Here is a 57671-nt window from a genome sequence, read left to right on the forward strand (position 1 = left end):
TGGTTGAATTAGCCACCCGATCCACATGTTCAAGTGTATACTGGTACACCACCATTTCCAAATCATTTAACATTTTGACCTTTTCTAAATCAAACATCTACAAGTTCTCCTCCTGTAATAAACCTAAAGCAATTCCAATCAATAAACATGGCACCCTCTATCTACAAGAAACGGCTTTAAAAAGCTAGACTACTGTGGTCATTTTAGCACAGATAAGTAGCTAAAAAAAGAAATCAGCTAACCATTTTCAAGGCAGCTGACTTCTTTTTAAATAATTATTTCCAAATTGGAACACTCGCTCCTTTTGAACTTTCTTTAATCACTTTTGCTGTCCCATCGGTTTGAAAGTATTTAACGACGGTTTGGTAAGTTTTATTCTCCACATCAGCTTTACGGACAGAAATTACGTTATAATAAGGCGTAGAATCTTCGTTTACTGGTTCTAGAAATAAAGCATCCTCTGTTGGAATGAGTCCCGCATCTACGGCCATTCCACTATTAATCACTGATATATCGACATCCTCAAGGGCACGTGCTGTTTGATTGGAATCTAACGTCGTAATGGCTAAGTCCAAATCATTTTTAGTAATATCTTTGACCGTGGGCAATAAGCCAGCTTCAGGATTTAATTCAATCAAGCCCGCCGTCTGTAACAACAGCAATGCTCGTCCCTCATTTGAAACATCATTGGGAATCGCTACCTTATCTCCAGTTTGAAGTTCTTTAAGACCATTATAAGATTTTGAATAGATGCCTAAGGGATTCATTGATGTATAACCGATTGACGTATTTTCATAACCAGATTCTTTGTTAACATTATCCATAAAAATCTCGGTTTGAAAGGCGTTAATGTCAATATCACCGTTGTCTAATGCGGTATTCGGCGCATTATAATCCGAAAACTTCACTAGTTCAATGCGTATATTCTCCTGTTTGGCGATTTTTTTTTGAACATATTCCCAAGGTTCGTTTACTTCACCTACCACCCCAACTTTAACAACTACTTCCTTCTCTTTTTTTGCCGCCTCTTGTTTACCACATCCAGCAATTACCGTCCCGATTAATAATAGACTCGCTAACAACCCAAGATTTTTCGTCAATTTAGTCATTATTTAACACTCCTCATTAATTAGTTTGATCGTCAACATTTTGTTGATGCTCTCTCTTTATCTCATTTAATAACTCATGGTTTAACAGCAATTCCAATGCCGTATTCGCTAATAATTGTGCCCCAATGCCAATTGAAGCCAAACCTTTAGGACTTTTTGCCGCCTCTCTAAATGCGACACTATGAGGAATGAGCTCTTCATCAGAAATGGAGATGGTGGGTTGAATCGTCGGAACCACTTGGCTAACATTCCCGACATCACTTGAGCCTAAACTCGTTGGAACTGCTGTCGCTATTTCACTTGGCGAAATCTCTAAATTGGCCAATTCGGCTAAATAAATAGCATCAAACGTAGAGGTTAACACCGTATTGTCGACAGCATTTTGAAATAAGCCGAATTTGCCAGTAGCCCCCGTAGCTAATGCTGCCCCATCAACAATTCTTCCGACCTTAGCATGAAGCTCATCTAAAGTAGGTCTGGAGGCCGCTCGTAAGTAAAATCTAGCTGAGGCATATTCTGGCACAACATTAGGGATCTCTCCACCATTCGTAATGATGCCATGAATGCGGACATCATCTGTTAAATGCTGGCGTAACGCATTAATTGAATTATAGACTTGGATAACAGCATCTAAGGCGTTAATCCCTTTTTCAGGAGCGGCTGACGCATGAGATGGTTGTCCAAAAAATTCGATATCGACCGGATTATTAGCTAAAGAAGGACTAGTCTTGCCATATTTTGACCCTGGATGCACGCAAAGTGCCACATCAACGTCATCGAAAAAACCATGGCGAACAAAACTGCCCTTAGCTGAGCCATTCTCTCCACCTTCTTCACCAGGTGTTCCATAAACTCGAATCTCTCCCCCCCACCTCGTCAATCACCTTTTTCAACGCAGTGCCTGCTAAACTGGAAGTCGTGCCAAATAAATTATGGCCACAAGCATGGCCAATTCCCGGTAAAGCATCGTACTCTGCTAAAAACACGATAACGGGTCCTTTTTTATTTCCTTTGTAACGTGCATCAAAGCCTGTTCGATGACCTGCAACATCTAACTTAACATCAAATCCTTCTTCCCTTAATTGATTCGCTAAAACCTCAGCTGAATGAAATTCATAGTTACTTACTTCTGGATTTTGATGGATATCCAAAGCCAAAGCCTGATATGTCTTCAACTGGTTAGTCACATGCTCGTTAATCATTTGTTTTAATTCTGTCATGTTAATTCTCCTCTTTCTATTATAAAATAAAAAAGCCCTCATCCTCTCCTAAAAATAGAAAAGGACGAGAGCTTACGCTTCGTGGTACCACCTTAATTTTCGAGTTATCACTCGACTTTAACAGAACCGCCTTATTGGACTGATTCCTTTCGCTTTAACGGGCGTACCCGTCATCGACTTACTTTTTTTGCTCATCGATAAAAACTCAGAGACCATTTTTCTGTAAACAGCTTATCGCCTAATCTCACCAACATAGGCTCTCTTCGGATAACCATCAATTACGTACTTTTCTCTTCAACGTTTCATTATTATTAAAACTTACTAATGTAATTTTAACCTAATTGTTATTTAGTGTCAACCAATTTTTGTGAAATAAAACGATACGCTCATCAAGCTGGGACATTACGTCGGTTTGTGCCCTCTTTGGACATCGAAGGGAGCGGACTTTTGGAGCGTGTCTATCTCACCATGTTCTTTAAACCATTCAACGTTAGGACAATTATCCTAGCTTCATCTTAACTTTAAGCCTAATGACTGAACTCAACCATTTCAAAAATTCTCGAACACTCATGTTGAGAATAGGGCAATCTCTGTTTTGTTTCAATTTTTTCGCAAATACTCAAAAATACCATTGAAAACTGGGTCATTACACTAGCTAATTGATTTAAATCCTGATTGACAAAAAATTGAGTCAACTGCTCTTGTTGACTATTAGTCAGTTTACTTCGGACTCCTTGATACTTTGACCAGTCACCAAAACTATTTTGTAGGTGTCCATCTTGATAACACCAGCCCATCACTACTAGCTGCCGCATTTTATCGACACAATCCAATGTGTAGTAAATCTCATTTCTCTGTGCTCTGCGGTACACTTCGTGATAATAAGCTAAGAACTTAGTTTGCCAATTCACTAATTGATCCATCGACAGTTGATGCTTTTTCTTAGCAGACTTAACGACGAGTTTGTTTAATACTTGGTCGGGCGTGTCCTTAATGATCAGTAACTCTCTTGTCCACATAGAGGGAATCAAATGCTCAATCGTATAACAAAAGACATCTACCTTAATAAAACAATCGTAATGAGCTATGATTAATTGATTGGATAACTGATTCTCAAAAAAAACAACCGTCCCCCATTGCTTAACTAGAGCAAGTTTAAATTGATTAAATTGTTCAAATATCTCCTAGCTAACTAGTAAGCGTAAATCAATATCCGAATAAGCATCTTGCTGATTTTCTGCAATTGAACCACCATAAAAAGCACCCATAATTCGCTCATCAATTAACAGCGATTCTTCGATTACTTGAGGGAACTTTTTTCTAGCCACTACCAATTTAGTTTCAAATATATCCGTCATTGATACTCCCCTCCACTCTAATATAAAAACTAGCCTCGCGGTCTCATATGGACAACGAGGCTGGCTCTAATTACTCTTGATTCTTAATTTCGAAAGCTTTCCGTGCCAAAGTTTCAATAATATGAATAACCGGCACTTGAGTCGTAATATTATGAATAGGACCCTTTTTTTCGATTGGCATGTAGTAACCCACCGCTCCATCAGAAATCTTAGACAAGGTTGAAGAATCACTATTGGTAATACTGATGATTTTAAAATTATTTTGTTTGTATTCACTCACCCGGTGTAAGACCATGGAGGTCTCTCCGGAAACGGATAGCACAATTAAAATTGTATTATCTCTAACTTCTTGGGGAATTGGGTAAAAAGGATCATTGATGTGAGTCGCATATATCCCCATATTCGATAAATAACGGGCACCATATTGTCCCAAAATCCCACTGCTGCCAATGCCGTAAAAGAAGACACTTGAGGCGTTGGCAATAATTTTTGCACTGTGATTAATTTGGTCTTTAAAGTCATCTGTATTGATTTTCTTAAAGAAGTCCATCATTGCCACGGTATCATCTGTCAATTCTGCTAGCTCTTCTTTTTCATGCATCAGTTGAAGCTTAATTTTAAATTCCGAATAACCCTTGCATCCCATTTTATTGCAGAAATTGAGGACAGTTGTAGTGGAGACATGGGCATTGTCTGCTAACTCACGAATTTTCATCGTACGCACGTCAACAATGTGTTGTATCACATAATTATAAACACCGAATTCTAAATCATTTAAACTTTGTATCTGTTCATATGTAAACATGATTTCCCTCCCAGGGAATAAAATAAAAACACTTATGATGCACTACTGCTACTAGCAGCAGCGGCGGCACTGGATGCAGCCACTGCTGCCATCACTTGTTCTTGAATGATAATTTGATTTAAGGTAATTGCAACGGTATTAGTTACTTCGTCACTTAATTCTTTTGATTGATTTTCAATAAATAGATTAAGTGCTATCGTCCGTCGGTAATTTTTATCCAAGAAAACTTTAACATGATCGTCTGCTTCGATTAAAAACTCATTAAGTTGATCTAAGTTAATATTACTTACTTCTTTTTTTAAATAAGTCAAAATAACAATCGATGTATATAACAATGGCTTAGGTCTGATGCCATATTCCTCTAATTCCAACACTGTTTTTTCCATATCTAGGACAAAGTTACTATTTTGTTCAGCTAAAAGTAAGACGCAAGTAGCAGCCGCTGATTGCGCATTATCACGACTCTTCAAACCAGCTTTACGCAATCCATCATAATAAAAATCCACCATGTCAGCAATTTCCTGTGGTCGGTAAGCCGTCAAACTTTCATTTTGAGCTAACGAAATAGCAATTGCATAATCTTCTTTACCAGTTATAAATGGGTGTGACTCCTTCATAGCATCGTAGATATCCAGAGCATTTTTGATTGTTTCAACCTTATCCTTCTGCTTGGAAAACTGAAGTAAGTAAGCGCCAAAGTAAGTGTAAGAAGACCCTTTGAAACCAGCTTCCTTCATCTCGTTATAACTGTCCATTAGAAGTGCCACATCTTTGTCAGAACTTTTTTCATTGGCTACCATAAGGGCAATAATAATATCTCTTACTGTAGTATTAAGGTTGGTAAAAAATCCAGTTTCTGATTTAAGACGCTTGCGAACGCCTTCAATCTCTACTGTGTCCAACAATTCTTCCTTACCAATAAAAGCTTTGGCCATCAAATAAAGAATTCGCCGATCCGTCCATTTCATTGTTGCCTTCAACGTGCTGTAATTTATTGTTAATGATCTCATCATTGCTCTTGCTTCCATCAAAAACACCTACCTTCAACATTAGTCCCTTAATTCTAGCACAAAATCACCACTCATGACCATAGAACTTAACAGATTGTCTGGAAATGACTTTGCATTCAGCCCTGACTCTCCCTACTTTATTCTGTAATTAGTAAATCCCTGGGTACCTCAAAAAAACAACTTTCAAGCTTAGGAAACAAGTCCTGAACTTGAAAGTTGCTAATAGTGCCCTTAGTTATTTTCAATTAATTTAAAATTGGACCAAGGTCGCAAGAAATCTAATAAAAATAATTCATCCGCTGAAATTCGACCGACCACATTCACACGTCCATCATTTTTCATTGATTTCAACGCAATTTGCGTTTCTCCTTTATACTGACCATACCCGAGGTTGTCAATTAATACATCTCCCTTTGTCATATCAATCGTGTTATGAGCCGGGAAAGGTAAATCTTTGTATTTAATACGTGTCATGGTTGAACGTAAAATATACTCAGAACGATCGCCGCGATAGCTGTGTAAATTATTAAATAGGACCTCTCTTTCGTCATCCGTAATATCATCTGCTACGTCTACTTTAACGGATGGGTATTCAGCAAAGAATGCCTCCGACATCGCTTTTAACTCTGCTTCAGATGCATAGGCATTACCAACCAACACATCGTCGATTGTCCCCATTAAAACTAAATGCTTCACTTGGGTGGCGATTTCTAAATCGCGATGGTCTTCTAATGAACAAAGTCCATCTTGCGTTGGCCAAGGACCAAAATCAGCCGCGTGAGAATTAACAAAGGCCATAGTGTTGATGCCATATTTAGTGAATTTTTCTGTGCACATCACAAAATGGTCATAACCTAAACCTGAATAACGATGAGGATAAAAATTATGAGACCCTAATAAGTTATTGACATTTGGCGAATAACTCATAATATTGTCAACATAACTCGTACCTGTACTCATATTAATTTCAATTTTAATCCCAAAAGGATTACGTGTCATGCGTGCTTCTTCCTGACCTGTAAAACCGATGTCAAGACGAACCCCATCGGCTCCCATTTCGTGAAAGAAAGTCAAATCGTCATAGGAAATCCCCAATTGCTCAAAGAGTCCCGGATTAATATCAACCATGACTTCCATATCTAAACTATTGGCATAGTCCACGACCTGTTTAAAGTCAGCTAAGACTTTGTCCTTGTCTTCTGTAATTTGCAACAAACTAGTAAACACACGTTTAAAACCATATTGATGTGCTAAATCTAAATACGCTTTGTCTTTTTCAAATGTTGATCGTTCAGGATAAATAGAAATACCTAATTTTCCCATGGTAATGCCCCCTATAAAATAGTTTATCGTTCTTAAACATTATAACAATTAACAAAAAAATAGTCTAGACCATTTCCAGAATAAAATGAAAAACAGACAGTTTTTAGATTTCACTAGGTAAATTCACAAAAATTTGTTATGATTAAAAGTGGAATAAATAAAATAAATGAGGTATTCGAATGAAAACAAAAAAATTACTTATTAGCCTAAGCGCCCTAACGCTTACACTGCTATTAGTTGCCGGTTGTGGCAACGGATCTAAAAACACAGGTGCAAGCAGTTCAAGCGAAAGTAAAACAGCTGAATCAAGCACAGCTGAATCGAAAGAAGCTGTCGATCTAAACAGTTTGGAATTACCACAATTAAATAAAAAAGTTGCTGATAATGAAGCCTTGGTTGAATTAGTGACATCTGAAGGCAATATCAAAATCAAGTTATTCCCAGAACAAGCCCCTAAAGCAGTTGAGAACTTTATCCAACATGCTAAAGATGGTTATTACAAAGATGTTAAATTTCATCGTATTATTGAAGGCTTTATGATTCAAAGCGGTGACCCTGAGGGAACTGGTGCTGGTGGTAAAAGTATTTGGGGTGACGAATTTGTCCCTGAAATTTCTAATCAATTGTATCACATCAATGGTGCTCTAGCTATGGCTAGAACTGGTTTGCCCGTTGACCAACCTTCTCAAGGTAGCCAATTCTACATCGTACAAAACCATGACAATATGGCTGACGGACTCTTAAAAGACGAGTACCCAGACCAAATTATTGAAGCTTATAAAAATGGTGGCGCCCCTAATCTTGATTTTCAATATTCTGTTTTTGGACAAGTAATTGAGGGATTAGATGTTGTTGATAAAATCGCTGCAACAGAAGTCAAGGCTGGCGAATCTGGTGAGAAATCAACGCCGACAAAAGATGTGACGATTAAAGAAGTGAAAGTCTTACAAGAAGCTAAATAAACGAAAAAAAGTGATCCCGAATTATTTCGGGATCACTTTTTTTAAACTTTGACAATCCAGCCTTCTGGTGACTCAACATCGCCAAACTGAATGCCGACTAATTCATTATACAATCGTGTTGTCACTGGTCCCACTTCTGTCTCACTGTAAAAAACATGAAATCCCTCACCGGTTTCCAGACCACCAATTGGTGAGATAACCGCTGCCGTGCCACATGCCCCAGCTTCTGTAAACTGATCTAGTTGATTTAAGTATACGTCCCCTTCAATTGCTTCCATGCCTAAACGTTTTTCGGCTAAATAAAGTAACGAATACTTCGTGATACTTGGTAAGATAGATGGCGATACCGGAGTGATAAATTGATTATCCCTTGTAATCCCAAAGAAATTCGCCGAACCGACTTCTTCAATCTTTGTATGAGTAGCTGGGTCAAGGTAGACACAATCCGAATAATTTTTCTCTTGAGCTTCCTTTCCAGGCTGCAAACTAGCGGCATAGTTCCCACCTACCTTAACAGCTCCAGTTCCCAACGGTGCCGCTCGATCATAATCCGAAACGATAAAGTTAGTAGCCGTTAAGCCTCCTTTAAAATAAGGGCCTACGGGCATGCAAAAGACAGTGAAAACATATTCCGGTGCCGGTGAGACACCAATATTCGGTCCCACACCAATTAATAAGGGGCGAATATAAAGAGTAGCGCCTGAATCGTGAGGTGGCACAAAACCTTCATTAGCCTTTACTACTTCTTTAACAGCATTGATGAACATCTCTTCAGGAACCAGGGGCATTCGCAAGCGTTCTGCACTTCTATTTAAACGTTTAGCATTTTCGTCAGGTCTAAACAAATTAATGCTGTCATCTTTACAACGATAAGCTTTTAATCCTTCAAAGCACTGTTGTCCATAATGTAAGGCCGTTGAGCCTTCATGAATGTGTAAGACGTTGTCTGTCGTAAGTGACCCAGTACTCCATTCGCCGTCTTTGTATTCAGCTAAAAAACGATATGGTGTTTTGATATAATTAAAACCTAAATTTTTCCAATCAATATTTTCCATTTAAACAACCCCTTCACATATTTCAATCTAGTTTATCACACTTTTCATTAAAATTTAATCATTTTTTAATTATTTTCGATTATCTTGGTTTAAGGTGATCTAAAAAAACTTACCTGAGAATAAATAGTTTGGGTTATTTAAGTAAGAAGCAGCGGTTAACCGCACCTTTACAGCTAAAAAGTCATAAGAATTCATTAAAGAATTCCCATCTTTGTTACTTTTTTTTGGCTCTAAGTTACAATCATAGTGGATAATAAAGACATAATGAACTAATTTGCCCTATATAAATAAAATTGAAAGGTTATCTGAATAAAATAGGAGGACAAAATGAAAAAGGACGAATTGATTAATGTTTGGAATGATTTAGTTGGCATCAAAGACTTAGCCATTGCCATCATTCTTTCTGTTACAGGAACCATGGTTGGCTTTTTTCTTGCGCCGGCTAACCACTCCACTAAACAGTTGTTTTTCGGTCTCAGTGGCGCCGTTGTTGCTTTTTTAATCAACACTTGGATTATTAAGCCCAAACGGAACATAAACGATCAAAACAACTAATATCAGGCAATCATGTAAAGGAGTTTTGTTGGTATGGAACTATCATTAGTGATTCAGATGATTATTGCCGCTTGCGGTGCTATTATGCTTTACATTTTTATCGGTTTTATTCCTGGAACAGATGAAACATCTGTTTTAATGCCCGTATCACTGGCTTTAATTTTAGGCGGTGTTCACCCAGTCGTCGCTTTAACCTTTTTTGTCGCTTCTTTTGTGACCTTAGGTTTGATGAATCTAATGCCCGCCTTAATCGTTGGTTTACCAGGTGGTGTTATGTCAACCCCTTTGATTGAACACGCCCTTCTATTAAAGGACCAAGGTAAAACAACGACAGCGATCAAAAAAGCTGCTGTCGGTAGCTTAATAGGTGTTTTAATCGCATTGCCGACTAGTTTATTAATCGCTAATGCCATCGCGCCATATGCAGACGGTTTAAAGCAATATGCCCCATGGTTATTTATTGGTGGCGCCGTTTTTCTTTCTTTAATAAGTAAAGCAAAAATTATTTCTTTAATCAGCATTATTCCTATGGCTTTACTTTTTCAGAGCCTGCGAACCATTTACTGGGACATGGGAGTCGTGCCTGAAACAAAAAACATCACCACCTCATTTTTTCTGGGAATCACAATTGCGCCCTTACTTCTTTCTCTAATCTCTTTGTTTAATCAACAAGAACGAAAAAAACTGATTCAAACTGAAGAAAAGATAACTTTACTGCCAAACATTCGTAAAGAAAACTTCAGCCCCTTTAATGTTTTATCAAAAAACGAGGCCATTGGCAGCATTCTGTCTACTTTCGCCTCATGTTTTTTATTCGTTCTTAGTCCAGTTGGTCTTACGATCTTGTTCGGTGAGATGGTTGCAAAACGAGAAACAACATCTGCTAAAAAAGCAGAAGCCGCAATAGTTACCATGAGCGCCTTAGTCCAAGGAACATACATGTCTGGTCTGGTTGTTAGTCTCATTGCCCTAGGCATCCCTTTAGCGCCTTCAGCAATTGGTCCAGGTGCGGCTTTTTTTGAGGCCCCTCCTATTTTTGAAATAGGTAACACTATAACCTCACAGTTTCCTAAAGGACAATTAATTTTAGCTTTTGTCATTGGAGCTCTATCGGCAATTGGGGCTGTCTATTTTGTAGCCATGCGTTTCGCTTCAAGAATAACGGCTTTCGTCTTAAAAAAAATTCCCCACGAAGCAATTTTAGGGTTATTTATCGCCTTAGTGGTATTATTAGGTTATATGGATGCAGGATTAATCAATGTCTTTGGAATCTTACTAATTGGATTTGCCTGTGGCACCTTAAACCGATTAGGGGTAAACTACGGCATTCAGTTTATGACCCTTTATGCAGCACCCGCTATTATTGAATTTTTTAGTCAGTTAGTATAAACTGTAATTTCCGACTTTTATTTGATACAGAATGATGTCCCACAACTAAACAATTATCATGTTTCTCACATATAGAAAGGTTGAATGCTTATGTCAACACAAGGAATCGGTTATGCCAATGGTAAAATTATTTTAATGGGAGAACATTCCGTCGTCTACGGAGAACCTTCAATTGCCATCCCCTTCCCAGCAACACAAATAAAAACAACAGTTCAAGCGTCTGAAGGAGAAACAGCGATTGATTGCGTTTTTTATAAAGGCCTCCTAAATGATATGCCTGAACTATTGGAAAGTTTAAAAGCCGTGATTAAGGTATCTCTAGAGCGCCTTGGCCAAACAGATACCCTTTCCTTAACGATCGACAGTACCATTCCTGCAGAGCGTGGCATGGGCTCAAGTGCTGCTGTGGCCGTGGCCACCACACGAGGGATTTACGACTACTTCCAACAGCCACTTGCCCATAGTGAACTTTTAGAAATTGTCGATATATCAGAAAAAATTGCTCACGGTAACCCCAGTGGTTTGGATGCCTTAATGACCAGCAGTTCCACCCCTTACTACTATATAAAGGGGCAACCTGTGACTCCAATCGATTTGCATTTAACTGCAGTTCTGGTTGTGGCTGACACAGGAAAAACTGGTCAAACGAAAGAAGCTGTAGCCAATGTTGGCGAAAAAGTTCGCAGTAAAAGCGGCGCGATTTATCAGCGTAAAATCAAAGACCTTGGTCAATTAGCCAAAGCAAGCAAGGATTATTTAAGTCAAAATCAGCCCGAAAAACTAGGCTTAGCCATGAATCAGGCCCAAAATTTATTATCGGAGTTAGGCGTTTCCAGTTTGGAATTGGATGCCCTAGTAGTTTCCGCCCTCAGTCACAATGCCTTAGGGGCAAAATTAACAGGTGGCGGTCGTGGCGGATGTATGATAGCATTAGCAAGGGATTTAAATGACGCCCAAGTGATTGCGTCTGCTTTAAAAGCGGCTGGCGCGAAAGCAACTTGGTTATATGAAATGAGTGGGAACTAAATGGAACGACATAGTAAAGCTAGAGCACATACAAACATCGCCTTGATTAAGTACTGGGGCAAACGAGACGAAACCTTATTTTTACCAATGAATAGCAGCCTATCCTTGACATTAGACCAATTTTATACGGAAACGACTGTTGAATTATCAGATTCCTTTGAAAAGGACAGCTTCATTTTAAATGATCGACTTCAAGATGACAGTGAAACAACTAAAATCAGTCGTTTTCTCGATTTGTTTCGACAAGAAGCAGGCATTCAAACGCCAGCAAAAATTACCAGTCAAAATTTTGTGCCAACTGCAGCTGGACTTGCCTCCTCAGCATCTGCTTTCGCAGCTTTGGGAGCGGCAATGAATGACGCCAGTGGCTTGAAGATGGACTTAGCAACCCTTTCCACCTATGTTCGCCGCGGCAGTGGCAGCGCAACTCGCAGTGTTTATGGAGGTTTTGTCGAATGGCAGATGGGCACCAACTCCGCAGACAGCATGGCCGTTGAAATTGACGATGCTAGTTGGGATATCGGCATGATCACGGTTGCCGTTAATACCAATAAAAAAACAGTTTCTAGCCGTGATGGCATGAAACTGACCGTTGAAACCTCTGCTTTTTACCCTGCCTGGTTAGAAAGCACAGCAAAAGATCTTCGTTTGATTAAAGAAGCCATCTATAAACACGATTTTCAACAATTGGGTGAAATCACTGAGTCAAATGGTATGAAAATGCATGGTACCATGCTCGGTGCTACTCCCCCCTTCTCATACTGGGAAGCATTAACTGTTGAAGTTTTAACTAAAATTCGTGAAATACGTAGACAAGGATGGCAGTGTTACTTTACAATGGATGCTGGACCTAATGTTAAAATCCTCTGTCGTTATTCAGATGCAGAGGCCATTCAAAAATTGTTAACCACCGCTTTTCCAGACAATCCGGTTATTATTTCGAAAGTCGGAGGCGGCGTTAAACTGATCTAAACAGTTTGACATTAAGAGAGGAAGAAATACATGATAGAAGCTAGTGCACCTGGAAAACTTTATATAGCAGGTGAATATGCTGTACTAGAACCAGGACATCCTGCGATTTTAGTCGCCTTAGATCAATACATAACAGTCAGATTAAGAGAAGCAAAATTCCAAGGGAGCATTCGCTCCAGCTATTCCAACGGATTTATGATTCCTTGGACTCGCAAAAATGGTCAGTTGTTTATTGACGAACGGGAAAATCCTTTTACATATGTCGTTCAAGCTGTGACGATGACAGAAAAATATTTAGATGAAATCGGTAAAAAACTAACCTTCTTTGACTTAGAAATCGAAAGTGATTTAGACAATAAAGATGGCCGTAAATACGGTCTAGGATCCAGTGGAGCGGTGACGGTCGCGACGATTAAAGCTTTACTGACCTTTCACAAAGTTAACTACGATGCCGCTTTAGTCTATAAACTCGCAGCCTTAACTCATTTGTCAATCAACAGCAATGGTTCCTTTGGTGACTTGGCTGCCAGTTCCTTTGGTGGCTGGATTGCTTATTCTTGCTTTGACCGTAAATGGGTCCAAGCTCGACAAGAAGAACACTCACTGTTGGCTTTGCTTAATATGAATTGGCCTAAATTAATGATAGAACCCTTAACACCCCCAGAAAACTTAAACTTATTAATTGGTTGGACAGGTAATCCAGCTTCAACCACTCATTTAGTTGACTTGTTAAATGAAGAAATCAGCGAGATTGATCACTATTACTCTGTTTTCCTGAAAAATAGTCTAGAATGTGTCTCCAACATTATTGAGGCTTTCAAAGGCAAGGACGTTTTCTCAATTCAAACTGGTATTCGTCAAAACCGTCAGTTATTGCAACACCTCGGTGCCAACAGTGGCGTTCACATTGAAACGGCCACCCTTTTTGACCTCTGCGAAATTGCCGAGGACTTTGGTGGTGCTGCTAAATCTTCAGGAGCCGGCGGTGGTGATTGCGGAATTGTTTTAATTGATAATACAATTGACCCCACTCCTTTAATTAGCGAATGGGAAAAAGCTGACATTAGCCAATTACCTGTTAATGTCCATTATGAAGATACTTATTTATTAGCCTAGATTGGAGGTTTTCTTATGTCAATTCACCAAAATCGCAAAGACGAACACGTTGAACTTGCAGAAAAGCTCTATGGAAGTCATCCTCTAACGGATTTCGAAGCCATGACCTTTGTTCATCACTCCTTTCCAAATATGGATGTTGCTGACGTTGATTTAAGCACCCAATTTGCAGGATTTAACTTAGAACTGCCCTTTTATATTAACGGAATGACCGGTGGTAGCGACAAAACAGCCACTATTAACCGTTATTTAGCCTTAGTAGCAAAGGAAACCGGCTTGGCTATGGCCTCTGGTTCGGTCAGTGCGGCGATTAAACATCCCGAAGTAGCCGAAAGCTTTTCAGTCATTCGACGAACAAACCCCAATGGGATCATCTTTGCTAACCTAGGAGCGGAACATTCAGCGGAAAATGGCAAACGAGCTGTGGACATTCTACAAGCTGATGCCCTTCAGCTCCATGTTAATGCTCCCCAAGAACTGGTAATGCCTAACGGTGAAGGCGAACGTTCTTTCACAAACTGGCTGAACCAGATTGAAAAGATGGTTACTGAAGTTGGAGTGCCAGTTATCGTCAAGGAAGTTGGCTTTGGCATGAGCCGTAAAACTATTCAACAGCTAATAGCAATTGGCGTTAAAACCATAGATGTTAGTGGTCGCGGCGGCACGAATTTTGTTGCGATTGAAAATTCTCGCCGATCCAAACAAGAATTCTCATTCGCTGAGAACTGGGGACAATCAACAGCTGTTTCACTGATTGAATCTGCAGAATACCAGAATAAAGTCGAAATCCTAGCCTCCGGCGGGATTAAAACACCCCTTGATATGGTTAAAGCTCTATCAATTGGAGCCAGAGCTTGTGGACTTTCAGGGCATTTCCTACATTTAATACAAACTGAAGGTGTTGAAAAAACCATTGCCGAAGTTGAACAATGGCGTCAGACTCTCAAAACCCTGATGACCCTGTTAGGGACAAAGAAAGTCGCAGATTTACAACAAACAGATATTATCTTACGGGAACCCATTAAAGGTTGGTGTGAAGCTCGCCGTATAGACTGGCAATCTTACGCTAATCGCTCCTAAAAAAGTTGACAAGGGACATTTCCCTCGTCAACTTTTTTTGTGTTAATCTTCCAATAAATACTCTACTCTGTTAAGGAAAGTCCGGGTTTCATCCTGACTATCACGCAATTTAATCGCTAAATCAGGATGATTAGTAATAATGCCATCTACGTCTAGGCGTAAGTATTTACGCAGTAACTCCTCCTTGTTAACTGTCCAAACAAATATTTCTTTATTCATTTCAGCTGCCTGATCTAACAAACTTTCCGTCACAGAAAATTCTTCCAGAACATAAAAATTATGGATAGTCTCTGGTAAACTGCCTAGATTCAACGGAATCACATAAGCGGTTTGGATTATCGGTTCGATTCTCTTGATTTCATTCAAAATCTTAATGTCCAATGATTGAACGTAAAATTCAGTTGTCACATGTTTCTCTTGTAATAAATTAACCAGATTTTGAGCCATCTCTTTCGATTCGTAGCCATGAGGTTTTACCTCTATCAATAATTTGATTCGTTCCTTTTTGGCTACATCAATGTAATCACTTAAGCTAGGAATCCGATCCTGATAACCGCCTTGTTTGACTGTTAATTGTTCCAACTCTGCTAAGGTCAAGTTGCGAACCTCTTCATTCACACCAGCTAGACGCTTGAGATTGTAATCGTGCATCACCACAAATTTGCCGTCTCTAGTTTCTTGGATATCCATTTCAACCACATCCGCATGGACTTTAGCAGCGGCTTTAAGGGAACCAATTGTATTTTCAACGCCTTTTTCCGTAAACCCACGGTGAGCAACAATCTCCGTTTGTGGGGCGTAAACCACACCAACTGCCGACCAAATATTAAAACCAACGAAACCGATTAAACCAATAATTAAGATATTTCGCCATTTAGGATAGGTTTTAGCCCATAATCTGGGGTTGAATTTAAAGCTGGGAACTTCCTTTAAAAAGGGTTGCCCTTCCCTCGTTGTGCCAACAATGCCATTAGCCACTAAGGGTTGGATTAAGCCACCGAAGAGAAACAGAAAAATTTCCACAATGGTGATGGTTAAACCAGCAATAACAGGTGCGATAACGGGTAAATAAGCATCCGCAATTACCAGCGGAAGAAAAAAAACAAACATAATCCCCCCGAAAAGCAGCCCGTAACCACCAACTAATAAGCCGAGAAGAATCAGATTACTAAGAGAACGTCCTTTTGAAAAGTTCCAACTCTTACGAATCGCCTGCCAAATAGTCGTATTTTTATCTGTTACAAAAAAATAGATCATATACAGCAAACGCAAAGCGACATAAGACAAGACGACGATTACGCTCAAATATAAGGCAAACCCCGAAGGAGTCATGGACAGTTCATCTACAATAAAATCGGGTATTTTAATCATGGAAGTTAATTCAGCATTGATCCCCAACGAAACAATCGGCATAATCAAAAGAAAATACCCCACAAGTAATAAAGAATTCAAACTTAAGAAAAAACGGACTTTACGATTCAAGCCTTTCACAATATCCCAAAACGCAATCGACTGACCTGTTGCTTGATTGTGGGCCAGTAAGAAATAAAAACCCAACTCGTAAAAAATAAAGAAAACAAATAAAAGTAAGAGCCCCAGGCCGATTAGTAAGGCCATGGGATGACTAAAGAGAGCTGAAAAATTTTCATTTGTGACACCAACAATTTTAGCTCGACTCAGCATCTTATAAAATAAATAAGATAACAAGGGAAGTACTATGACAACACGCATAAATTGCAGAATTAACATACTCCTAAAATAATCAGGCCAGGTCTCGATTACCCGCTTAAAGCTATACTGCACATTTTTTAATATTGTCACTATTCCTCACCATTTCCGTTTAAATTCATACTGCTATCTCTTTATTATACCCTATACTTACCTAAGAGCGAAATGAATCCCATCTTACGCCAAGATTAAACTTTGGTCTCTAAAAACCCAAATTTGAGTGGCAACCGATTCTACAAAATAACGATCATGAGAGGTTAATAAAATCGTACCAGGATAGTTCTTAATAAACGATTCCAAGGCTAATCTAGAGCTTAAATCAATAAAATTAGTGGGCTCGTCCAAAACTAACACGTTACTTTCCTGTAAAAACAAGCGGCCTAGTATTAAACGCGTTTTTTCACCGCCACTTAACTGATAAACCTTTTTTAACAAATCGCCTTGGGTAAACCCTAATTGATGAAGCACAGACCTAACAATCGACTCAGAGTCATCAGTTACCTTCAAAAGATAATTCACTAGGTTCTGTGAATCCTTAATTTGATAAGCCTGTTGTTCGAAAGTACCAAAGTTAACTTTTGGAGAGATTGTCATACCTGGCCCTCTAGCTAATATATGTGCCAGTAAACTAGATTTTCCACAACCATTAGGACCCTGAAGTGCGATGACTTCACCTAAAGAAAATTGAAAATTCGTTTCGTTAAGTAACAGACGCTCTCCTTTAATTAAGGTGACAGATTCTCCGATAATCGGATACTTATTATGGATTTCTGTTTGCTTGGTTTGTTGAAAAGTAATAACTTTCTCACTTGGGATGACTGGCCCGATTGACAACTGGCTCAAACGCTTTTCAATTCCCTTAGCTGCTTTTTGAACCCCCTTAAGTGCAGTGTCTTTTTGCTTCGATCCACCTAAACGACTTGGCTTAATCTGGCGTTTTTTTTGTTTTTGGCTGACTTTTGACATTTTCTCTGCCCTGGCTTTTTTGCCGGCTATTGCAAGTTCCAGTCGCCTTTTTTCTTTTTGAGAGTTGTTTAAGACGTTTAAAGCCGTCTGTTGCGCTCCGTCCTTCTGTTGTTGATAATCTGTATAATTCCCTTGATATTCAGTTACATGTCCCTCTGACACTTCCCAGATCTTCGTAACAGCACGATCGAGAAAATAACGATCGTGGCTGACTATGACTAGTGTTCCGTAGTAGTAAGAAAGTTCATTCACTAAAAAGTTAACCCCTTCCTGATCCAGATGAGTGGTTGGTTCATCTAGTAAGAGACCTTCATGGCAGGTTGACAGCACCTGGGCTAACTTCATGCGTGTCAGTTCGCCCCCGCTAAGCCCATCATTAGAACGCTTAGGTACCTTTAACTTACTTAATAGTTCATAATCACTTGGGTCCCCTTCTGGCTCCGCAACTTGCTGGAAAAAGCCGAAATTAGTTTTAATCTCAACCTTCCCCTTGTCAGGCTCCAAGTTTCCGCCTAACAGATTTAACAAAGTTGATTTCCCTTGTCCGTTGCCACCGACAATCCCAATTCTATCCCATTGATAGATCGACAGTTGCGGAATAGCCAAAACTTGTTTATTTCCTAAAGATAAATCAATATGAGTTAGTTCTACCGATAATTTTTGCATGTTTTTTCCTCTTTCTTTTGAGGTCATGCTAACTGACAAAAGAGAACGCCCCTTTTTCATTTACTAGCCCGTTACTTTCAAAAAAAACGACAAAAAGAGAGATAGCAAGGCTATCCCTTAAAAGACAATAATAAGTTGCGACTAGCAACTTAAGCGTAATGTAAATAAACCTTAGACATTACTGTAAAAAGTTTCAGCAACATAGTCAAATAGACTATGTCCACGTATTTCTTGAGCAGAAATACAGACTTGGATTAGAAAAATGGCTGGACTCCTCGTTTTGTCAAATAAAACAAGACCTTTGAATATATGCAGTTACTTATTCAAAGGGTTAAGTCTCAATCTCATCGATGCCATCATTTACTAATCCTCCTTCTTTAATAGCCGTTAACACAACTGGCTACATTTAATAAGATAAGTTTACCAAGAGGATGAACTAAAAGCAAGTAGTTAATCAATGGGCAAATGAATCTCAAACAGCGTCTGATTATCCTTACTCCTCAATTGTATGTCTCCTTTATGAGCCAAGACGATTTCCTTTGAAATCGATAGACCTAACCCTGATCCTCCAGTTTGGCTAGAACGGGAGTTATCTATTCGGTAAAACTTATCAAAGACAGCCCCTTGCATCTCCTCTGGAATGTCCGGCCCCTGATTCTTAAAGCGAATAATCGCGTCAGATTCCGTTCGAGCAATCGTTATTTCAATTGGGGTTTGCTCAAAACTATAGGCCAACGCATTTTTCATCAGATTGGTGAACACACGACCTAATTTATCTGGATCAGCCGATACAACCAAGCGCGTCATACCATCAATTACAATTTCCTGTCCACGAGCCTGACCATTGATATAAAATTCATCTGCAGCCTGTTCTGCCAGCAATCTCAGGTCAATTGGTTGTTTACTTAATACAATTTCTTGTAAATTAAAACGTGTAATGTCAAAAAACTCATTAATCAACCCTTCTAATCGATAAGATTTATCCAAAGTTAACTGGACATATTTAGCCTGTTGTTCCTGAGGTAAGCTCTCTGAGGTCTCCTGCAAGAGATTTAAATAACCGACAATGGAAGTTAAAGGTGTTCGAATATCATGAGCCAGATAAACCACTAAATCATTTTTTCGTTGTTCGGCTTCTTTGGCATCCCGCTCTCGCTTTTTAATAATTTGATTAACTTGATTCATTTTCGACTCAATACTCTTCATCTCTAAAGACAATTCAATCGAGCCTTCGGTTTCTTCGATTAGTTTATCCATGCCATTAGCAATTTCATCAAAATAATTTGTCACAAAATTTGTATAAATACGGAATATAATCACTATAGCGCCAATCGCCACAACGATCATAATAATCGTTAAGTTACGGCGGATTAAATTATCGTGAACGTAAAAAGCCATTTCTTGAGTAAAATTGAAATGTTCCACCAAAACAGCGACAACCCAATTCCCTGCCACACCTCGCGCTAGTGATTGTAAAATAAATAACAGGATCCCAGTTACTAAAATAATCAGCGAAATTCGCCTTAAAATCTTTCGTTTAAACAAACTGTAATCATTTTTTTTAAGAGTCAATTTTATATCCCACTCCCCATACAGTTTTAATGTATTTCTGATTGGCATTCGGACCTTCAATTTTAGCCCGAAGATGGCGTATATGAACCATTACAGTGTTATTCGAACTCTCAAAATATTTTTCTTCCCAAACTAAGTGAAACAGTTCCTCCGTTCTAAGAACCTTACCCACATGCTCCAACAATACCCACAAAATCTTGAATTCTGTCGGTGTTAGTTCAACAGGTTTTTGATTGACAGTTACCTCATAGGTAGTTTTATTAACGACTAGACTCTTATGGTAGATCACTTGATCGGCTGTTTGGTCCACTTCCTTACTTTGCCCCTCATTGTACATGGTGTAACGCCGTAGTTGTGCCTTAACTCTCGCTACCAACTCCAACGGTTGAAAAGGTTTCGTGACATAATCATCAGCACCCAAGGTTAATCCAGTTATTTTATCTAATTCCTGATCCTTGGCAGTTAACATAATAATGGGGAAATGAGCATTTTCGCGAATCTTTTGACTGATGACAAAACCATCAACATCTGGCAACATAATATCCAAAATAGCCAAGTCAACTTGATGCTGATTTAAATAATCCAGTGTATCTTGTCCCGAATAAAATGTGACGACCTCGTAACCTTCATTTTTCAGATACAGCTCAACCAGATCGGCAATTGCTTGTTCATCATCTACGACTAATATTTTTTTCATATTAACCTCCATCTGTATATTCGACTGCTACCTTCCTCTATCTTACCTGATATCTCTTAGATAGAAAACCACTAGCCAAGAATTTGAGTCACTTATTGATAAATTTTAAACGTTTCATGATAAAATGTGCTAAAATAGCAATAACGTGTTTATTGATCACGAGAAAATAAGAAAGTTGGGATAAGATTATGACAACCTGTTTAAGATGCCAAGTGGACGTAAGTTCTGACCACAGTCAGTGTCCCCTCTGTCACGCTATTATCAACGAAAAAACAGAACCCTCCCTAACGAGTTACCCACGTTACCCGGAAACAAAAAACAACAAAAAATTACAAGTCAAAATCTGGCTTTTCATTACGATTATTATCATTACTTTTTCCTTTGCCATCAATGCCTTCACATGGGATATTAAACCTGTTACCTGGGCGCCTATCGTGTCAATGGCTAGTTTTTATATTTGGTTTGTCGGAAAAGATTTATATCAAAAATTCAATATAAACCTGATTGGCAAAACTCTATGGAAAAATTATTTTTTTCTTTCCTTAGTTTTAGTCATCATAGATTTGAGCACAGACTTTGGTCGTTGGTCTTTAAATTATGCCATTCCCTTTTTAGGTATATTAACTGGTCTGATTATGACTATCTGGTCGGTCAGAAATAAATCAATGTGGCGAGATGACATCGGCTATATCCTGCTAATTGTCAGTATCAATATCATTCCCTTGCTCCTCTTTTTTATCAAAGGAGGAAACGTCTTATGGCCAAGTATTATCTCCCTTATTTACGGAGGTTTGACTATTCTGGGACTCTTTATCTTCTCAGGCAAGCGCCTGCTTTATGAATTACAAAAAAGATTCCACTTTTAAAAAAGGTCTGAGTCTTAATGATTGGAGTGAGATTCAGCCCAATCTTGATTAACTAAAACTATAACAGTTCTTACCGATTACATAGGAGGTCACCATGTACAAATGGTATCGTTTAGACAATGCAGCAAAAGTATTCCCTTCCGTGACTGGCAACAAAAATTCATCAGTCTTCCGCTTTGCGGCCATCCTTTATGATGAGATTGACCCCATCGCCTTGCAGCAAGCTGTAGATATCGTAATGCCACGATTTCCAATGTTTTCTGTTCGTTTGCGAAAAGGAATTTTTTGGAACTACTTGGACGCCAACAAACACAGCTTGGTCATTCAACAAGAAACAAATCCACCCTGCGGTCAAATCGACTCTGCCAGAGATGGCGGTTATATGCTCCGTGTCTTATACAGCGGCCACCGACTCTCTCTAGAAATGTTTCATGCCCTGACTGATGGCAGTGGTGCCATAGAATTTTTTAAAAGTTTGCTCTATTATTACTTCAAGTGTTCTGGCCACGACTTCCCCCATGAAGGGAAAGTTAAACTAGGTGAAGAACCTTCTCCCCAAGAGGAGGTAGAGGACAGTTTCAGTAAACACTATACCCCTATCTATTCAGAGAGCACCCGCAATCCACGATCCTTTCATATTCGGGGTGTTTCCTATGGCGACGGTGACAACAGCCTAGTCCATGGCGTGGTTGATAGCCAAGCGATGAATCAAGTAGCCAAAAAATATGGTGGTTCGATTACGTCTTACTTGGCTTCCTTGTTGATTTATTCCATTTATCAAACACGCAGTCATCAACGAGACGCAGCAAAACCAATCGTAATTGCTGTTCCTGTGAACTTGCGAAACTCGTTCCCATCAAAGACTCTGCGAAATTTTTTTAATGTGATTAATGTTGGGGCGTATATGGATGAAGAAATGACCATGGAAAAGCTCGTCCCCTTAATTCAAGAAATGCTGATTCAAAAAACCAATAAAACCTATCTTCAATCTTCAATCAACAACAACGTTAATTTTGAGCGCAATGTCGCGTCAAAATTCGTCCCACTCTTTGTTAAAAACTATTTTGTTCGCCTTGGCTTTGACCACTTAAGTGAGAGCAAAAAAACCATTACTTTGACCAATTTGGGGCGTGTGGATTTACCAAGTGAAATGTTTCAATACATTAAACATATGGAAATAGCTGCTTATCCTACACAGAAAAGCCCAGTTGCTTGCGGTTTAATATCTTGTAACGATCGGTTGACCATAACGTTTATTAAAAATATTGTTGAGACGGATATTTTACAATACTTTTACTCCCATTTAGCGACAATTGAAGGCCTGGATGTAGAAGTTTACAGTAATCTCTTGGCCCATACTTACGAAACATAACTTTTTTAACACCAGATTAGGTCAACTAATCTGGTGTTTTTTATAGACTTCGATAAACTGTGAAGGCATCTTCAATATGACGCGCTTCCGTCATCGGCGTACCACTGGCGCCAGCTGTCACTAGAATATACCGTTGGCCGTTGATTGTTGCCAGACTAGCCAAACATTGGCCAGCTTCTTCTGTATACCCTGTCTTCCCACCGTTTAGCTCGCCTGCCAGCTCCTGATTTTTCGGTAAATGACTAAAAAGAGTACTGGCTAAATAAAGACCTTCAGGGTGATAACCACCATTGTAAATGTGTTCCTTTGAATTAAAAATAGCAGAAAAAGTCTCATTTTTTAAAGCCGTTTTTAACAACAGTGCCATATCTTCAACTGTACTATAATGGTTGCGCTGATGAAGGCCTGTTGCATTTTTGAAATTTGTTTGGGACATGCCTATTTTTTTTGCCTCTTGATTCATTAACTTAACAAAGTTTTTTTCACTTCCGGCTACTTCGATCGCTAAGGCTTCAGTCGCTTCTGCTCCTGAAGATAGCAATGTCCCATATAGTAATTCTAGTACTGGTACTTCTTCGTCACGTATAAAACCAGCCATTGAGGCCCCTTCTGAAACCGCCTGATCTACAATTTCTCCAGAGACAGGAACCCTTTGATCCAAATCGGTTAAGTGTTGAATCACAACATAAGCCGACATAATTTTGGTCATTGAGGCAGGATAGACCTTTTTATCTGCTTTTTTGCTACCAACCACCACATCGGTATCCAAATTAATCAAAATTCCGTTTTTACTGTCAATATCAGGCAATGAACTTTCCTCTTTATCCCCGCGGGTCTTTTCTGCAAATACTAGACTCCATAGCTGGCGACCTTCATTGGCTAAATCTCCCGAGGACAATTCCTTATAAAATAATAAACTTGTTATTGTTGCGATTAAAGCCAAACAAGCAAAGATGCCTTTAATTGGTCGTTTCTTTTTTCGTCTCATCGTAAACTCTCCTCATTTCTTAAAATCAGAAGTTTTGACTTCCTTTGATAACTCTATTAAACCACCTTAGGAAACCTAGTTTATATAATCTAACTTAGCAAATTCTTAACTTTTTCTTAAAACAGCTTGAACCTCCCCACGACTTGCTTATCTGAGTCTAAGAGGCAGTTAAACAACCTCAGAAACTTAAAAGCAAGTACTGCTTGCTGCTTACTATCGAAAACATGCAAAAAAGTCATTTAACAGTCTGACCTGTCAAATGACTTTTAGTTATTTTTTTGCTAGTTCTTCTACAATTTTAGTAGCGGTATACGTCACGTTCTTCGGCAAGGTACCTAGATTAATTCGGATAAAGCCTTCATAGCCATCGCCAAACCACTCGCCGTAGTCAACTGCCACGCCACACTTAACTTGCATGAACTCAATCACTTCTTCAGCTCTTAAATAGGCACGTAAATCCACCCAAGCTAGATAAGTCCCTTCTTTTTCTGTCAGGATTATCTTAGGCGCCCTTTCAGCAAATATTTCTTTAAGGATATTAAAATTATGTTCAATGACACTATTTAGCCCTTCCAACCATTGCGCTCCCTGGCGGTAAGCAGCTTCAGTGGCGACAGTTCCAAATAAGCTCGTCACTGATTTAACCGTTGTATTAGCATAAGCATCATAACGCTCTCGTAAAGCTTTGTCAGCAATGATAATGTGAGAATGCAATAAGCTAGCCAGATTAAAGGTTTTTGAAGGCGCATTTAAGACGATTAAATGACTGTGATACTTCTCCTCTAAGGCTAAAGCAGCCACATGCGGGTGACTTTTGCGAGTTAAGTCCTGATGAATCTCATCTGACACGATAATTACATCATGTTTTAAACAAATATCAAATAAGCGAGCCTGTTCCTCAGCAGTCCAAACGCGACCGACCGGATTATGAGGAGAACAATGAATAAATAATTTCACTTTATTTTCCACAATTTTAGCTTCAAAATCAGCATAATCAATCGTAAATTGCCCATGCTCATTGACTAGACCGGAAGTGACTAAATGGCGATTTGTGTCATTAATAGAGTGGTAAAATGGATAATAGACCGGTGCTAAAACAATGACGCCCTCTTGCTCCTCTGTAAAAGCATTCACCATCCAAAAGAATGAGCTGACAACTCCAGGCGAAAAACGAATCCATTCTTTTTCCAAGTGAACTTGGTAACGCTCAGCTTGCCATTTAAAAAAAGCCTCATAATAAGAATCAGAAACGATGGAATACCCAAAGGCACCATGCTCAACTCGCTTCAGCATCGCCTCTTGAACCGCTTCTGGAACCTTAAACTCCATATCAGCCACCCACATTGGCAGTAACTCATTTGTGCCAAAATTCTCTGTCATATTATCCCACTTAACAGAATCCGTGTCTTTGCGTTCAACCCCATACTTTTCAACAAACTCATCTATTTTTATCATTTTTTTCCTCCTTATACTTAAGAGTTTAGTCTCCCTATTTCGATCTAAAGGCTACCTCTATACTATCATATAAGAGCTAACTTGGGACAAAAAAGGCCTTAATTCAAGTTGCCCAATGTATACTCATACAAATTGAAATCCGCTACAATGGGACCAGCCTCTAAATCTGGTATTTCTTTGACAAGCTGAAAACCACTTCTCAAATATAGCTGATTTAAAACAGGCTGACTTTTGATACAATCCAATCGAATGGCCTGCTTCCCTGCCGCTCGCAGCTCACCTTGTAATTGACGAAGGAGCTGCTCTGCAATCCCTTTTCCAGTGTAACTATCAGCCAAAGATAACCGATGTAAATAATAGACACCCCTTTGTTCAGCTTCTTGCCAAATACCATAATCCCAGTCATTTGGCGATTCATATAAGTAGAAAACAGCCGCAATGCTAATTTGCCCATCACGCTCCTCTTCATAAAAATAAGCTTCCCCTTGTTCTATACGAGCTGCCACTATGTCGCTCTCCTCACCATTAAGGATGTGGCCCCACTGACTTGACCCTGTTTCTTTAATGCGCGTAGCTGCCTCTATTAAGATAGCTTCAAATTGTTTTACCTCGTTACTTAGTCCTTTACGAATCTTCATTGCCATTCCCCTCTCACTAATTAAATGAGTATTTTTTAATCTTTCTCTTATTATAAAACAATTCTCACATAATTACTTGACATTTTCATGAAAATTACGGAGAATAGATATTGTTAGGTAGCTAACAATATTCCCTTCACCCTTAAAAATTCTGGTTATGGCTTTAACATTATCTCAGATCCAGTCATCCATTTTATAAGTAACTAAAAAGGACGTTTCATACCTTAACAATGAAAGGAGGACACACATGACTCAAATAAAAATTGGCAAGGCCATTAAAGCTTTGTCAAATGAAATTAATCGCTATGTCAGCTCCCATATCAATTCAGATAATACAGAGCAATACACGATGATTCAATTTTTATTCATGGACTATATCGGACGATTTTCAGCCACTACTTCAGTTTTCCAGCGGGATTTAGAAAGTGAGTTTAATATCAGACGCTCAACAGCCACTGGTATTCTACAAGTTTTAGAAAAAAATAAACTAATAGACCGTCAAACCAGTAAACAAGACGCCCGCTTAAAAGAAATCATCTTAACAACTGAAGGTCAGGCAGTCTTTAAAGACCGCCGTCGAGAACTTGATACCATTGATAAACACTTAATTGAAGGGGTCAGCCTACACGATTTAAAGACCTTTTATGCAGTTATGGACCAGATTTACCTTAATATCGGTTGTAGGGAAGAAAAAACAACTAAAGGAGTGATGAACAGTGATTAAAACCCTCGCTAAAAGTGTTGGAGAGTATAAAAAAGACGCCTTGCTGACGCCTTTTTTTGTGACTCTTGAAGTTATTTTGGATATTATTATTCCCGTTCTAATGGCAATGATTATTGACCGAGGAATTTCAGCAAAAAATCAAGGAACTATTATCACAATTGGTATAGCATTAATCGCTTGTGCCCTATTTGCCTTACTTTTCGGCATGTTGTCGGGTCGATACGGTGCCATTGCATCAGCCGGTTTTGCCAAAAACTTACGCCGAAAAATGTTTGGTAACATTCAAGAATTTTCATTTGCCAACATCGACCGCTTTTCAACTTCGAGTCTGGTGACTCGCTTGACAACCGATGTTAGTAACGTCCAAAATTCCTTTCAAATGATTATCCGAATTTTAGTAAGAAGTCCCTTGATGTTTATTTTTTCATTATTCATGGCCTTTCAAGTTAATCGCGAACTGGCAATGATTTTCCTTTATGCCATTCCTTTTCTTGGCATTGGATTAGCGTTGATTGTAAAATTTGCTCATCCAACTTTTGAAAAAGTCTTCAAGATTTATGATCGCTTAAATCAAGTGGTTCAAGAAAACCTGCAAGGTATTCGCGTTGTTAAATCTTATGTCCGTGAAGAGCATGAAGTAACAAAATTCAAAACTGTCTCACAGTTAATTTACAAAACATTTTCTAAAGCTGAACGAATTGTGGCCTTTAACGGTCCTTTGATGCAATTCACCATGTACACGTGCATGTTATTAATTTCTTGGATCGGGGCGCAGTTAATTGTTAGCAACTCCATGTCAACGGGTGAATTAATGAGTATGTTTATGTACGTCATGCAAATCTTAAATTCACTAAACATGATGTCTATGGTCTTCGTTATGCTGATCATTTCGCGCCCTTCTGCTGAGCGAATTGTGGCAGTTATTAACGAGGAGAGTGATTTAACAAATCCCAGCAAGCCTATTACAGAAATTCGTGATGGCTCTGTCGAATTCAAAGAAGTTGATTTTAGCTATTCTGATAATGAAGATAAATTAGTCTTGAGGAAAAGCAGCTTCCGCATTGAATCTGGCCAGACTGTTGGTGTTATTGGCGGAACAGGAAGTGGTAAAACAACTCTCGTACAATTGATTCCGCGGCTCTACGACGTGACTAAAGGCAGTGTCCAAGTTGGTGGTTTAGATGTCCGCAACTACGATATTGCTGCTTTGCGAGATGCTGTCGCTATGGTTTTGCAAAACAATGTGCTTTTCTCAGGAACCATTAAAGAAAACCTTCGATGGGGAAATCCTGATGCAACTGATCAAGAGCTTTATGAAGCCTGCCGTTTGGCCCAAGCAGATGAGTTTATTCATAAACTACCAAAAGGCTATGATACCTATATTGAACAAGGAGGAACAAACGTTTCTGGTGGCCAAAAACAGCGTTTGACGATTGCCAGAGCCTTACTGAAAAATCCCAAAATACTGATTTTAGATGATTCAACCAGTGCAGTTGACACAAAAACAGATGGGCTGATTCAACAAGCCTTCTTGGAGACTATTCCAAACACAACTAAATTCATTATCGCTCAGCGAGTCTCTTCTATCGAAAAGGCCGACCAAATTATCGTCATGGAAAATGGTGAAATTAACGGGATTGGCACTCATGAAGAATTGCTGGCCACTAACAAAATTTATCAAGAAGTCAATCAATCTCAAGTGAAAGGATTTGGTGAAGCCAATGAGTAAACTTCAAGTAAAAGGTACAGACCGTCAAGCTCGTCCCCTTAAAGCCTTAAAACGACTCCTGACCTATTTAGTCACAGGCTACCCTATCCAATTAGGGGTTGTTATCGTTTGTATTATTATCAGCGCCTTTGCTTCTGTTAAAGGCTCGCTCTTCTTGCAAGTCGTGATTGATGAACATGTCACCCCTATGCTAGCAAGTGGCAACAAAAATTTCTCCGGGTTACTAACCGCCGTGATTACTATGGCGATTATCTATGGCATCGGTGTTCTAGCAACTATCATCTTTAATCAGTTAATGGTCAACGTCTCTCAAGGTGTCCAAAAAACAATCAGAGATGACTTGTTTACTCACATGGAAACTTTGCCTATCGGTTATTTTGATACACATCCTCATGGAGACGTGATGAGTCATTATACTAATGACATCGACACCTTAAGACAGATGCTCTCCCAAAGTGCTCCCCAACTGCTACAAGCTGTGGTCACTTTTGTCAGTGTATTTGTGGCGATGTTCTCAGTCAGTGTTCCATTGACCCTCTTTGTTATTTTATCTGTCGGTATAATGGTCTTAACCATTCGAAAAATCAGTAGCTTAAGTGGAAAGTATTTTGGCCGTCAACAAAAATCGTTAGGTAAGCTAAATGGTTTTATTGAAGAGATGATGCACGGTCAAAAAGTCATTAAAATATTTAACCACGAAACAGAAACCATCCAACAGTTCGACCAACTAAATGAAGAACTAGCCGCTAGTGCAACTGAAGCTAATAAATACGCCAATATTTTAATGCCCGTTATGATGAACCTCTTAAACATCCAGTATGTTTTAATTGCGATTGTCGGTGGTTTACTTAGCATTAACGGTGTTGCCGTTCTAACAATTGGGGCCATTGCCTCTTTCTTACAGTTAAGTCGTTCTCTCAATATGCCCGTCAGTCAGATTTCCCAGCAAATTAACTTTGTTATTATGGCATTGGCAGGTGCTGAGCGAATCTTTATCTTAATGGATGAACAGCCTGAAGTTGACGATGGCTATGTCACTTTGGTAAATGTCAAATATGAAAATGGACAACCGATAGAATGTCCAGAGAAAACAGGCCAGTGGGCATGGAAACACCCCCACAAAGACGGAACCATTACCTACACCCCTTTAACAGGTGATGTTCGCTTTGAACACGTTGATTTTGGTTACAATTCAGAAAAAGTGGTGTTACATGATATCTCCCTGTTTGCCAAGCCAGGTGAAAAGCTTGCCTTCGTTGGCGCTACTGGCGCAGGTAAAACAACCATCACGAATTTAATCAATCGTTTTTACGATATTATCGATGGAAAAATTCGTTATGATGGCATTAACATTCAAAAAATAAAAAAAGAGTCCCTGAGACGCTCTCTAGGGATTGTCTTGCAAGATACCCATCTCTTTACCGGGACAATCAGTGATAACATTCGTTATGGACAATTAGATGCCAGTGAGGAGGATGTAAGAGTTGCTGCTAAGCTAGCAAATGCCGACTACTTTATTTCACGCCTGCCCAAAGGTTACGATACAGTCATTACCGGAGACGGCGAAGGTTTATCTCAAGGTCAACGGCAGTTGTTGGCGATTGCTAGAGCTGCCATTGCCAATCCACCTGTCATGATACTAGATGAAGCTACTTCAAGTATTGATACACGGACTGAACGTATCGTTCAAAACGGCATGGACGCATTAATGAAAGGTAGAACGGTTTTTGTCATTGCTCACAGACTATCAACCATTCAAAACTCCGATGCTATCATGGTATTGGACCAGGGCGAAATCATTGAACGTGGCGATCACGATGATTTACTTGCCAATAAAGGCGTTTATTATCAACTGGCTACCGGTGGTTTAGAACTAGAATAGGTCACATGCTTTAGCTACAGGGGCTCTTTGAGTATCCTGTGGCTTTTTAATAGTTGATTAACCAATTAGTCGTAGGTTTGATTATAGACGTGTTGATAGATTGTTTTTATTTTTTGGGCCAACATCAGCAAGACGTTTAAATGTAGCCATGTTATGCCACTCTTTACTGGTATTTGGTTATTGATCCTCGACAATTTTACGTATTTCTTCTTGAAATCATACATTACCTGTTGCCATATAACAACTCACACCTAATCCCAGCGTATAGACCAACATATACCACAGTAGTCATTTTTGTCAGCTAGAAAATGACTCTAAATTAACAATTCTCTTAAGATAATCAGGAAACAAAATAGTTGCAGGGGGATCCCCTCCCTTAACAACAGTTCTAATTGTTTTGGGAATGTTCAAGAGTATCCGCTAAAAAAAATTAAAGTGATTACTTATACCAAAAATAAGACCTAAAACAGATAATCAGCTGATTGTCTATTTTAGGTCAACAAAAACTTCTATTAGAATTGTTCGTTAAAAAAAGATTATAACGCTTTTTTATTAAAACGAAGGATTCCTAGTATCACCATAAGCACACTTAACACCAAGGTCACAGCGATAGCAGGATAAAAATCAACCACTTGTGTCATCCCTTCCAGAAGAGCCCCGTTATTTAAGGCCAAACTAATTGGATTATAAGCCTGAATATTAGGAAATACATTGGCAAGTAACATAAAACCAAAAACCATCACCGTAAACAGAAGCACGCCGTAATTTTGCCGGAAAAGAATACCTCCCAACAAACTAATGACCAAAAGGAACAAGCCAAAGAGCCATAACATTAGAACAGCAGCCCACATATTCAAGACTCCATGATCAAAATAAAACCAGCCGTAGAGATAAGTCACTACAACACTGAGCCAATACCCTAAGGTAAAAAACACACTGCTAGACACTAATTTTCCAATAATGACTTTCCAACGACTTAAACCTTTAGTTAATAAGATAGTTAGTGTTTCCTTTTGATACTCTTGAGTCAGTATCCCACTAAACATAATCACCACAACTACCAGCCCCATTTGGCTAGTATTCTTGAAAAACTGCAGCCAAACATCCATAATCGTTGGTTCTGGAAAGGTTTTGGCCAATTCTTCGGAGACTAAACGACTGATCAGTTGAGGGGTAAACTTAGCAGTAAAGACATTCATTAATCCCAAGACCGTAAATAAGGTCAAGACAATCAATAAGCGATAATGGGCAATCCCTTCTAGCCACTCCTTCTTAATAAATGCAACTAAAGCTCTCATTTAACCACCTCCGAAAAAATATCTTCCAAACTAGGTTGGTAAACCTCCATTTTTTTGGGGAAAAGGCCACGTTGAATAAATCGGGGGTAAAGTGTTTCTTGAAGTGAGGTTAGCTCTTGTCCTTGAATGAAATACACTCCTGATTCAACTTTAACAACCAGGTCCTTAAATAAATAAGTGACATCTTCCGGTAGAAGAGCCTCATTAAACTCTATCAGTAACTGGTTAAAAGAATAACGGTCTTGCATCTCAGCTAGCGTCGTAGACAACTTAATCTCACCTTCGTGTAACAGTATTATCTGATCACAAATCTTTTCCACATCTGACAATATATGGGTCGAAAAAATAACCGTAGTTTGAGCTTTCACTCGATGCAAAATATCCAGTATTTCTTTACGTCCTAATGGATCCAAAGCAGAGGTTGGCTCATCACAAATAAGTAGCTTTGGCTCATTTAACAAAGCCTGAGCGATTCCTAACCGCTGTTTCATCCCACGAGAAAAGCTTTGAATTTTTTTCTTGTTATTTTCCAAACCAACTAAGTTTAATAAATCAGTCGCTTTTAGTTTAATTTCTGGACCCGTCATCCCAGTTATTTCGCCACAAAGTGTCAAGTAACCAAGTGCTGTCATATAGCCGTAAAATTCAGGCACATCTGGTAAATAACCAATTAAACGATTTGTTTTAGTATTCCCATAGTAAACCACTTCATCACAAACTTTAATCGTTCCCTCATCACTGGACAGCAGCCCAACAATCATCTTCATCAGAGTGGTTTTACCAGCGCCATTTTGACCGATAAACCCAAGTACTGACTGCTCAGGCAAGCTAAAATCAAGGCCCTTTAAGACTTCTTGCGAGCCAAATTTCTTTTTAATTCCTGACACTTCCAAAACCATCATGACTCACTCCTCCCAAATACAAAATAACAAATCGGACCAATTAGTTGCAGCAACAAGACAATCAACAGCCAACTGACTTTATTAAAAAAACGAAATTCCTTTTGTTTCATGATTTTCACCACTGCGACAATTGCCAAGGCAAGTTGAATCACTAACAGTGGCACTATTATAGGTAGTAGCAGCTTTAATTCTTCTAAAGATACTGTATTAACCCCAACATGCATCTCTAACACCCTCTTCTTTTGTCTATTAACCTAAAACATTTTCTAATTTTCTTAATAACCCTTTAAATTCCTGATTAGCCCCATACTCTTCTTGTATCAAAGACGTTTCTGTAAAATAGGACAAGATGGACTTTTTTACCAGTTCTTCATTTCTTGGCATCGTGCTGCTTAACTCCAGCTGGTCATCAATCCAACTATCCAACGAGTCAAAATAAGCATCCCCGTGGAGCGTGGCCGGATAAGTAATCCCCTCAAGAACGATGATCAACTTAGACAAGCTTTCAAAAGCTAAAATCAGACGTTTTTGCTGGGTGTAGCCCATAAAACATTCCAAAAGAAAGGTCACATATAAAAAAGGATGCAACTTTGAGATAGCATATAAGTCAATCAGCCCCTGTGCTCTTGTCACCGTTTTGTCAAATTTCACCAAGTCCATTACTTGATAATGAAGGAGTTTACCGCTTGAGGAAATAAGACTCAACAGTTGTTGATAAATACTCACTTGAAGAATTTCGTGACTTTTAACAGCTTGCCCCAACATGTCGTACGCCCCCGCCATTAACTGTTCATTACCGAGATAAGGCTTGGCTTCTTCTCCTAATAACAGCAAAACTTCCTGTGGGTGTCCTAAAAACATTTGACAAGCTGCCTCAAAGGAATTCGCTTGGTGAATCATTGGCGAATCCGTTGCTTCTGACTTAATATGTCGGCACAATCCGATAGCCTCCTCAAGTATGGCCACTTGCTCCTCTTGATTTGCCAAATTAGTGTGGTTGACCATTAAAACACTCATTTGCAACAGAAAAGGCAGACACGCGTAATACTTTTTAATAAGACGGCGACACTCTGCCAAAACAACCGGAAATGGCTCCGTAACGAAGTCTTTTGCCAACTTTCTGTAGTGCTTTCGAATCTCCTCACGAGACAGCTGAGGCGCATAACCCAGCAGTTCATCGACCGTAATACTAAAATAAGTCGCCAACTCAGGTAATAAATATATATCTGGATAGGTTTGCCCCGTTTCCCATTTAGAAACAGAGGATTTTGATATTCCCATTTCATAAGCTAACTGACTTTGAGTGATTCCTCGGGATTTTCGTTTCTCCTGAATCACCTCACCAATTTTAAATGTTGTCATTTCATCACCTCTTCTTAATAATACTCCCCCTTGATAGTCAATACAATCGAATTGATACCAACAACAAGAGTCAAAGTTTCCTCACGCGATACTTATGTAAAAAGAACTATCCCATAATTAGTAAATCTAATTATGGGATAGTTCTCTCAGTTATTCTTCATTATTTTTCCAGTGAAATTTTCGTTTATGTAATCGTTCAATCAATTCCAAGGATTCTAAAAATGGTTGGCGTTCTTCATCTGACAAACGCTCATAATCTTTGGCTATTACATTTTCGTATTTGCGATAGAGCTCCGTAGCCCGTTTTTTTCCCGATTTTGTAAAAGAAACGTAATACAGGCGTTTATCTTCGCTGGATTGCTGGCGTTCAATCAAGTCCTCATCTAGGAGGCGTTTTAAGATACGGCTTGTATAGCCTTTATCAAGGTCTAATTCGTTCTCAATATCTTTGGCATACATTTGACCATTTTCCAACAATTCAAAAATAACTCGAATTTCATTAAAATTATAAGAATCGTCCGCCATTTCTTTTTCTAAATAGTTAATGTAATTCAAAAAATATTTAATAAACGAATTCATTCTTTGAATATCTTCTGGCATCATGAGTATCGTACCTCCTAAAAATTAACTTATATACCTATCATACGTGTAATGGTTGACAATCACAACTGATAAGCGCTTTTTTATTAAAAATGTACGAAAATGATAGAAAAAAATAATATATTTGTAATCAGTTTGACATAAAGATACTTCTCAAGACCCATGAAAAAGGGCCTTTTATCTGCTAAACTGAGAATAAGAAAGAAAAAGGTGATGACAATGAACTTTTTAGGAAATATAATCTGGTTTCTTCTAGGCGGACTAGTACAAGGAATTGGTTGGTTTCTCGCTGGTGTTCTCTGGTGTATCACCATTATAGGCATTCCAATTGGTCTGCAATACTTTAAGTTCGCCTCTATTTCCTTCACGCCTTTTGGCAAGGAAGTCCGTTATGGCGGTGGAGCCGGTTCGCTTTTACTTAATATTATTTGGTTGATTGTAACTGGGGTCCCAATGGCCCTTGTATCCCTCGCTTCGGGTATTCTAATGTGTATCACCATCATTGGAATTCCTTTTGGCTTACAATCATTTAAAATGGCAAAATTAGCCTTAATGCCTTTCGGTGCCGAAGTGGTCCGAGTATACTAACAGAAACAGCCGTCCCTTGGGGCGGCTGTTTTAAATTACGGTTTTGTTTGACCTAGTGAGCTCAAGTTAGCTAGCTCTACCACTTCTGCTTTCATCTTCTTCAATAAATCAACTGACAACTCATCTAATAATCTATCTAAATCATCTAAAAATTCTGTATAACCTTCGACTTTATTATTAAAAAAATGGGTTTCGCCTGCTGTTAAATTGACTTCTAGCAAGCTTAAATGATCACGACTATGTTCGAATAAAGAGACAATTCGCTCAATATTGGGCTGATAATTATGAAAATAGATGCTAAGTAGCTCAATATCATGAATCAGTTTCTCACTTTGATTTTGGTTTTCCAGTAACTTATTCATCATCTGACGTTCATCCACCGTTTCTCGGTTATACTTAATCAATCGAATTGATTCTTCATTTTGATAGATACACGTATTTAATTTAGCGTATAAATTTTCAATTTTTTGAAACAACATTTCCCGATAAAGGAACTCTGCTTGAATCGTGCGCTCTTTGCGAGCATTTAATTCAATCTCTTCACGAATCGCCTGATTTTGAGCTTTATTCTCACTGAAGGCCAGCATGACAGCTGCTAAAACCCCAAAAAAAGATCCCACAAAGTTGTACATGCCATCAATGGTCAAATTTGGCTCTATTATCCCTCGAACCATCGGGATAACAACGAGCAATCCCCCTACTACAACCGTTAACACCAAGATTGAATGATTTTTGATAAATTTAAACATCCCATCAGCCCTCCAGATTAAGTCTTCCCTTTATTTTACCTTAGCTTTTATATTTACGCTATTTTGACCACACGCTTAGTTAGGAAAAGCTCTTGGAAGCAGTCAATGACTAGTTCCAAGAGCTTTATTTTTGATGATTCACATCTACATTTTAAGATAAATTACCTTCACGGCGTCGTTTTTCTTTGTACAAGTACCCTACACCAAGAATAATTATTATTCCTTGTAAAGCACCGCTAACCGCAGCTTCTCCTGCTTGAGGCAGGTACTTCTTCTTGGCTGTGCTACTACCTGAGCCAATTGTACCAGAAGCATTACCTGAGCTAGTCCCAGTATTATTACCTGTTCCAGCATCTGTAAGAAGTTTTAAACGATTTGTGGCTGTTTTTAGGTCAGCAAGAGCCAAATCAACGTCCTCTTGATCTAGTTCAGTAGCCACTCGAGTTGTTGGGAAATTTTGACTATTGGCTTGAGCTAAGATACTCTGAGCCTTTTCCAAAGCTGTCAAGAAAGGGTTCCAAGTAGCTGGTGTATAATTAGCTTCTTTAAGTCCCATGGCTTTTTCTATTGCTAAGGCCAACGCCTTCACTTCTAAAAGCTTGCCCTTTGGATCCAGCTTTCCTATTGCGATTTGTAACTCCCAAGTAGCACTATTAACTTCTGTTTGTGTTACTTGAGGCTCACTCTTTTGGGCCTCTGCTAGGACTTTTTTAGCCGTTTTTAACGCCATCATCAGATTTTTCCATGACTTGGCAGTAAAATCTGCCTCTTTTGGTACACTTGCCGTTTTAATTACGGCTTCAAGCCCCAACAAATCAAGTGATTTGACGGGTTCCTTTACTTTTAACGCTTCGCGAGTGCTAGTTAAGGCCTCTGTCGCCTGATTTACTTTTTCTTGAGTAGTCGTTGGCGGCACTTGTTGGCCAGCTTTCAGGACGCTTTTCGCTTCTTCTAATGCTTTGGCGAAATTCTCCCACGTTTCTTTGGTATAATCCGTTCCCTTCAGTGTCTCCCCCGCTATGATTGCGGCTTCCAATAAGGCTAAATCTAATTCTGGTTCTGGTTTTTGCGCTTCAAAATCAGCTTGAGTCATCGGGATAATCCGACTGTAAGGGAATGGCTCTGTATAATCCGTTAGCTGATACTTACTAGCAACCAGTGGAACAACCTTCTCTTGCTTACTACGGGTAATCTCTTGCAAGAACTCTGTAAAAATGAGGTCCATTGACTTGCCTTCTTCTCGTTTCCCGCCTAACATGGTATAACCATCTCCACCAGCTGCTAAGAAATCATTAGTCGCTACTTTATAAGTCTTCTCTCGCATAACAGATTCAAACTTCTTCGATGTCCGATTAAGAATCTGAACATCAAGAACACGCCTACCTGCGACATTATTTTCCGGCACTGCTCCTTGTAAATTGGAATCATAAATAATTTTCACAGAATTTGAAACTTGTAAATAACCACCATTTCGACCTAACATCGGCAAGCCTTTGTCGTCCAAAATAACTTTACCGTCTTTGTCTTTTTGCGCTTCCGAACGTAATGAATGTTCAAACATTTCATAGATTTGCTGACCCGTTACATCGATTTGGGCGATTGTATTTCCAAAAGGCAATACTGCCAGAATATCTCCTTTAGTCACTTTGCCTTTCTCAACAGGTACACGAATGCCACCACCATTAATAACGGCGAAATCAGCTGGCGTACTAAAGGCATTTTGCCCATAATTCTCTAATGCATCTCCAATCACATTGCCTAAGTTTGTTTCACGAGTTCGACCATAAGCCCCATCACCCTCAAAATAAACAGGGTTATCTTCCAGAACGATCTCGTTCATTTCTTTTTCAAACTTAGCTTTCGTCGCGTCGACAATCTCCTTAACCGCTGGATCATCTACCACGTCATTCAGTTCTTTTGTTGGCACAAGGCGCGCATTAAAGCTGACTTTACCACTTTTAACGGTAACCTCAATATTTCCAACATTGTTCAAATAATTACCTGTTTGTGCCAGTAATGTATTGCCATAAACTTGCCCTTCACGTAACTCACTGTGAGAGTGTCCGTCAATAATTACAATCGCCTCATCAGGATAAGCTTTTGACAATTCCGCTGCTAAAGTATCCCCACGCCACGCTTCTGGTGTGGTTTTATCAATACCTAAGTGGGTCACAAAGATAAAGGCATCGGCTTTTCCTTTTAATGAATCTAATTGTTCTTTGGCGACTTTTATCGGCTCTTGGAATGTCACCCCCTCTACATTTTTAGGATGTGTCTTAAAGGCCGTTTCTGGTGTTGATAATCCGATAATGGCAAATTTCTTACCATCCTTCTCTACGATTTTTTTCGCATCAAAAGAGGTTTTACCATCTTTAATAGCATTAGCAGAAACCATTGGCAATAATTGCTTAAATGCCATGGCACGCTCATAACCAAAATCAAACTCATGATTTCCAGCTGCTACGCCATCATAAGGCAACAAACTCATGGCTTTAGCCATATCCATCCCTTCGCTAAAGTTAGAAATAGCTAATCCCTGAACAGAATCGCCACCATCTAACATCAATGTCGGCTTAATCGTATCCTTATAGGTTTTTAATTTAGCCATTCCCAGTGATTTATCTTTTTCAAAATCTAAGCGACCGTGCATATCATTTGTGTGCATAATCGAAAAGCTAAAATCTTTTGACACATTTTCTGATTTTTTAGGAATAATCCGATCAAACGTTAATTCTTTGGCATATTTTGCCAATCCATTTTCATCGAGATTACGTAAGTAAGGCAAGAAGGCTTCATCAAGAGAATCTCCTTCTTCAACTGGTTTGCCAACTAACATTCCATAACCATCACCACCAGCTACCAGAAAATCATTTGTAGCTAAGTAATAATCTTTTTTGGCCTTATCAACGTCAACAAACTTCCCAGTCTTTTGATTCCTAAGCTGGATGGCTGTCACCCGTTCTCCCGGCACATTTTTTTCTGGATCAGCACCTATTTTGTTTGAATCATATGTGATTTTAATAGAATCTGAGACTTGTAAGAACCCACCATTTTGACCTAACATTGGCAAGCCATTATCGTCTAAAATCACATTCCCTTCAGCATCTTTTGCTGTTGAACGCACTGAATGTTCAAACATATCATAGATTTCTTGACCGGAGACCTGTACCTGACTAATCGTATTGCCAAAAGGCATAACACCAACAATATCACCCTTTGTCACAATACCAGTTCCGATATCCTGACGAATACCACCACCATTAACAACGGCAAAATCAGACTTTTGTTTAAAGCCGGTTTGACCATATTCGAAAAGCGCATCGCCGATTAGATTTCCTAGGTTAGTCTCTATTGAGCGAACAATTTCTCGTGTCCCATTAAATCGAATGGTATTGTTCTCTATCACAACTTCTTTCATCACTTCATCAAAGTTTGCTCGCGCTTGGTCCACAATAGCTTGAACCGCTGTATCGGGAGTTAAAGACTTCAATTGCGCAAAGGGCACTAATTTGGCAGAAGTTGTTGCCACGTCTTTACTGTAGTTAGCAGACATTACCCCAACGTTGTTTAAATAATTACCTGTTTGCCCAATTAGCACGTTGCCCTCTTTATGCCCCTCTGGTAACTGGGAATGAGAATGACCATCTGCAATAAAGATTTTTTCATTCGGATATGCTTTAGCTAATTCCTTTGCTAAATAAGTACTAGTCTCATCCTCTAAGGTAGTTTCATCAAAGCCCAAGTGAGTCATAAAGACATAAGCATCGGCCTGATCGCCAATTTCCTCAATCGTCTTAATGGCTATTGGTGCTGGCTTTTTAAAGGAAATACCTTTGATGTTATTTGGATGGGTTTTTACACTAGTTTCCGGAGTGGTCAAACCAATCAGAGCAAATTTCATCTGTTTGTCTCCCACTGTTTTTTCAACAATCGTATAGGGCTTAAATACTAATTTATCCCCTTTGTAAACATTCGCTGAGACAATTGGGAATGTCAGATCTTTCTGATACTGTAAGGCTGTCTCAATGCCAAAATCAAACTCGTGATTGCCCAAAGTCATGGCGTCATAGCCAACTGCGTTCATGGCTTTCACCATATCAGCACCCTTGGTTAAATTAGAAATAGGCAAACCTTGCATAGCGTCACCAGCATCAACTAACAATGTTGGTTTTTCGGTTTCTTTAAAGGTTTTTACACGCGCCATCCCAATTGATGGACTGTACTTATCTTCTAAGTATTCCAAACGACCATGAATGTCATTTGTATGCATGATATTAAATCCTTCACCTAAGTACTCTGAAGGAATTAATCCCTTATCTATCAAATTATTGATATTAATTTTTTCAACGTTTGGTGTTCGACCATCTGCCGATGCTTTAACTAAATCAGTAAAACCCGCCGCACCAGCTTTTATTTGTTCAATCACATAATCCCGTGCAGGATGACGCAAATCAGCCCCAATGATTTCGAAACTTTCTTTAAGCTCATCTTTCGGGTCTATCGTCCCCTCACGGAAGTCTCTGATATACTTAACGATTTCACCACGCAACGTATCTGGATCTGATTCATAATAAGGTTCTGGATCCACGAATTTATCTTTGACCATCCCTTCAAAACGATAGTTGTTAATCGATATCTTCAATTCCAACTCATCTGTCACAGGTTTGTCATTAAAGGTTAAATCGACAATTCGTTGGCCTTCTGGCTTAGAAATGTCAATTTTATACTTAACCCCTGTTACCATATCGTAGTTATACACTCTGATATTAGGGTTAAAAGCTATTGATAAATCGCCTTTCTCATACTGTTGATAATAACCGGCTTGACGTTCCATATAAGCCTTAAGCTGCTTACCATTCATCTTCGCTCCAATTAAAGTGTTTGGATATTTGTAAATATTAAAGATGTTGGCAAAAGTTACTGGGCCTGCTTTTAGATCGCTATCAGCTCTAAATAATGCGCCTGCTGCAATATCCGATCCTGTGACTTTCATTTGAACATTATTAATCAATGAAATCATCGCTGTCGGCCGTAGTTGGGCTTCTGGAATACCTGGAATCTCATTTTCAGGTAAAAAATCGGCCGTTGCATTGCCAATGACATCTTTGACATACTCTTGAGTCGCTTTGTGAGCTTCTGTTGTTGCTTGTCTGACACTTTCATCAGTAGCAACATCTTTTGAAGAAATAATACTTGGAGTGCTCTTAGCAACTGACCATTTTCCATCTTTGTCATCAGGATTTTTTTCAAGTTGCAAATCTATCTTAACCACACCGGCGCCTGTATCTTTCACGGCAGCTGCTGGTTTTAAAGTTCCCCTATTATCAGCAATCATTTCCGCATATTCACGGTGATCATGACCTAAAACAAATGCATCAATTTCTGGAACTTCTAAAATAACATTCCTAGCCGCAGCTCCTGGATCGCTATTATCAAGTCCAGCATGAATGGCTGCAACAATAATATCCGGATTTTCCTTTTCCTTCATCGCTTTAACCTGTTTGGCCGCTTCAACGTTTAAATCAGTAAAATATAGGCTGTTAACCTTTTCTCCATCCCACATGGCTACATGGGGAATTGTTAAGCCTAATATGCCAACTGTTACGCCATCAACCTCTTGAACTTTATAGGCTTGAACAAAATGTTTATCTGTCTCTTTCACATATGTGTTAGCCGACAACAGCGGAAAGACTGGCGCGGCTTCTTTTTCAACCTTCTTAATTAGCTCCAAGCCAAAGTTAAACTCATGATTGCCCAAAGACATGGAATCATAGCCGATGGTCTTCATGGCTGTAATCACAGGGTGCTCCTTAGTTAGATAATCTGGATTGGAACTATACAAATCGTCTGTCAAAAGAGTTCCTTGGAGATTATCACCTGCATCCACTAAAATTGAATGTGGGTTTTTGGCACGCTCCGCTTTAACAATCGTGCCAATTTTAGCGAAACCTAAATCAGCTGCCGCATCGTCTTCATACGACCAATCCCAAACATTCCCATGGACATCCGAAGTGCCTAAAATAGTTAAGGTTTTTGTCTCTTTTCCCACTGCCTTCGGTGCCACTGAATCGGCTTCTTGATTAGCCTCTTTTTCCACTGAAGTAGTATCAATAGTTGGTTTATCTGTAGACTCTAAACGGGTGGATGCTTCCGCTGAGTCAGTAAGCGGTTCCAAATCTTTTTGACTCGTAACCTGAGTGCTGCTATTGGCTGTACTACTTTCTATCGTTTCCGCCAAAGCCGAAACAGATGGCACAACCGTTCCCAAAAGCAATAAACCTAACATCATAACATTTGCTAAACGAAATCTGTTCTTTTTCAATCTTTCCCCTCCTATTTACTAATGACAAAACAAATGTACAAAAATAACATGTAAACCGTTTTACTAGAATTAAATATAACCCCCCGATTATTTTTTTAGCTACAGTCTATTGTTCGTACAATACAATTCTACCAAAACCAAATAAAATGTCCACCCTTTCGTAAAAATTTTGCACAAAAAAAACAAACTTTTTACAGTTTGCTTCATTAATACTACTTAATAAGCAGCTCCATTTGAATTTGTCTAAGTTCCTCATTAAGACCTAAGCGCTTCAACTCCCTTGTCACAGGCCAGTTAAGATCAAAATTACTAGCACTAACTGATATTTCTCCATACTTAGAAAAGAGTGAACTCAAAACGGCTTCAACCAAATTCTCATGGCCAGGATACAACACTAATTGTTTGATAACCAAACCAATTAATTTATCATTTAACTTTAATTCCGAACAATACAAGTAGCCAACTTCCTCTTGTTCAACAATTAATTTCCATAAGTCCCCATTACTAATAAACATATTTTGCCACGTTGTGCCAGACAATTGCTTGGACCAGCGTTCGTTAGTGACACTTTCTTCTTCAAGTTGAAGCGCAACTTTATTTTGCCGATCTTTGTTTAACATTCCCTTATTATAGGAAACCTGATTGACTTCCTGAAACCCCAATTGACGATAAAGGGCTTCTGCTCGATCATTCCCTTTAATGACCTCTAATAATAAACGACTTACGCCTAAGTCTTTTGAGGTCCTAATAGCTTCTTGGATTAATCTTTTAGCGACACCATTTCGTCGATAATCAGGATGAACGCCCATGCCGCCAATCCACGCCGTCTCCTCGCCATTTATAAGATGATGACCATAAAGCATGATTCCAGCTTGCTGCCCCTCTAATTTAGCAATTAATGAGTGAACAGGTGATAATTGTAGCTCACTTAACCGATTAACCAGAGCTTCTTCTGACAGGTCAATCGGAATTAAATAATCTGAAAAAGACTGATTCCATAGAGCCACTGCTTCCTTTATTGGCACTTGATTAAATGATACATATTCCATTATTTATAACCCCCACCTTTAGTTTCTATTTCATTCGTAAATTTTATTATACTGTCAAATGATTATCTATTCAATTATTTCAGATGGCCACACGCAAACAGATGCTGACTATTTTAGCTCAGCACCTGTATTACCTCTCACAAATAAGTTTATTTTTGTAAGTATTCTTGACCTGGCAACCTTAAAGAAACCGCTCCTGATGTAAACAGTTCAACTAAATCATGAGGTAAAGCCAAATTTGGCGCACTCTCGGCCGTAATTTCAGTCCAAATAGATTCAGACTGGCCTTTCTCAATCTTAGCAGCAAAAGCTGGCTCAATCATTGAACTGCGACCTAAAGCCACAATATCGCCAAATTTTAAACCGTCCAAGGCCTCTTCCGCTGTCGTAACTTGAGAAACAATCATGACTGCCGCCCGTTCTCCTACAAGCGCCTTGACTGCCTGACCATAAGGAACGGGTGAATTAGCAGCATGACTCTTATAACCTGAAAAAATAGATAGGTGAATATAATCCAACTGTTGATTCGCAAGCACATCGATTAAAGCTAACGACTCCTCAAAACTATACCCAGTACCATCAACGATTATTTCTTCTGGAACCAATCGATAGCCAACAATAAAATCCGACTTTTCCTTAACTGCAACTTTTTTAACTTCTTTAACAACGGCTAATGGAAAGGCCATCCGTTTCTCTAAGGAACCACCCCATTTATCTTCACGTAAATTGGAGTACGCAGAAAAGAACTGGTGAATCAAAAAATTATTTGCTCCATGAATCTCAACTCCATCGAATCCAGCTTCAATTGCCCGTTCAGTTGCCTCACCAAATTGTCTAATAATCGTCAAAATTTCTTCATCCGATAACTCTCTAGGTTCATACCTTAGCCCCTGAAAAGATCGCTGACTCGGTGCAACCACTTCACCATAAATAGCGTGTGATGCCGCAGCTTGACACCCAGCATGATAAATTTGTAAAACGGCTTTACTGCCATCTTGCTTCATCGTTTCAGCCAGCTGCCTTAGCCCCACGATGTGTTGATCCTGTGCCACACTCATTTGACTCTCAAAAGCCTTACCCCGTTCAGTCACCGTCGCCGCTCCAGCAATAAGCAAACCGGCCACTTGAGAGCGGGCCTCAAAAAAAAGTAAATTAGCAGATGTAATACTGCCATCTGGAGCCGCATCGGTGACTGATGTTGGCGCCATTGCTAGTCTATTGGGGATAACCGCCCCGTTCGTCAAAGTTAATGGGGTTAGTAAAGGTTGATAATTTATCATGAAAATCCTCCTAAATATTTTGTGAAACCCTACACTAGCTTATTATATACCATTCCAACTAAAAGCTTAAGCCCCTTATTTATTTGATAACTAATTTCGATCAGAGGATTTACCATAAACATAATTGACGAACTCGATGTATCCGCTTTCTCTAGTTTGATAATTGTCTTTCTGATCCGTTAGTTTGTATCCCCCTCCTTCTCATTCGACCGCCTAACCAATCCGAGAAATATTGTTGGGTATTCCTCCATTAACTCACATAGTAATTGCCGAAGTTTTTCCTTACTTAATCCATTAATGTAACCACCGACTTCTTCCATCCGTTCACTCATTTTTTTCCTCCTTTACCTGGTGTGTCCGGTAAGGACACTTATCATTCAGCAAGTAATAGCTATGTGTATCGACACAAAACCATGGTTTTCTTCCTACCGGACGTTGACATAATTAATTCTTCAATTGATCCCCTGATTTACTATTTTGTGTGCTTGCCATCTAAAACGAAGACAAACCAAAACAGAAGACAATGTGAGATCAGTCTTCTTAGCCTTGGTTTAATTTGGAAGGTCATCATTTTTCTCATCTAGCTCCACTCCTTAGCCAACAGGGGATACAAGCAACGGGACATTTGACTTTATTCAGCGACGTTCAATAATTATAAGTTAATTATATCAGATGTCCGGCTAAACTTAAATAACTATCGTGCTTTTTTTTAATCATTTATACTATTTTTGCGAAATGAATTGATTATTGATGTTTTGATTAGAAAAACGCCCCTCCACATATTAGTTACCCAAAAGTAACTAAGCCACTCAAGAGTGCTTACTTTACATAAGAAACTAACAGGTTTATGATAGTAATAGATAAAGTAATGATACTAACACAAGAAAGGTTGACAGATGATGAACTATTTAATTACAGGTGCAACAGGCGAATTAGGAGGCTACGCTTTAAACTATTTGAAAGAACACGCCTCTTTGAACAATATCGTGGCGCTAGCACGAACCGAGGAAAAAGCAATTCCACTACGAGAACAAGGCTTCGATGTAAGGATTGGGGACTTTGATGATTATTCAAGTTTAGTTAAAGCATTTACAGGAATTGACCGTTTATTATTTATATCGTCTCAACCAGGGGGCCCCGTTACCCGTGAAGAACAGCATCAACATGTGGTAAAGGCTGCCAAGGAAACCGGCATTTCCTTTATCGCTTACACAAGCTTTCCAAAAGGAGCCCAATCTAAAAGTCCTTTAGCACAAGATCATATTTCAACAGAAAAATTAATTGTTGAGTCAGGAATTCCACATAGTTTTTTACGAAATAACTGGTACTTAGAAAATGAATCAGATACCTTGAAGGCAGCGTTATCAGGTCTCCCTTTTACTTATTCGGCTGAAGAAGGAAAAGTTGGTTGGGCTTTAAAGAGAGAATTTGCCGAAGCGGCAGTCAATGTTTTAACAGGTAAAAGTGAATCGAAAGACATTTTTGAACTATCTGGATCGCCTACCACTTATGGAGAATTAGCCAATGTACTTAAAATCGCTAGTCAGAAAGATTTTGACATAGTATCAATGAATGATGATCAATATAAAGACGTATTGGTGACTAGTAATGTACCTGAAGCGGCAATTGGTTTTATCTTAATGATTCAAAATGATATTCGTACTGGTCAACTGGATATCTCCTCGACTGACTTTGAACTGGCTTTAGGAAAGCCTTTGACACCACTAGTTGATGCGCTAAAAGAATTTTTAACAAAATAAGATAAGTGACACGCCACTAAAGCTGGTTAATTGATCAGCTTTAATGGTTTTTTTGTTCCCCACAAAATAATAACTTTGTTTTGGCGAAATAATTATCAAACGCCCTTGCAAGAGGACATAAGTTTGTAATACTGCCTGAAACAAAACTACATTTGATGCCTTTACTTCATATAGGGACTTTGCTAAACTAGCAAGAGAGATAGTGATTTTATTGACCCTCTAATCTCAAGAAGTTTTACCAATCGAATGGAGCATGCCCTTACAATGAAAAAAGAAGAGTTAATTATTAAAATACCTCCTGAAATTTATCAAGACCTTACTTTTACTGAGAGTGATGAGCTTGTTATGGCCATCAAAAATCAGGGAATTAGCATTACAAAGAAAAATCAAGCAGAGAACCAGGTTATCACTCTCAGGTGGTTCTTACTTCCCTCTTTACTGATAAGTTTTGTTTTTTACCTACTAACACTTTATGAAAGAACCAGTCAAGTACCACTAACTGGCAAATTCTCAATCGCCAGCATGGTTATTACGTTAGGATTGTTTAGTGGAATTTGCGTCTTTAGTTTCTTTTTTGTAAAAGGGAAACGACAAAAAAAGAATAATCCGACAAAAAATATTTATTGGCGAAATTTTCCAACCATTCTCGTAGCTTTTGCGATTATCTTAGCCTTCGTGCTTTCTGGCTTTTTTTGGTTGGTCGGTATATTATTTAAAGACGCAAGCTTTGATGTCTTAACAGCCACCTTTATTTTCTTTCTGTTTACGTCAGTGATAAATTATTTTATGATTTACTTCGCTGCCTCAATTTCGTCAACGATGATCATTACCTTATTAATTTCAGTCATACTAGGGGGACTTCTATTTTCGATGCTAACCAATGCTGATTATCTGTGGTGGCAACATAATTTCAGTTTTCTTGGTACTCAAAATGCCGTTAACAGCTGGCAATTCAATATTACATTGATGATTTCAGCGCTCTTAATGATTGCATTGATTGATTACTTGTTTGTTTCACTGCGGAAATCATTCCCTAAAAGCAAGCAGCTTATGATATTAAGAGGCCTATTAACAGTGACCGCTATTACTTTAGGTGCCGTTGGTTTCTTCCCAAACGATGGTGGTGAGCTTCATATTATTCATACGGAGGCAGCCTCATGGCTAGTCTATTTAGTGATTATTTTGATTTTCAGTATCCGTTGGTTATTACCACAAGTCACTAGAGAATTTTTGTTTATTTCTTATGGAATAGGCGGGGTATTATTTATTTGTAACATTCTTTTCTCTAATATTCACTATCTTTCTCTTACCGCCTTCGAATTAATTGCATTTATCATGGCATTTAGCTGGATTTTATTGTTGTTGCAAAACTTACAAAAACTATCAACTCAGCATGAACTAAGCTTTGATATTGCCATAAAATGCGATCTACCAAGGGATTAAATAATTGACTAAAGCCACTGAGAACTTCAGACCTCAGTGGCTTTAATTAATTACTTCCCATGTCAGTTGTTTTATAGGGGTGTCCTTCTTTATCGTAGGTTGTCCATAAACCAACTTGCTCTCCACCCTTGAAATAACCTGATCGTTTGAGAGTTCCTTCAACACGGTACCACTCCCAATACCCAGTCGGGATACCCTTATCCAATTTTCCTTTGGACCAAATCGTTTGACCATTTGCATGGTATTTAATTGTCAGTCCATCTATTATTTCCATTTTTTTCTTTTCAACCATTTTCACGCCTCCTTTCTCAAGTAATTAGCATAAAAAAAGTATAACACTATCTTGCAATGGGTCAAAAATAAATGATTCAGCCACTACTCCATATCTGCATGCCGTCGAAACATCTTATGACTGGTTTCACCTCAAAAATTAACTTTCCACATACTAAGGACTAATAATATGTTCAGATAGCTGCTGGAATTTCTCCTTAAATCGTGATAAAATTAATTTAAGGAGGGTTAAAATATGGTTAAGCAAAAAAAATGGTATCTTATTGGCGTTGCTCTTGTCTTCACATTCGTTCTTTTGATCAGGCTACCTTTTAGAGATGTCGTTGCTGATAAAGCAATCTCCCGAATACCAAAAACTGAAGAAAACTCAAAAAAATTTGAAGAGCCTTTTTCCAAAAAAGGGGAATTTGACAGAGACAACGCTTTTTCAAGAGAAGATAATTATACTGCTGATTCAGGAATTCTATTAGATAAAGAACCTAAAGGAACTTATCCCTTACCTTAAATGTACTTATCAGAGATAGATTAGTGCTAAACGCTCAAAAAGGCCCTTATCCAATTGTAAGGGCTTTTTTATCAACTTCATCAAAACTTCTACGACCTATTACAACCAGGGATTAACGATATACTTGCCTTTGCTTCTAAGTTTCTGATTACCTAAAATTTCTGGAAGGTTTTCTAAAGGCACAACTTCTTCAATCATGGACGCAACATCTACTCGCCCTTGATTAATCAGATCAATTGCCCTCCCCATAGTATAGGGGTTAATAAAAGAAGATTTTAAGGTAATTTCTTTTTGGAAAAATTCAAAGGGTTTTATAGTGATTTCTTCATCGGGTTTGGTCAAGCCAAACATCATAACCATTCCCTGTTTACCGGCTAATTCAATACTTTGCTTGATGGTTTCAGGACGACCAACACATTCAATAACAACCTGAACATTTTTAATCTGACGGCTACTTAAAACGTCTTTCGGATTTTCAGAAAAAGGATCAATCGTTAAAGTAGCACCTAAAGATAGACCTTGTTGACGCTTTTCTTCAATTGGTTCAATTAAAATAATAGTAGACGCCCCACTTAATTTAGCTAATTGGAGGTTTAATAACCCAATCATACCACCACCAACCACTACGACAGTGTCCCCTGTTTTAATTTGACATAAATCGACACCATGGATACAACAAGATAAGGGTTCAGCCATTGCACCTTGACTAAAACTAGTTGTTTCTGCTAATAGGTATAGTTGTTTAGGTGTAACTAAGCAAAACTGTGAGAAACCACCATCAACTGTAGTTCCAGTGCCGACCATATGCTCACAGTAGTGCCCTTCGCCACGTTGACAAAAATAACAGCTGCCACATAAAGCATTTGGATCGACAGCCACACGATCCCCCACCCGCAATTCCTTTACTCCTTCACCAATTTCCGTCACAATACCGGCAAATTCATGGCCTAAAACTGTGTTTTCAGGGGTCGGAGCCGCCCCCTCATCCCCTTCAAAAATATGAACATCAGTGCCACAAATACCACATGCTTTGACTTCAATTAAGACCTCCCCCATGCTTACAACAGGTCTCTTACGCTCCTCAACACTTAACTTTTTTTCTCCATAAAATACTGCACTTTTCATATTGGTATCTCCTCGTATAATATTTTAACAACTTCTTTAAAAGGACTTTAAAGAAGTTTGATTTGAGCTTACAACTTAAAAGATCACCTGTCAACCAAAAAAAACCACTTAAAGACATCCCTTAAATGGTTTCAAGATAATCATTAACATAGTATAAGGCTGCGCCAGCTGCTATTGGTTCGTGCTGATAATAGGCTAACTGAATATAATCCCAAGTTTCGGGTAAAGAACTGCGTTCATAAGACTTTTCTTTTAGGCAATCTAAATATGGTGCTAAAAAAGAAGCCATATATCCACCTAATATAATCTCAGAATCTGTTAGCATAAATAAATTATTTAATAAAATGCTTAAATAGCTCAAATAACTTTCCAAAGTCTGTAAAGCCAGCTGATCTTGCTCTTCAACTAGTTCGAAAAAGCTGGCTAAATCATTGGCAGTGGTCTTACCTATTAAAGCCTGAACACTGCAGTATACTTCAGCACAGCCCCTTTGACCGCAATAACATGGTAAACCATTGGGAATCAAGGTCATATGCTCTACTTTCCCAGCCATAAAATGATTTCCGGCGACAATCTCCTGATTGATAATTAAAGCCCCACCTAAATTTGTACTCAGAGATAGGTAGAGGGCATTGATAAGTTCTGGTCGCAACCATTTTTCAGCAAATGCTGCCGAATCAGCATCGTGAAAAAAAGCTGAAGCGTCAGGCAAGTAGTCTTTGGCAAGTGACAGTTTCTGATTGTGTAAATTCATCAAAGGCCCATATACAACTCTTTGCTGGTCTTCAGAGACCATCCCTTGAAGACTTACCCCAATTCCGAGCAATTCATTGCGTTTGATCTTTTCTTGAGTGAGCAGTTGATTAATGATCTCATTAGCCAACTGGTAATAAGTATCTAATTCCTGAGAATGAAACAACTGACGCTGATGGGCAACAATCTCGCCTGACAAATCCATCACAACAACTGCCAGATGTTCTGAGTTAATGTCAATTCCAATTGCATGTCGTGCTTTACTATTCACAATATAAGCCTTAGCACCTCGCCCACCTGTGCTTTTGAACTGGCCATCTTCTATTACTAATCCTTCGGCCATTAATTCTTCAATATTTTGCGTAACCGTCGGCAGACTCAAGCCTAGTTGTTCCATAATAGTTTTCTTTGATTGTTTTTCAAGCCAAAGAAGACGAAAAATATTGTGGCGATTAACTTGTTTAATATCAGTTGACTGATTGTTATAATGTGTCATAAAAACCTCCTAAGCTTGATCCAGTACTCTTAAACTAACTGAATTACAAAAGAAAAGCAAGATTTATTCGACCCCCACTGAAAGTGAGCCCTCACGTAACTCTTATTCTCATTTGAGAAGGGATAAATAATATAAAGAGTCCATGCTCTTTATCCTAAAAACCGGATACGATCCCTCTCATTAGGAATTCCATTTGTCACCGGTTGCCACTTGTGATGTTCGTAACGATCATAATTTGCAAAGTGACATGGAATCCCTTTTGCTTGAGTGAAATCATCACTATCCATTAGCTGAAAATGAAGATGAGGTGAAGTTGAATTACCTGAGTGACCAACTTTCCCTAAGAAATCACCTCTCTTTATTTTTTGATGAAGTTGGACTTTAATTGAATCAGTTTGCAGATGAGCAAAAGCAGCAAATACCCCTTCACGATGCTTCATAACCAAATAGTTTCCAGCAATTTTTTCAAAACCATCCCTTGCTTTAAAAAAATAAGCATGTCTCAAAGCAATTAAACAATCCGTTAACCAAAAGACTCTTGATCTTTCCTTATAAGAGCAGTTGATTGCGACTACCTCCCCATCAAATGGGGCATAAATATCAGCTCCCCAACAATAACAAGTCCTTAGGGGAACTCCTAGAAAAAAATAGTGCCATTGACTTAATGAATGAAAAGGTAATTTTTTTGTCTGCCAATCTACTTGCAGAAAATCATAAGCGTACCTCAAACCAAACTGGTTAGTTCCATGACTGGGAATTTTTTTTGCAGGTGTCGTTGGCGCTAACCATTCCCCCCTCAAAGGAAATTCAAGAACTAGTGGACTCTCATTGGTTTCCATTGCTAACCCCTCCTCTTTTGTAAAAAATCACTCTAAGTTCTGAAAAATAAGCTTTCATCGTATCCCTTATAGCCTCAAACTTTACTTCGTCTTGATTCTTTTTTCGAATCTCTCCTAAAATTTCTGTGGCGAATCCTACATTACCCAAAAAGATTAATTCCTTACAGCGTTGGATATTTAGGCCTTCTCGAAAAAGAGAGTCATCACTCCCTGCAAACAGTTGTTCAAAACACAAAGACTTAGTCTCACTCGTTCGTTCGCTCAACTTTTCGTTAATGGCAACTGATTTAGTCGGTGCTGATAACTGATTAAATTCAAATAGCCAAGGATGTCGCTTTAGTAAATCGATTTGTAATAAATAAGATTGTTCCAAGCGCTTAAAAATATCCCCTTCCTCTTCGTCTAACTGCTGAAGATACTCTTCTTGGATCAAATTGAAACTATAATCGTGTAAATAAAGAAAGAGGTCTTCTTTACTCGTCACATAATGAAACATCAACGCTTTTGAAAGTTTTGCTTCTTTGGCAATCACATTCGTCGATGCACCATCAAATCCTTTGGTTGCAAACTCCTTCAGGGCTGCATTCAGTAATGGCCATCGACGTTCCAAATTTAAGTTTGAAAGCATATTCATTTTCCTCCATCCGCCTCATTGACCTGTTAGGTTAACAACAGAATAACACGATTTACCTACTAGGTCAATATCGGAAACATTCTTAAAAATCTGTTTAAGCCGAGCTAAGAAAATGCAAAACTAGTCACTGTACTCAAGAAATCCACTTGATATAATAGGAAAAAAATCAACATGGAACATAAGTTCCAGCTTGATTTTTCCTCGACGTACGTTTATCTATGATGGATCATTCTCTGACGAAATAAACTGTTTTAAGTCACAATGAATAAAACAGGACCTTTTTTTGCCATTCCTGTATAAGTTCCATTGCTGCTGTTTTACCTATAGTCAGATCATCGCCAGTCAAGACTTTACGAAGATAAACGGAATTAGCCGGATCTGCGAACATCACCGTCAAAAGAATTTTTTCTTCCTCTGTCACCATGGCGTAAGCTCCACAAGTTTGATCCTGAGACAATTCCCCGATTTCTTGCATGACTATCTGCTCAATAGAAGTGCTCAACACCGTATTAGGATCGGCGATACTTTTTAATAGCGCTTGAGTTACTGTATCATTTTTGCGACACTCAAGTGCCAAAGCCCCCTGCCCGGCAGAAGGCATAAATGATTCCTGATTAAAAGATATCATGGAGAAATGTTGTTGATTTTGCCATCCAAGTCTATTCAGACCAGCATTAGCTAAAATAATGGCATCAAATTCACCTTGGGCTAACTGCTCCAATCGTTGATCGATATTTCCTCTGATTGAGACAGGTGTCAAATCAGGTCGTAGACGCAACAATTCAACCTCACGGCGTAAACTGCTAGTCCCTACAATCGCCCCAATAGGTAACTCATCTATTGTTTTAGCCTTTCTCATAAGTAAACTGTCAAAAGGATCTTCTCGTTTAGGAAGGCTTGCGACTATTAAATCTTCCCTTCTTTTAAGAGGCATGTCCTTTAGGCTATGGACAGCAAAATCAATCTGATTTTCCAAGATGGCTAAACCAAGTTCATCTGTAAAAATCCCCTGTGTCCCCAGTTGACTAAGAGGAGTTACTTTATCTCGATCTCCTTTGGTTCCAATTAAAACTAGGTCGAATTGACAATCTGGGGTTTCTTTAGCCAAAGCTTCCACAACCATCTTAGTTTGAATCATCGCCAAAGGACTATTTCGCGTTCCAACTCGTACTGGTTTCCTCATCCACTCATCTCCTCATTCTCTGATAGATTAACCCAAACTGACCTCTTAAAGGTCTTTTTTTACGCCTACTTTGTATGCACCAAAATATAACAAGGCAATAAATACAGCACCACCAACAATATTACCAAAATAAACGGGAATAACATTTAGCCAAAAATCAGCCCAGGTCACTCCACCAGCCATAATACCTGCTGGTATGATAAACATATTTGCTACTACATGTTGAAATCCTGACATGACAAACCCCATAATCGGCAACCAGATTCCGGCAATTTTCCCCATAAAATCCTTGGCGGCAAAATTCAAATAAACACCAGTTGAAACCAAAATATTACAGGCAATCCCAGATAAAAAAGCTTGCAAGAGAGTATCATTTGTTCGACCTCTGGCAACAAGAATCGTCCGTTCAAGAAAATCCCCTTGAAGAGCACCCGTTAAATAACCAAAGAAATAGGCCACAAAAAAAGCACCAATAAAATTAAAGAGTGTCACAATGACAATATTTCGCAACCACTCTTTCCCAGTGATTTTTTTAGCAAAAAGTGCCATGGAAACAACCATCATATTCCCTGTCACTAACTCTCCACCAGCAAGTAATAAGCATATCAGACCAAAAGGAAAAACACAGGCCCCAATTAATAGAACCAAACTCCCCCATTCACCTGGTAAGGTTCCCATCGCTCTAATAAAAGCTATACCTGCTAATCCAATGAACATGCCTGCCGCAAATCCCAGTAAACTAAGTGTTAAAAAACTCGCTTTCGCTTTTTCAATTCCTTTTTGAATTGTTACCTCGACTATCTCTGGTGGACTATAAAATCCCATCCTATCATCTTCCTCTCGTTTATACATGATGTTCTTGAGCAAGGACCATTAATGGTGAATCCTGCAAGCCCAATGACTTAAGTTCCTCTACTAATAATGCTCTGGTCGTCTCTTCCTTATCTAAAAAGACAATCTCAGGCCAATGCTGTTCCCTTAAGTAGCGACGAGTGGCCTCACTAAAGCGAGGGTCCTCTGCCTCACCTACTTGTAAGGCCCAGACATCTGCCCCTTTTCCTGTGTAGGCCGTTAACTCCTCCCACTGAATCTCATATTGGCTAACTAATAACAGTTGTCGCCCAAAAAAAGGTAAGCTCTCAAACCAAGAAAGTTCACGACGACACTTTACAACGTCGCCGATAATAATCATTGATGGATTAGTAATTGCTTTTATGTCCACAGTGGCAAGTGTGCTTGTAATCACTTGCTGTCGGCCGTAGCTTCCCCAAGTAATTATGGCAATCGGTGTTTCTGGCGACTGCCCGGCCTTTATTAAGGCATCAATTATTTCAGAGAGATTTTTCACACCCATGTAACAGGCTAAGGATCCTCCCACGAAAGCGCCATAATCCATTGTTTCATCGACTTTTCGATGCCCAGTAATCAAGGTCACGTGACTGGTCAACTCTCGGTGGGTTAAGGGAATCCCAGCGTATATACTAGCCGCTGAAGCAGCCGTAATCCCAGGAATCACTTCATAAGTAATTCCAGAATCCTCCAACACAGCCATCTCTTCTCCTACCCTGCCAAAGATGGCTGGATCGCCTCCTTTGAGTCGGACAACGGTTTTGCCTGCCAGCGCCAATTCAACCAACATTGTGTCAATTTCACTTTGAGAAAGAGTGTGGGCATCAGGTAGTTTGCCGCAGTATATAAATTCAGCCTGCTTCTTAGCTAAAAATAAAAACAAGGGATTCACTAAGCGATCGTATAAAACAACATCTGCATACGCTAATACCCGGGCACCTTTGAGAGTCAATAACTCAATATCACCCGATCCCCCTCCCAGTAAATAGACTTTGCCATCAGACCGGTTATACCCAGACATAGACATTGCCTTCTTCAATGCTCGTTGAGTAGACTGTCACGCAACCCGTGTCGGGCGCCTGGACTTGTCCATCACTTAAAGACACTTTGTAATTATGAAGGGGACAAAAAACAAAATCACCAGCTACCGTTCCTTCTGCTAAGGGTCCATCTTCGTGGGGACAACGATTGCCGATTGCTTTGACTCCATCTTCAAGACGGAACAAGGCAATTTCCTGTCCTCCTATTTCCAGCTCTCGACCGATGTTGAGTGGTAACTTCTCCAAACTTGTAATTAAATATTTACTTTTCTCCATGTCTTACACTCTTTCCACCGTATACAACTCGGCTATTTTTTCCGTTGATGACATCACTTCTTCCCAAGGATTAACTTGCTTCCCTGCCACAGCTGCTTCTAACTCCTGATTTAAGACTTTCTGGGTCTCCTTATTTAAAAGCACCTCCCTAACTTGTTCAAAGCCTAAACGTTCTAACCAAGGCGCCGTTCTCTCGGCATAAATGCCTGTCTCTCGGTAATATTGCAACATCGCGCCACAAAGATCAATAACGTCTTCCTCTGTATCACATGTGGTCAACAACCGGCCCTCTTTAACTTCAGTTCCGCCATTGCCACCAATATAAATCTGAAACCCATTTTCAACGCCGATCACGCCAAAATCTTTCACAGCAGACTCAACACAACTACGAGGGCAAGCCGATACACCAATCTTAAATTTATGCGGTGTATCAATGTATTCAAATTTTGTTTCGAGCTTAATCCCCAATCCCATGGAATCTTGTGTCCCAAAACGACAGAAGTTCTTGCCAACACAAGTTTTAACTGAACGAAATGCCTTGGCATAAGCAGAGGCCGAAGTCATGTCTAGCTCTTCCCAGATTTTTGGCATATCCTCTTTGGTGACACCATATAAACCGATTCGTTGACTCCCTGTAATCTTAAGCAGTGGGACATCGTATTTTTCTGCCACTTGCGCAATTTTCATCAGCTGTTGAGGATTAGTTTTACCTCCTCGAACACGAGGTATAACCGAGTATGTGCCATCTTTTTGAATATTTCCGTGCATCCGCTCATTCACATAGCGTGACGCTTTTTCATCCTGATGTTCTTGTGGATAAATCATGTTTAAATAATAATTAAGGGCCGGATGGCATTTGGGACAACCGTCTAAATCATTAAAATTTAGGACATGCCTAACTTCCTTGATAGTTTTCAGCCCTTTTTGGCGAATGCTAATGACAAGTTGGTCGCGGGTTAATTCAGTACAACCACAAATGCCTGTTGGACCAGCCTCCTGAAAGTCATCTCCTAAGGTATGCTCTAAGATATCTCCCACAAGTCCTTTACATTTGCCACAAGAATTGCCCGCCTTGGTTTGGGAGGTGACTTCTGCTACAGAGCTTAATCCATGCTCTGTAATCGCTGCTACAATGGTGCCTTTTGAAACGCCATTACAGCCGCAAACCATTTCATCATCAGGCATTTCTGCCACATTTCCATTAGCCTCATCCGCACCTGAATAAAGTAAAGAGACCATTTTAAAGTCTTCCAGTGATTGTTCTTTTTTGAGAATATTATAATAACGATTGCCTTCACTTGTATCCCCGTAAAGAACGACGCCCTCTAACTTACCATCTTTAACAAATATTTTTTTATACGCATTGGCAATACCATCAAAACTTTCTACGCCTTTAACGTCTTCACCACCTGAAATATTACCTGCTGAAAAAAGATCGCAACCAGATACTTTTAATTGAGTAAACATCTTGCTGCCTTCATAAGGTTCTGTTTGCCGGTCCGTTAAGATATCAGCTAACACTTTTCCTTGGTCATACAAAGGTGCAACCAGTCCATAGGTGATGCCACGATGTTCACAACATTCACCAACGGCGTAGATATCGCTAATATTAGTCTGCATATAATCATTGACGACAAACCCACGATTCATTTTTAATCCAGTTCCCTTTCCTAAACTAATTTCCGGTTTAATACCAATGGACATAACTACCAAATCTGTTTCAAGGGAGGTGCCATCGGTAAACTCCAAACCAGTGGCTCGCTGACTTCCTAGGATTTTAGCAGTGGCTTTACCAATAGCAAATTTTAGTCCCTGCGCCTCTAAATCAGCTTGTAGAAGCTCCCCTGCTTTACGGTCAAGCTGAGTCTCCATCAACCATTCCGCCAAGTGAACCACTGTCACATCCATACCTTGATCATGAAGACCTTTTGCGGCTTCCAACCCAAGTAATCCGCCGCCAATCACTGTAGCTTTTTTAAAGTCCTTGGACGCAGCAAGCATCTCTTCCGTATCATCGATTGTTCTAAATCCCAGAACTCCAGGTAGCTGATTCCCCGCAACAGG

At 39.1% G+C, this 57671-nt stretch carries 51 protein-coding genes, 1 pseudogene and 1 other annotated feature (2 of these 53 running past the window's edge); of the genes and pseudogenes, 16 read left to right on the plus strand and 36 right to left on the minus strand.

Annotation, left to right across the window (positions count from 1 at the left end; translation table 11 throughout):
* The 8 genes and pseudogenes from RWN13_RS07720 to RWN13_RS07755 form a co-directional block, all read right to left on the minus strand.
* Positions 1 to 97: the start of a MurR/RpiR family transcriptional regulator gene (locus RWN13_RS07720; protein WP_314061904.1), read on the minus strand. The gene continues 653 nt to the left of window position 1, outside the view; the window shows 97 of its 750 coding nt (coding positions 1–97); it begins with the start codon at positions 95 to 97; its stop codon lies beyond the left edge, outside the window.
* A gap of 178 nt (positions 98 to 275) precedes the next feature.
* On the minus strand, positions 276 to 1109 hold the full coding sequence (locus tag RWN13_RS07725; RefSeq protein WP_314061905.1) for a MetQ/NlpA family ABC transporter substrate-binding protein: 834 nt from the start codon (positions 1107 to 1109) through the stop codon (positions 276 to 278).
* 16 nt (positions 1110 to 1125) lie between these two features.
* Positions 1126 to 2329 (minus strand): annotated as a pseudogene (locus RWN13_RS07730) (M20 family metallopeptidase).
* A gap of 57 nt (positions 2330 to 2386) precedes the next feature.
* Positions 2387 to 2636 (minus strand) — a binding site (T-box leader).
* A 220-nt stretch (positions 2637 to 2856) separates the two neighbouring features.
* Positions 2857 to 3348, minus strand: a complete 492-nt coding sequence (locus tag RWN13_RS07735) for a hypothetical protein (protein WP_314061906.1) — start codon at positions 3346 to 3348, stop codon at positions 2857 to 2859.
* Positions 3349 to 3513: 165 nt separating this feature from the next.
* A complete protein-coding gene (locus RWN13_RS07740; RefSeq protein WP_314061907.1) occupies positions 3514 to 3687 on the minus strand; it encodes a hypothetical protein in 174 nt (57 codons plus the stop codon).
* Positions 3688 to 3757: 70 nt separating this feature from the next.
* Complete coding sequence (locus RWN13_RS07745; protein ID WP_314061908.1) at positions 3758 to 4492, minus strand: MurR/RpiR family transcriptional regulator; 735 nt, start codon at positions 4490 to 4492, stop codon at positions 3758 to 3760.
* Between the two features lie 32 nt (positions 4493 to 4524).
* Entirely contained in the window at positions 4525 to 5505 is a 981-nt protein-coding gene (locus tag RWN13_RS07750; RefSeq protein ID WP_314061909.1) for a DUF4003 family protein, read from the minus strand.
* Between the two features lie 228 nt (positions 5506 to 5733).
* Complete coding sequence (locus RWN13_RS07755; RefSeq protein WP_314061910.1) at positions 5734 to 6825, minus strand: DUF871 domain-containing protein; 1092 nt, start codon at positions 6823 to 6825, stop codon at positions 5734 to 5736.
* A 179-nt stretch (positions 6826 to 7004) separates the two neighbouring features.
* Here RWN13_RS07755 and RWN13_RS07760 point away from each other — a divergent pair, with 179 nt between their 5' ends.
* Positions 7005 to 7787 carry a peptidylprolyl isomerase gene (locus tag RWN13_RS07760; protein ID WP_314061911.1) on the plus strand — a complete coding sequence of 261 codons (783 nt, stop codon included), beginning with the start codon at positions 7005 to 7007 and terminating at the stop codon, positions 7785 to 7787.
* Positions 7788 to 7828: 41 nt separating this feature from the next.
* Here the strand turns inward: RWN13_RS07760 and RWN13_RS07765 are convergent, their stop codons facing one another.
* The gene (locus RWN13_RS07765; protein ID WP_314061912.1) at positions 7829 to 8842 is read right to left on the minus strand and encodes a branched-chain amino acid aminotransferase; all 1014 of its coding nucleotides are present in this window, start codon (positions 8840 to 8842) and stop codon (positions 7829 to 7831) included.
* Positions 8843 to 9169: 327 nt separating this feature from the next.
* Here RWN13_RS07765 and RWN13_RS07770 point away from each other — a divergent pair, with 327 nt between their 5' ends.
* The 6 genes from RWN13_RS07770 (at position 9170) to fni (ending at position 14980) form a co-directional block, all read left to right on the plus strand.
* Positions 9170 to 9397, plus strand: a complete 228-nt coding sequence (locus RWN13_RS07770) for a hypothetical protein (protein WP_314061913.1) — start codon at positions 9170 to 9172, stop codon at positions 9395 to 9397.
* A 33-nt stretch (positions 9398 to 9430) separates the two neighbouring features.
* Entirely contained in the window at positions 9431 to 10786 is a 1356-nt protein-coding gene (locus RWN13_RS07775; RefSeq protein ID WP_314061914.1) for a tripartite tricarboxylate transporter permease, read from the plus strand.
* 90 nt (positions 10787 to 10876) lie between these two features.
* Positions 10877 to 11812 (plus strand): mevalonate kinase, encoded by a 936-nt coding sequence (gene mvk, locus RWN13_RS07780; protein ID WP_314061915.1) that lies wholly within the window; start codon positions 10877 to 10879, stop codon positions 11810 to 11812.
* Complete coding sequence (gene mvaD / locus RWN13_RS07785; protein ID WP_314061916.1) at positions 11813 to 12784, plus strand: diphosphomevalonate decarboxylase; 972 nt, start codon at positions 11813 to 11815, stop codon at positions 12782 to 12784.
* Between the two features lie 30 nt (positions 12785 to 12814).
* Positions 12815 to 13900: a phosphomevalonate kinase gene (locus RWN13_RS07790; protein WP_314061917.1), complete on the plus strand. Its 1086-nt coding sequence runs from the start codon at positions 12815 to 12817 to the stop codon at positions 13898 to 13900.
* Positions 13901 to 13915: 15 nt separating this feature from the next.
* Positions 13916 to 14980: a type 2 isopentenyl-diphosphate Delta-isomerase gene (fni, locus tag RWN13_RS07795; protein WP_314061918.1), complete on the plus strand. Its 1065-nt coding sequence runs from the start codon at positions 13916 to 13918 to the stop codon at positions 14978 to 14980.
* A gap of 42 nt (positions 14981 to 15022) precedes the next feature.
* On the opposite strand, the gene RWN13_RS07800 is transcribed toward fni, so the two are convergent.
* The 4 genes from RWN13_RS07800 to vanR form a co-directional block, all read right to left on the minus strand.
* Positions 15023 to 16801 (minus strand): glycerophosphodiester phosphodiesterase, encoded by a 1779-nt coding sequence (locus tag RWN13_RS07800; protein WP_314061919.1) that lies wholly within the window; start codon positions 16799 to 16801, stop codon positions 15023 to 15025.
* Positions 16802 to 16885: 84 nt separating this feature from the next.
* Positions 16886 to 18340, minus strand: a complete 1455-nt coding sequence (gene abc-f / locus RWN13_RS07805) for a ribosomal protection-like ABC-F family protein (RefSeq protein WP_314061920.1) — start codon at positions 18338 to 18340, stop codon at positions 16886 to 16888.
* Positions 18341 to 18790: 450 nt separating this feature from the next.
* Positions 18791 to 19960, minus strand: a complete 1170-nt coding sequence (locus tag RWN13_RS07810) for a HAMP domain-containing sensor histidine kinase (RefSeq protein WP_314061921.1) — start codon at positions 19958 to 19960, stop codon at positions 18791 to 18793.
* A complete protein-coding gene (gene vanR / locus RWN13_RS07815; protein ID WP_314061922.1) occupies positions 19902 to 20609 on the minus strand; it encodes a VanR-ABDEGLN family response regulator transcription factor in 708 nt (235 codons plus the stop codon). Before vanR ends, RWN13_RS07810 begins: the two co-directional genes overlap by 59 nt.
* A 188-nt stretch (positions 20610 to 20797) precedes the next feature.
* On the opposite strand from vanR, the gene RWN13_RS07820 reads away from it, so the two are divergent.
* The gene (locus tag RWN13_RS07820; RefSeq protein WP_314061923.1) at positions 20798 to 21475 is read left to right on the plus strand and encodes a DUF6320 domain-containing protein; all 678 of its coding nucleotides are present in this window, start codon (positions 20798 to 20800) and stop codon (positions 21473 to 21475) included.
* 94 nt (positions 21476 to 21569) lie between these two features.
* Positions 21570 to 22847 carry a hypothetical protein gene (locus RWN13_RS07825; protein ID WP_314061924.1) on the plus strand — a complete coding sequence of 426 codons (1278 nt, stop codon included), beginning with the start codon at positions 21570 to 21572 and terminating at the stop codon, positions 22845 to 22847.
* Positions 22848 to 22887: 40 nt separating this feature from the next.
* Here the strand turns inward: RWN13_RS07825 and RWN13_RS07830 are convergent, their stop codons facing one another.
* The 3 genes from RWN13_RS07830 to RWN13_RS07840 all read right to left on the minus strand — a co-directional run bounded on the left by RWN13_RS07830 (position 22888) and on the right by RWN13_RS07840 (position 25928).
* Positions 22888 to 23835 carry a serine hydrolase gene (locus tag RWN13_RS07830; protein ID WP_314061925.1) on the minus strand — a complete coding sequence of 316 codons (948 nt, stop codon included), beginning with the start codon at positions 23833 to 23835 and terminating at the stop codon, positions 22888 to 22890.
* A gap of 270 nt (positions 23836 to 24105) precedes the next feature.
* Entirely contained in the window at positions 24106 to 25290 is a 1185-nt protein-coding gene (locus tag RWN13_RS07835; RefSeq protein WP_314061926.1) for a MalY/PatB family protein, read from the minus strand.
* A 98-nt stretch (positions 25291 to 25388) separates the two neighbouring features.
* Positions 25389 to 25928, minus strand: coding sequence for a GNAT family N-acetyltransferase (locus RWN13_RS07840; protein ID WP_314061927.1), 540 nt, complete (start codon positions 25926 to 25928; stop codon positions 25389 to 25391).
* A gap of 247 nt (positions 25929 to 26175) precedes the next feature.
* On the opposite strand from RWN13_RS07840, the gene RWN13_RS07845 reads away from it, so the two are divergent.
* From RWN13_RS07845 to RWN13_RS07855, 3 genes are read left to right on the plus strand one after another with little or no spacing between them, the layout of a single operon-like run.
* A complete protein-coding gene (locus RWN13_RS07845) occupies positions 26176 to 26652 on the plus strand; it encodes a MarR family transcriptional regulator (protein WP_314061929.1) in 477 nt (158 codons plus the stop codon).
* Positions 26645 to 28381: an ABC transporter ATP-binding protein gene (locus RWN13_RS07850; RefSeq protein ID WP_314061931.1), complete on the plus strand. Its 1737-nt coding sequence runs from the start codon at positions 26645 to 26647 to the stop codon at positions 28379 to 28381. The genes RWN13_RS07845 and RWN13_RS07850 overlap by 8 nt, the downstream gene beginning before the upstream one ends.
* The gene (locus RWN13_RS07855) at positions 28374 to 30263 is read left to right on the plus strand and encodes an ABC transporter ATP-binding protein (RefSeq protein ID WP_314061933.1); all 1890 of its coding nucleotides are present in this window, start codon (positions 28374 to 28376) and stop codon (positions 30261 to 30263) included. The genes RWN13_RS07850 and RWN13_RS07855 overlap by 8 nt, the downstream gene beginning before the upstream one ends.
* A 536-nt stretch (positions 30264 to 30799) precedes the next feature.
* On the opposite strand, the gene RWN13_RS07860 is transcribed toward RWN13_RS07855, so the two are convergent.
* The 5 genes from RWN13_RS07860 to RWN13_RS07880 form a co-directional block, all read right to left on the minus strand.
* Complete coding sequence (locus RWN13_RS07860) at positions 30800 to 31561, minus strand: ABC transporter permease subunit (RefSeq protein WP_314061935.1); 762 nt, start codon at positions 31559 to 31561, stop codon at positions 30800 to 30802.
* Complete coding sequence (locus RWN13_RS07865; protein WP_314061936.1) at positions 31558 to 32463, minus strand: ABC transporter ATP-binding protein; 906 nt, start codon at positions 32461 to 32463, stop codon at positions 31558 to 31560. The genes RWN13_RS07860 and RWN13_RS07865 overlap by 4 nt, the downstream gene beginning before the upstream one ends.
* Positions 32460 to 32687 carry a PLDc N-terminal domain-containing protein gene (locus RWN13_RS07870; RefSeq protein ID WP_314061938.1) on the minus strand — a complete coding sequence of 76 codons (228 nt, stop codon included), beginning with the start codon at positions 32685 to 32687 and terminating at the stop codon, positions 32460 to 32462. Before RWN13_RS07870 ends, RWN13_RS07865 begins: the two co-directional genes overlap by 4 nt.
* Positions 32688 to 32712: 25 nt before the next feature.
* The gene (locus RWN13_RS07875) at positions 32713 to 33825 is read right to left on the minus strand and encodes a helix-turn-helix transcriptional regulator (RefSeq protein WP_314061940.1); all 1113 of its coding nucleotides are present in this window, start codon (positions 33823 to 33825) and stop codon (positions 32713 to 32715) included.
* Between the two features lie 150 nt (positions 33826 to 33975).
* Positions 33976 to 34428, minus strand: a complete 453-nt coding sequence (locus tag RWN13_RS07880; RefSeq protein ID WP_314061942.1) for a MarR family transcriptional regulator — start codon at positions 34426 to 34428, stop codon at positions 33976 to 33978.
* Positions 34429 to 34644: 216 nt separating this feature from the next.
* Between RWN13_RS07880 and RWN13_RS07885 the strand changes: the two genes are divergently transcribed.
* Positions 34645 to 35013, plus strand: coding sequence for a YccF domain-containing protein (locus tag RWN13_RS07885; RefSeq protein WP_314061944.1), 369 nt, complete (start codon positions 34645 to 34647; stop codon positions 35011 to 35013).
* A 35-nt stretch (positions 35014 to 35048) separates the two neighbouring features.
* Here the strand turns inward: RWN13_RS07885 and RWN13_RS07890 are convergent, their stop codons facing one another.
* The 5 genes from RWN13_RS07890 to RWN13_RS07910 form a co-directional block, all read right to left on the minus strand.
* The gene (locus RWN13_RS07890) at positions 35049 to 35762 is read right to left on the minus strand and encodes a hypothetical protein (protein WP_314061946.1); all 714 of its coding nucleotides are present in this window, start codon (positions 35760 to 35762) and stop codon (positions 35049 to 35051) included.
* Positions 35763 to 35913: 151 nt separating this feature from the next.
* Complete coding sequence (locus RWN13_RS07895; RefSeq protein ID WP_314061948.1) at positions 35914 to 42084, minus strand: 5'-nucleotidase C-terminal domain-containing protein; 6171 nt, start codon at positions 42082 to 42084, stop codon at positions 35914 to 35916.
* Between the two features lie 212 nt (positions 42085 to 42296).
* Complete coding sequence (locus RWN13_RS07900; protein WP_314061949.1) at positions 42297 to 43133, minus strand: GNAT family N-acetyltransferase; 837 nt, start codon at positions 43131 to 43133, stop codon at positions 42297 to 42299.
* A 149-nt stretch (positions 43134 to 43282) separates the two neighbouring features.
* Complete coding sequence (locus RWN13_RS07905; RefSeq protein ID WP_314061951.1) at positions 43283 to 44413, minus strand: NADH-dependent oxidoreductase; 1131 nt, start codon at positions 44411 to 44413, stop codon at positions 43283 to 43285.
* Positions 44414 to 44592: 179 nt separating this feature from the next.
* Entirely contained in the window at positions 44593 to 44745 is a 153-nt protein-coding gene (locus tag RWN13_RS07910) for a hypothetical protein (RefSeq protein ID WP_314061953.1), read from the minus strand.
* 567 nt (positions 44746 to 45312) lie between these two features.
* Here RWN13_RS07910 and RWN13_RS07915 point away from each other — a divergent pair.
* Positions 45313 to 46173 carry an NAD(P)H-binding protein gene (locus RWN13_RS07915; protein ID WP_314062006.1) on the plus strand — a complete coding sequence of 287 codons (861 nt, stop codon included), beginning with the start codon at positions 45313 to 45315 and terminating at the stop codon, positions 46171 to 46173.
* Between the two features lie 264 nt (positions 46174 to 46437).
* A complete protein-coding gene (locus RWN13_RS07920) occupies positions 46438 to 47616 on the plus strand; it encodes a DUF998 domain-containing protein (protein WP_314061955.1) in 1179 nt (392 codons plus the stop codon).
* Between the two features lie 46 nt (positions 47617 to 47662).
* Here the strand turns inward: RWN13_RS07920 and RWN13_RS07925 are convergent, their stop codons facing one another.
* Positions 47663 to 47908, minus strand: a complete 246-nt coding sequence (locus RWN13_RS07925) for a hypothetical protein (RefSeq protein ID WP_314061957.1) — start codon at positions 47906 to 47908, stop codon at positions 47663 to 47665.
* A 234-nt stretch (positions 47909 to 48142) separates the two neighbouring features.
* Here RWN13_RS07925 and RWN13_RS07930 point away from each other — a divergent pair, with 234 nt between their 5' ends.
* Positions 48143 to 48412: a hypothetical protein gene (locus RWN13_RS07930; RefSeq protein ID WP_314061959.1), complete on the plus strand. Its 270-nt coding sequence runs from the start codon at positions 48143 to 48145 to the stop codon at positions 48410 to 48412.
* Between the two features lie 99 nt (positions 48413 to 48511).
* Here RWN13_RS07930 and RWN13_RS07935 read toward each other — a convergent pair whose 3' ends face one another.
* The 9 genes from RWN13_RS07935 to nirB all read right to left on the minus strand — a co-directional run.
* Positions 48512 to 49537 carry a zinc-dependent alcohol dehydrogenase family protein gene (locus RWN13_RS07935; protein ID WP_314061960.1) on the minus strand — a complete coding sequence of 342 codons (1026 nt, stop codon included), beginning with the start codon at positions 49535 to 49537 and terminating at the stop codon, positions 48512 to 48514.
* Positions 49538 to 49658: 121 nt separating this feature from the next.
* Positions 49659 to 50786: an ROK family protein gene (locus RWN13_RS07940; protein ID WP_314061962.1), complete on the minus strand. Its 1128-nt coding sequence runs from the start codon at positions 50784 to 50786 to the stop codon at positions 49659 to 49661.
* A 149-nt stretch (positions 50787 to 50935) separates the two neighbouring features.
* Positions 50936 to 51625: a M23 family metallopeptidase gene (locus RWN13_RS07945; RefSeq protein WP_314061964.1), complete on the minus strand. Its 690-nt coding sequence runs from the start codon at positions 51623 to 51625 to the stop codon at positions 50936 to 50938.
* Positions 51612 to 52253, minus strand: coding sequence for a TetR/AcrR family transcriptional regulator (locus RWN13_RS07950; protein ID WP_314061966.1), 642 nt, complete (start codon positions 52251 to 52253; stop codon positions 51612 to 51614). The genes RWN13_RS07945 and RWN13_RS07950 overlap by 14 nt, the downstream gene beginning before the upstream one ends.
* Before the next feature lie 262 nt (positions 52254 to 52515).
* Positions 52516 to 53442 carry a hydroxymethylbilane synthase gene (hemC, locus tag RWN13_RS07955; RefSeq protein ID WP_314061967.1) on the minus strand — a complete coding sequence of 309 codons (927 nt, stop codon included), beginning with the start codon at positions 53440 to 53442 and terminating at the stop codon, positions 52516 to 52518.
* Between the two features lie 45 nt (positions 53443 to 53487).
* On the minus strand, positions 53488 to 54267 hold the full coding sequence (locus RWN13_RS07960) for a formate/nitrite transporter family protein (protein ID WP_314061969.1): 780 nt from the start codon (positions 54265 to 54267) through the stop codon (positions 53488 to 53490).
* Positions 54268 to 54286: 19 nt separating this feature from the next.
* Positions 54287 to 55312 (minus strand): uroporphyrinogen-III C-methyltransferase, encoded by a 1026-nt coding sequence (gene cobA, locus RWN13_RS07965; protein WP_314061971.1) that lies wholly within the window; start codon positions 55310 to 55312, stop codon positions 54287 to 54289.
* Positions 55299 to 55607: a nitrite reductase (NAD(P)H) small subunit gene (locus tag RWN13_RS07970; RefSeq protein ID WP_314061973.1), complete on the minus strand. Its 309-nt coding sequence runs from the start codon at positions 55605 to 55607 to the stop codon at positions 55299 to 55301. Before RWN13_RS07970 ends, cobA begins: the two co-directional genes overlap by 14 nt.
* A gap of 3 nt (positions 55608 to 55610) precedes the next feature.
* Positions 55611 to 57671, minus strand: the 3' portion of a protein-coding gene (gene nirB, locus RWN13_RS07975; RefSeq protein ID WP_314061974.1) for a nitrite reductase large subunit NirB. The gene runs 348 nt beyond the window's last position; 2061 of the gene's 2409 nt are visible here — the last part of the coding sequence; the start codon falls outside the window, past its right edge — the gene reads right to left on this strand; the stop codon is at positions 55611 to 55613.

This window comes from uncultured Vagococcus sp. (assembly GCF_963518325.1).
GTDB lineage: Bacteria > Bacillota > Bacilli > Lactobacillales > Vagococcaceae > Vagococcus_D.

What these genes read in the sequence shown, in the direction of transcription:
- RWN13_RS07880 (WP_314061942.1), bottom strand. Translation starts at nt 34,428, where the DNA reads ATGATGCCAGAAGATATTCAAAGAATGAATTCGTTTATTAAATATTTT.
- RWN13_RS07855 (WP_314061933.1), top strand. Translation starts at nt 28,374, where the DNA reads ATGAGTAAACTTCAAGTAAAAGGTACAGACCGTCAAGCTCGTCCCCTT.
- RWN13_RS07890 (WP_314061946.1), bottom strand. Translation starts at nt 35,762, where the DNA reads ATGTTTAAATTTATCAAAAATCATTCAATCTTGGTGTTAACGGTTGTA.
- RWN13_RS07770 (WP_314061913.1), top strand. Translation starts at nt 9,170, where the DNA reads ATGAAAAAGGACGAATTGATTAATGTTTGGAATGATTTAGTTGGCATC.
- RWN13_RS07760 (WP_314061911.1), top strand. Translation starts at nt 7,005, where the DNA reads ATGAAAACAAAAAAATTACTTATTAGCCTAAGCGCCCTAACGCTTACA.
- RWN13_RS07920 (WP_314061955.1), top strand. Translation starts at nt 46,438, where the DNA reads ATGAAAAAAGAAGAGTTAATTATTAAAATACCTCCTGAAATTTATCAA.
- RWN13_RS07820 (WP_314061923.1), top strand. Translation starts at nt 20,798, where the DNA reads ATGACAACCTGTTTAAGATGCCAAGTGGACGTAAGTTCTGACCACAGT.
- vanR (WP_314061922.1), bottom strand. Translation starts at nt 20,609, where the DNA reads ATGAAAAAAATATTAGTCGTAGATGATGAACAAGCAATTGCCGATCTG.
- RWN13_RS07925 (WP_314061957.1), bottom strand. Translation starts at nt 47,908, where the DNA reads ATGGTTGAAAAGAAAAAAATGGAAATAATAGATGGACTGACAATTAAA.
- RWN13_RS07740 (WP_314061907.1), bottom strand. Translation starts at nt 3,687, where the DNA reads ATGACGGATATATTTGAAACTAAATTGGTAGTGGCTAGAAAAAAGTTC.
- RWN13_RS07950 (WP_314061966.1), bottom strand. Translation starts at nt 52,253, where the DNA reads ATGCTTTCAAACTTAAATTTGGAACGTCGATGGCCATTACTGAATGCA.
- cobA (WP_314061971.1), bottom strand. Translation starts at nt 55,312, where the DNA reads ATGTCTGGGTATAACCGGTCTGATGGCAAAGTCTATTTACTGGGAGGG.
- RWN13_RS07790 (WP_314061917.1), top strand. Translation starts at nt 12,815, where the DNA reads ATGATAGAAGCTAGTGCACCTGGAAAACTTTATATAGCAGGTGAATAT.
- fni (WP_314061918.1), top strand. Translation starts at nt 13,916, where the DNA reads ATGTCAATTCACCAAAATCGCAAAGACGAACACGTTGAACTTGCAGAA.
- abc-f (WP_314061920.1), bottom strand. Translation starts at nt 18,340, where the DNA reads ATGCAAAAATTATCGGTAGAACTAACTCATATTGATTTATCTTTAGGA.
- RWN13_RS07755 (WP_314061910.1), bottom strand. Translation starts at nt 6,825, where the DNA reads ATGGGAAAATTAGGTATTTCTATTTATCCTGAACGATCAACATTTGAA.
- RWN13_RS07725 (WP_314061905.1), bottom strand. Translation starts at nt 1,109, where the DNA reads ATGACTAAATTGACGAAAAATCTTGGGTTGTTAGCGAGTCTATTATTA.
- RWN13_RS07745 (WP_314061908.1), bottom strand. Translation starts at nt 4,492, where the DNA reads ATGTTTACATATGAACAGATACAAAGTTTAAATGATTTAGAATTCGGT.
- RWN13_RS07960 (WP_314061969.1), bottom strand. Translation starts at nt 54,267, where the DNA reads ATGGGATTTTATAGTCCACCAGAGATAGTCGAGGTAACAATTCAAAAA.
- RWN13_RS07810 (WP_314061921.1), bottom strand. Translation starts at nt 19,960, where the DNA reads ATGCCAATCAGAAATACATTAAAACTGTATGGGGAGTGGGATATAAAA.
- RWN13_RS07940 (WP_314061962.1), bottom strand. Translation starts at nt 50,786, where the DNA reads ATGACACATTATAACAATCAGTCAACTGATATTAAACAAGTTAATCGC.
- RWN13_RS07830 (WP_314061925.1), bottom strand. Translation starts at nt 23,835, where the DNA reads ATGAGACGAAAAAAGAAACGACCAATTAAAGGCATCTTTGCTTGTTTG.
- RWN13_RS07970 (WP_314061973.1), bottom strand. Translation starts at nt 55,607, where the DNA reads ATGGAGAAAAGTAAATATTTAATTACAAGTTTGGAGAAGTTACCACTC.
- hemC (WP_314061967.1), bottom strand. Translation starts at nt 53,442, where the DNA reads ATGAGGAAACCAGTACGAGTTGGAACGCGAAATAGTCCTTTGGCGATG.
- RWN13_RS07750 (WP_314061909.1), bottom strand. Translation starts at nt 5,505, where the DNA reads ATGATGAGATCATTAACAATAAATTACAGCACGTTGAAGGCAACAATG.
- mvaD (WP_314061916.1), top strand. Translation starts at nt 11,813, where the DNA reads ATGGAACGACATAGTAAAGCTAGAGCACATACAAACATCGCCTTGATT.
- RWN13_RS07845 (WP_314061929.1), top strand. Translation starts at nt 26,176, where the DNA reads ATGACTCAAATAAAAATTGGCAAGGCCATTAAAGCTTTGTCAAATGAA.
- RWN13_RS07860 (WP_314061935.1), bottom strand. Translation starts at nt 31,561, where the DNA reads ATGAGAGCTTTAGTTGCATTTATTAAGAAGGAGTGGCTAGAAGGGATT.
- RWN13_RS07825 (WP_314061924.1), top strand. Translation starts at nt 21,570, where the DNA reads ATGTACAAATGGTATCGTTTAGACAATGCAGCAAAAGTATTCCCTTCC.
- RWN13_RS07775 (WP_314061914.1), top strand. Translation starts at nt 9,431, where the DNA reads ATGGAACTATCATTAGTGATTCAGATGATTATTGCCGCTTGCGGTGCT.
- RWN13_RS07765 (WP_314061912.1), bottom strand. Translation starts at nt 8,842, where the DNA reads ATGGAAAATATTGATTGGAAAAATTTAGGTTTTAATTATATCAAAACA.
- RWN13_RS07945 (WP_314061964.1), bottom strand. Translation starts at nt 51,625, where the DNA reads ATGGAAACCAATGAGAGTCCACTAGTTCTTGAATTTCCTTTGAGGGGG.
- RWN13_RS07735 (WP_314061906.1), bottom strand. Translation starts at nt 3,348, where the DNA reads ATGTGGACAAGAGAGTTACTGATCATTAAGGACACGCCCGACCAAGTA.
- RWN13_RS07910 (WP_314061953.1), bottom strand. Translation starts at nt 44,745, where the DNA reads ATGAGTGAACGGATGGAAGAAGTCGGTGGTTACATTAATGGATTAAGT.
- RWN13_RS07915 (WP_314062006.1), top strand. Translation starts at nt 45,313, where the DNA reads ATGAACTATTTAATTACAGGTGCAACAGGCGAATTAGGAGGCTACGCT.
- RWN13_RS07870 (WP_314061938.1), bottom strand. Translation starts at nt 32,687, where the DNA reads ATGCATGTTGGGGTTAATACAGTATCTTTAGAAGAATTAAAGCTGCTA.
- RWN13_RS07875 (WP_314061940.1), bottom strand. Translation starts at nt 33,825, where the DNA reads ATGACAACATTTAAAATTGGTGAGGTGATTCAGGAGAAACGAAAATCC.
- RWN13_RS07885 (WP_314061944.1), top strand. Translation starts at nt 34,645, where the DNA reads ATGAACTTTTTAGGAAATATAATCTGGTTTCTTCTAGGCGGACTAGTA.
- RWN13_RS07935 (WP_314061960.1), bottom strand. Translation starts at nt 49,537, where the DNA reads ATGAAAAGTGCAGTATTTTATGGAGAAAAAAAGTTAAGTGTTGAGGAG.
- RWN13_RS07930 (WP_314061959.1), top strand. Translation starts at nt 48,143, where the DNA reads ATGGTTAAGCAAAAAAAATGGTATCTTATTGGCGTTGCTCTTGTCTTC.
- RWN13_RS07865 (WP_314061936.1), bottom strand. Translation starts at nt 32,463, where the DNA reads ATGATGGTTTTGGAAGTGTCAGGAATTAAAAAGAAATTTGGCTCGCAA.
- RWN13_RS07905 (WP_314061951.1), bottom strand. Translation starts at nt 44,413, where the DNA reads ATGATAAATTATCAACCTTTACTAACCCCATTAACTTTGACGAACGGG.
- mvk (WP_314061915.1), top strand. Translation starts at nt 10,877, where the DNA reads ATGTCAACACAAGGAATCGGTTATGCCAATGGTAAAATTATTTTAATG.
- RWN13_RS07840 (WP_314061927.1), bottom strand. Translation starts at nt 25,928, where the DNA reads ATGAAGATTCGTAAAGGACTAAGTAACGAGGTAAAACAATTTGAAGCT.
- RWN13_RS07835 (WP_314061926.1), bottom strand. Translation starts at nt 25,290, where the DNA reads ATGATAAAAATAGATGAGTTTGTTGAAAAGTATGGGGTTGAACGCAAA.
- RWN13_RS07900 (WP_314061949.1), bottom strand. Translation starts at nt 43,133, where the DNA reads ATGGAATATGTATCATTTAATCAAGTGCCAATAAAGGAAGCAGTGGCT.